Annotated in this window: 59 protein-coding genes, 1 tRNA gene, 1 pseudogene and 1 riboswitch (1 of these 62 cut by a window edge); of the genes and pseudogenes, 37 read left to right on the top strand and 24 right to left on the bottom strand. The window is 60.8% G+C overall.

Annotated features, from left to right (window positions below):
• The 16 genes from BSU04_RS20950 to pyrF all read left to right on the top strand — a co-directional run.
• Positions 1-1,286: the 3' portion of a ribonuclease catalytic domain-containing protein gene (locus BSU04_RS20950; protein WP_089162409.1), read on the top strand. 817 nt of this gene lie to the left of the window's left edge; only the last 1,286 of its 2,103 coding nucleotides appear in the window; its start codon lies beyond the left edge, outside the window; its stop codon occupies positions 1,284-1,286.
• Positions 1,283-2,152, top strand: a complete 870-nt coding sequence (gene aroE, locus BSU04_RS20945; RefSeq protein ID WP_089162408.1) for a shikimate dehydrogenase — start codon at positions 1,283-1,285, stop codon at positions 2,150-2,152. Before BSU04_RS20950 ends, aroE begins: the two co-directional genes overlap by 4 nt.
• A 49-nt stretch (positions 2,153-2,201) precedes the next feature.
• Positions 2,202-2,924 (top strand): monofunctional biosynthetic peptidoglycan transglycosylase, encoded by a 723-nt coding sequence (gene mtgA / locus BSU04_RS20940; RefSeq protein ID WP_089162407.1) that lies wholly within the window; start codon positions 2,202-2,204, stop codon positions 2,922-2,924.
• Between the two features lie 394 nt (positions 2,925-3,318).
• Positions 3,319-3,588 carry a helix-turn-helix domain-containing protein gene (locus BSU04_RS20935; RefSeq protein WP_089162406.1) on the top strand — a complete coding sequence of 90 codons (270 nt, stop codon included), beginning with the start codon at positions 3,319-3,321 and terminating at the stop codon, positions 3,586-3,588.
• Positions 3,588-4,988, top strand: a complete 1,401-nt coding sequence (locus tag BSU04_RS20930; protein ID WP_089162405.1) for a HipA domain-containing protein — start codon at positions 3,588-3,590, stop codon at positions 4,986-4,988. Before BSU04_RS20935 ends, BSU04_RS20930 begins: the two co-directional genes overlap by 1 nt.
• 750 nt (positions 4,989-5,738) lie before the next feature.
• Positions 5,739-6,683 carry an IclR family transcriptional regulator gene (locus BSU04_RS20925; RefSeq protein ID WP_373452848.1) on the top strand — a complete coding sequence of 315 codons (945 nt, stop codon included), beginning with the start codon at positions 5,739-5,741 and terminating at the stop codon, positions 6,681-6,683.
• Positions 6,680-7,717, top strand: a complete 1,038-nt coding sequence (locus tag BSU04_RS20920; protein ID WP_089162404.1) for a 2-dehydro-3-deoxygalactonokinase — start codon at positions 6,680-6,682, stop codon at positions 7,715-7,717. The genes BSU04_RS20925 and BSU04_RS20920 overlap by 4 nt, the downstream gene beginning before the upstream one ends.
• A gap of 10 nt (positions 7,718-7,727) precedes the next feature.
• Positions 7,728-8,405, top strand: a complete 678-nt coding sequence (locus BSU04_RS20915) for a 2-dehydro-3-deoxy-6-phosphogalactonate aldolase (protein ID WP_089162403.1) — start codon at positions 7,728-7,730, stop codon at positions 8,403-8,405.
• Entirely contained in the window at positions 8,402-9,172 is a 771-nt protein-coding gene (locus BSU04_RS20910; RefSeq protein ID WP_089162402.1) for an SDR family oxidoreductase, read from the top strand. Before BSU04_RS20915 ends, BSU04_RS20910 begins: the two co-directional genes overlap by 4 nt.
• Positions 9,173-9,294: 122 nt before the next feature.
• Positions 9,295-10,305, top strand: a complete 1,011-nt coding sequence (locus BSU04_RS20905) for an arabinose ABC transporter substrate-binding protein (protein ID WP_089162401.1) — start codon at positions 9,295-9,297, stop codon at positions 10,303-10,305.
• A gap of 111 nt (positions 10,306-10,416) precedes the next feature.
• Positions 10,417-11,934, top strand: a complete 1,518-nt coding sequence (gene araG / locus BSU04_RS20900) for an L-arabinose ABC transporter ATP-binding protein AraG (RefSeq protein ID WP_089162400.1) — start codon at positions 10,417-10,419, stop codon at positions 11,932-11,934.
• A 27-nt stretch (positions 11,935-11,961) separates the two neighbouring features.
• The gene (gene araH / locus BSU04_RS20895; RefSeq protein ID WP_062081596.1) at positions 11,962-12,954 is read left to right on the top strand and encodes an L-arabinose ABC transporter permease AraH; all 993 of its coding nucleotides are present in this window, start codon (positions 11,962-11,964) and stop codon (positions 12,952-12,954) included.
• Between the two features lie 30 nt (positions 12,955-12,984).
• Positions 12,985-13,776 carry an SDR family NAD(P)-dependent oxidoreductase gene (locus BSU04_RS20890; RefSeq protein ID WP_089162399.1) on the top strand — a complete coding sequence of 264 codons (792 nt, stop codon included), beginning with the start codon at positions 12,985-12,987 and terminating at the stop codon, positions 13,774-13,776.
• Positions 13,773-14,651, top strand: a complete 879-nt coding sequence (locus BSU04_RS20885) for an SMP-30/gluconolactonase/LRE family protein (protein WP_089162398.1) — start codon at positions 13,773-13,775, stop codon at positions 14,649-14,651. The genes BSU04_RS20890 and BSU04_RS20885 overlap by 4 nt, the downstream gene beginning before the upstream one ends.
• A 173-nt stretch (positions 14,652-14,824) precedes the next feature.
• A complete protein-coding gene (locus tag BSU04_RS20880) occupies positions 14,825-15,934 on the top strand; it encodes an aldose 1-epimerase (protein ID WP_089162397.1) in 1,110 nt (369 codons plus the stop codon).
• Between the two features lie 72 nt (positions 15,935-16,006).
• Positions 16,007-16,822: an orotidine-5'-phosphate decarboxylase gene (pyrF, locus tag BSU04_RS20875; protein WP_089162396.1), complete on the top strand. Its 816-nt coding sequence runs from the start codon at positions 16,007-16,009 to the stop codon at positions 16,820-16,822.
• A 36-nt stretch (positions 16,823-16,858) separates the two neighbouring features.
• Here pyrF and miaA read toward each other — a convergent pair whose 3' ends face one another.
• Together miaA and mutL are read right to left on the bottom strand one after the other, a co-directional pair.
• Positions 16,859-17,797: a tRNA (adenosine(37)-N6)-dimethylallyltransferase MiaA gene (gene miaA, locus BSU04_RS20870; RefSeq protein WP_089162395.1), complete on the bottom strand. Its 939-nt coding sequence runs from the start codon at positions 17,795-17,797 to the stop codon at positions 16,859-16,861.
• The gene (gene mutL, locus BSU04_RS20865) at positions 17,794-19,818 is read right to left on the bottom strand and encodes a DNA mismatch repair endonuclease MutL (RefSeq protein WP_089162394.1); all 2,025 of its coding nucleotides are present in this window, start codon (positions 19,816-19,818) and stop codon (positions 17,794-17,796) included. Before mutL ends, miaA begins: the two co-directional genes overlap by 4 nt.
• A gap of 287 nt (positions 19,819-20,105) precedes the next feature.
• Here mutL and BSU04_RS20860 point away from each other — a divergent pair, with 287 nt between their 5' ends.
• From BSU04_RS20860 to BSU04_RS20840, 5 genes are all read left to right on the top strand, one after another.
• Positions 20,106-20,765 (top strand): VTT domain-containing protein, encoded by a 660-nt coding sequence (locus tag BSU04_RS20860; RefSeq protein ID WP_089162393.1) that lies wholly within the window; start codon positions 20,106-20,108, stop codon positions 20,763-20,765.
• Between the two features lie 468 nt (positions 20,766-21,233).
• The gene (locus BSU04_RS20855; RefSeq protein ID WP_089162392.1) at positions 21,234-22,154 is read left to right on the top strand and encodes a peptidoglycan DD-metalloendopeptidase family protein; all 921 of its coding nucleotides are present in this window, start codon (positions 21,234-21,236) and stop codon (positions 22,152-22,154) included.
• Between the two features lie 43 nt (positions 22,155-22,197).
• The gene (gene bamE / locus BSU04_RS20850) at positions 22,198-22,752 is read left to right on the top strand and encodes an outer membrane protein assembly factor BamE domain-containing protein (RefSeq protein WP_089162391.1); all 555 of its coding nucleotides are present in this window, start codon (positions 22,198-22,200) and stop codon (positions 22,750-22,752) included.
• A gap of 39 nt (positions 22,753-22,791) precedes the next feature.
• Positions 22,792-23,232 (top strand): hypothetical protein, encoded by a 441-nt coding sequence (locus BSU04_RS20845; protein WP_179258380.1) that lies wholly within the window; start codon positions 22,792-22,794, stop codon positions 23,230-23,232.
• A gap of 142 nt (positions 23,233-23,374) precedes the next feature.
• Positions 23,375-23,707, top strand: coding sequence for a DUF4148 domain-containing protein (locus BSU04_RS20840; protein ID WP_089162390.1), 333 nt, complete (start codon positions 23,375-23,377; stop codon positions 23,705-23,707).
• Positions 23,708-23,805: 98 nt separating this feature from the next.
• Here BSU04_RS20840 and BSU04_RS20835 read toward each other — a convergent pair whose 3' ends face one another.
• The gene (locus BSU04_RS20835) at positions 23,806-24,273 is read right to left on the bottom strand and encodes a DUF3293 domain-containing protein (RefSeq protein ID WP_089162389.1); all 468 of its coding nucleotides are present in this window, start codon (positions 24,271-24,273) and stop codon (positions 23,806-23,808) included.
• A gap of 371 nt (positions 24,274-24,644) precedes the next feature.
• On the opposite strand from BSU04_RS20835, the gene BSU04_RS48545 reads away from it, so the two are divergent.
• Together BSU04_RS48545 and BSU04_RS48540 are read left to right on the top strand one after the other, a co-directional pair.
• Positions 24,645-25,184 (top strand): ThiF family adenylyltransferase, encoded by a 540-nt coding sequence (locus BSU04_RS48545; protein ID WP_306427207.1) that lies wholly within the window; start codon positions 24,645-24,647, stop codon positions 25,182-25,184.
• Complete coding sequence (locus BSU04_RS48540) at positions 25,181-25,621, top strand: ThiF family adenylyltransferase (RefSeq protein WP_306427206.1); 441 nt, start codon at positions 25,181-25,183, stop codon at positions 25,619-25,621. Before BSU04_RS48545 ends, BSU04_RS48540 begins: the two co-directional genes overlap by 4 nt.
• Positions 25,622-25,711: 90 nt before the next feature.
• Here BSU04_RS48540 and BSU04_RS20825 read toward each other — a convergent pair.
• From BSU04_RS20825 to ydfG, 9 genes are all read right to left on the bottom strand, one after another.
• Positions 25,712-25,787: transfer RNA gene (locus BSU04_RS20825), tRNA-Lys, on the bottom strand.
• A gap of 174 nt (positions 25,788-25,961) precedes the next feature.
• The gene (ybgF, locus tag BSU04_RS20820) at positions 25,962-26,711 is read right to left on the bottom strand and encodes a tol-pal system protein YbgF (protein ID WP_089162388.1); all 750 of its coding nucleotides are present in this window, start codon (positions 26,709-26,711) and stop codon (positions 25,962-25,964) included.
• Positions 26,712-26,738: 27 nt separating this feature from the next.
• The gene (gene pal, locus BSU04_RS20815) at positions 26,739-27,245 is read right to left on the bottom strand and encodes a peptidoglycan-associated lipoprotein Pal (protein ID WP_031361343.1); all 507 of its coding nucleotides are present in this window, start codon (positions 27,243-27,245) and stop codon (positions 26,739-26,741) included.
• Positions 27,246-27,289: 44 nt separating this feature from the next.
• Entirely contained in the window at positions 27,290-28,582 is a 1,293-nt protein-coding gene (tolB, locus tag BSU04_RS20810) for a Tol-Pal system beta propeller repeat protein TolB (RefSeq protein WP_089162387.1), read from the bottom strand.
• A 116-nt stretch (positions 28,583-28,698) separates the two neighbouring features.
• Positions 28,699-29,793, bottom strand: a complete 1,095-nt coding sequence (gene tolA / locus BSU04_RS20805; protein ID WP_089162490.1) for a cell envelope integrity protein TolA — start codon at positions 29,791-29,793, stop codon at positions 28,699-28,701.
• Entirely contained in the window at positions 29,793-30,239 is a 447-nt protein-coding gene (gene tolR, locus BSU04_RS20800) for a protein TolR (RefSeq protein ID WP_089162386.1), read from the bottom strand. The genes tolA and tolR overlap by 1 nt, the downstream gene beginning before the upstream one ends.
• Before the next feature lie 10 nt (positions 30,240-30,249).
• The gene (gene tolQ, locus BSU04_RS20795; protein WP_089162385.1) at positions 30,250-30,927 is read right to left on the bottom strand and encodes a protein TolQ; all 678 of its coding nucleotides are present in this window, start codon (positions 30,925-30,927) and stop codon (positions 30,250-30,252) included.
• 192 nt (positions 30,928-31,119) lie between these two features.
• Positions 31,120-31,635, bottom strand: coding sequence for a tol-pal system-associated acyl-CoA thioesterase (ybgC, locus tag BSU04_RS20790; RefSeq protein ID WP_089162489.1), 516 nt, complete (start codon positions 31,633-31,635; stop codon positions 31,120-31,122).
• A 110-nt stretch (positions 31,636-31,745) separates the two neighbouring features.
• The gene (gene ydfG, locus BSU04_RS20785) at positions 31,746-32,492 is read right to left on the bottom strand and encodes a bifunctional NADP-dependent 3-hydroxy acid dehydrogenase/3-hydroxypropionate dehydrogenase YdfG (RefSeq protein ID WP_089162384.1); all 747 of its coding nucleotides are present in this window, start codon (positions 32,490-32,492) and stop codon (positions 31,746-31,748) included.
• Between the two features lie 321 nt (positions 32,493-32,813).
• Positions 32,814-32,913: riboswitch (ZMP/ZTP riboswitch) on the top strand.
• 161 nt (positions 32,914-33,074) lie between these two features.
• Here ydfG and glyA point away from each other — a divergent pair.
• From glyA to BSU04_RS20750, 7 genes are all read left to right on the top strand, one after another.
• Positions 33,075-34,322 (top strand): serine hydroxymethyltransferase, encoded by a 1,248-nt coding sequence (gene glyA / locus BSU04_RS20780; RefSeq protein ID WP_089162488.1) that lies wholly within the window; start codon positions 33,075-33,077, stop codon positions 34,320-34,322.
• Positions 34,323-34,325: 3 nt separating this feature from the next.
• A complete protein-coding gene (nrdR, locus tag BSU04_RS20775; protein ID WP_047845188.1) occupies positions 34,326-34,808 on the top strand; it encodes a transcriptional regulator NrdR in 483 nt (160 codons plus the stop codon).
• Positions 34,809-34,971: 163 nt separating this feature from the next.
• Positions 34,972-35,517, top strand: coding sequence for a GspH/FimT family pseudopilin (locus tag BSU04_RS20770; protein ID WP_089162383.1), 546 nt, complete (start codon positions 34,972-34,974; stop codon positions 35,515-35,517).
• The gene (locus tag BSU04_RS20765; RefSeq protein ID WP_089162382.1) at positions 35,514-35,918 is read left to right on the top strand and encodes a type IV pilus modification PilV family protein; all 405 of its coding nucleotides are present in this window, start codon (positions 35,514-35,516) and stop codon (positions 35,916-35,918) included. Before BSU04_RS20770 ends, BSU04_RS20765 begins: the two co-directional genes overlap by 4 nt.
• A complete protein-coding gene (locus BSU04_RS20760) occupies positions 35,915-36,724 on the top strand; it encodes a PilW family protein (protein WP_089162381.1) in 810 nt (269 codons plus the stop codon). The genes BSU04_RS20765 and BSU04_RS20760 overlap by 4 nt, the downstream gene beginning before the upstream one ends.
• A complete protein-coding gene (locus BSU04_RS20755) occupies positions 36,721-37,272 on the top strand; it encodes a pilus assembly PilX family protein (protein ID WP_089162380.1) in 552 nt (183 codons plus the stop codon). Before BSU04_RS20760 ends, BSU04_RS20755 begins: the two co-directional genes overlap by 4 nt.
• Positions 37,269-37,697 carry a type IV pilin protein gene (locus BSU04_RS20750; RefSeq protein ID WP_089162379.1) on the top strand — a complete coding sequence of 143 codons (429 nt, stop codon included), beginning with the start codon at positions 37,269-37,271 and terminating at the stop codon, positions 37,695-37,697. Before BSU04_RS20755 ends, BSU04_RS20750 begins: the two co-directional genes overlap by 4 nt.
• A 49-nt stretch (positions 37,698-37,746) precedes the next feature.
• On the opposite strand, the gene BSU04_RS20745 is transcribed toward BSU04_RS20750, so the two are convergent.
• From BSU04_RS20745 to BSU04_RS20735, 3 genes are all read right to left on the bottom strand, one after another.
• Complete coding sequence (locus BSU04_RS20745; RefSeq protein ID WP_089162487.1) at positions 37,747-38,250, bottom strand: DUF3318 domain-containing protein; 504 nt, start codon at positions 38,248-38,250, stop codon at positions 37,747-37,749.
• Between the two features lie 87 nt (positions 38,251-38,337).
• A complete protein-coding gene (locus tag BSU04_RS20740; RefSeq protein WP_089162378.1) occupies positions 38,338-38,718 on the bottom strand; it encodes a phage holin family protein in 381 nt (126 codons plus the stop codon).
• Between the two features lie 217 nt (positions 38,719-38,935).
• Positions 38,936-39,238 carry a DUF883 family protein gene (locus BSU04_RS20735; protein ID WP_089162377.1) on the bottom strand — a complete coding sequence of 101 codons (303 nt, stop codon included), beginning with the start codon at positions 39,236-39,238 and terminating at the stop codon, positions 38,936-38,938.
• Positions 39,239-39,736: 498 nt separating this feature from the next.
• Here BSU04_RS20735 and BSU04_RS20730 point away from each other — a divergent pair, with 498 nt between their 5' ends.
• Positions 39,737-40,375 carry a peroxiredoxin gene (locus BSU04_RS20730; protein WP_089162376.1) on the top strand — a complete coding sequence of 213 codons (639 nt, stop codon included), beginning with the start codon at positions 39,737-39,739 and terminating at the stop codon, positions 40,373-40,375.
• Between the two features lie 126 nt (positions 40,376-40,501).
• Here the strand turns inward: BSU04_RS20730 and BSU04_RS20725 are convergent, their stop codons facing one another.
• The gene (locus BSU04_RS20725; RefSeq protein WP_089162375.1) at positions 40,502-41,692 is read right to left on the bottom strand and encodes an acyl-CoA dehydrogenase; all 1,191 of its coding nucleotides are present in this window, start codon (positions 41,690-41,692) and stop codon (positions 40,502-40,504) included.
• 99 nt (positions 41,693-41,791) lie between these two features.
• On the opposite strand from BSU04_RS20725, the gene BSU04_RS20720 reads away from it, so the two are divergent.
• Complete coding sequence (locus tag BSU04_RS20720; protein ID WP_089162374.1) at positions 41,792-42,607, top strand: IclR family transcriptional regulator; 816 nt, start codon at positions 41,792-41,794, stop codon at positions 42,605-42,607.
• Between the two features lie 141 nt (positions 42,608-42,748).
• Positions 42,749-43,246: an Lrp/AsnC family transcriptional regulator gene (locus BSU04_RS20715; protein ID WP_089162373.1), complete on the top strand. Its 498-nt coding sequence runs from the start codon at positions 42,749-42,751 to the stop codon at positions 43,244-43,246.
• A gap of 31 nt (positions 43,247-43,277) precedes the next feature.
• Here BSU04_RS20715 and BSU04_RS20710 read toward each other — a convergent pair whose 3' ends face one another.
• On the bottom strand, positions 43,278-43,787 hold the full coding sequence (locus BSU04_RS20710; RefSeq protein WP_089162486.1) for a flavin reductase family protein: 510 nt from the start codon (positions 43,785-43,787) through the stop codon (positions 43,278-43,280).
• 255 nt (positions 43,788-44,042) lie between these two features.
• On the opposite strand from BSU04_RS20710, the gene msrA reads away from it, so the two are divergent.
• A complete protein-coding gene (msrA, locus tag BSU04_RS20705; protein WP_089162372.1) occupies positions 44,043-44,603 on the top strand; it encodes a peptide-methionine (S)-S-oxide reductase MsrA in 561 nt (186 codons plus the stop codon).
• A gap of 78 nt (positions 44,604-44,681) precedes the next feature.
• Here the strand turns inward: msrA and BSU04_RS20700 are convergent.
• The 3 genes and pseudogenes from BSU04_RS20700 to pdxH form a co-directional block, all read right to left on the bottom strand.
• A pseudogene (locus BSU04_RS20700) lies at positions 44,682-45,847 on the bottom strand (DUF72 domain-containing protein).
• Positions 45,811-47,025, bottom strand: a complete 1,215-nt coding sequence (locus BSU04_RS20695; protein ID WP_089162371.1) for an SAM-dependent methyltransferase — start codon at positions 47,023-47,025, stop codon at positions 45,811-45,813. Before BSU04_RS20695 ends, BSU04_RS20700 begins: the two are co-directional and overlap by 37 nt.
• A 206-nt stretch (positions 47,026-47,231) precedes the next feature.
• Positions 47,232-47,888, bottom strand: a complete 657-nt coding sequence (gene pdxH / locus BSU04_RS20690) for a pyridoxamine 5'-phosphate oxidase (RefSeq protein WP_089162370.1) — start codon at positions 47,886-47,888, stop codon at positions 47,232-47,234.
• A gap of 341 nt (positions 47,889-48,229) precedes the next feature.
• Between pdxH and BSU04_RS20685 the strand changes: the two genes are divergently transcribed.
• Complete coding sequence (locus tag BSU04_RS20685; RefSeq protein ID WP_179258379.1) at positions 48,230-49,090, top strand: tRNA threonylcarbamoyladenosine dehydratase; 861 nt, start codon at positions 48,230-48,232, stop codon at positions 49,088-49,090.
• A 112-nt stretch (positions 49,091-49,202) separates the two neighbouring features.
• Here BSU04_RS20685 and trxA read toward each other — a convergent pair whose 3' ends face one another.
• Entirely contained in the window at positions 49,203-50,051 is an 849-nt protein-coding gene (gene trxA / locus BSU04_RS20680; protein ID WP_089162369.1) for a thioredoxin, read from the bottom strand.
• A 136-nt stretch (positions 50,052-50,187) separates the two neighbouring features.
• Positions 50,188-51,087 carry a pirin family protein gene (locus tag BSU04_RS20675; RefSeq protein WP_089162368.1) on the bottom strand — a complete coding sequence of 300 codons (900 nt, stop codon included), beginning with the start codon at positions 51,085-51,087 and terminating at the stop codon, positions 50,188-50,190.
• A gap of 230 nt (positions 51,088-51,317) precedes the next feature.
• On the opposite strand from BSU04_RS20675, the gene BSU04_RS20670 reads away from it, so the two are divergent.
• Positions 51,318-51,608 (top strand): hypothetical protein, encoded by a 291-nt coding sequence (locus tag BSU04_RS20670; RefSeq protein ID WP_089162367.1) that lies wholly within the window; start codon positions 51,318-51,320, stop codon positions 51,606-51,608.
• A 253-nt stretch (positions 51,609-51,861) separates the two neighbouring features.
• Positions 51,862-52,746 (top strand): EamA family transporter, encoded by an 885-nt coding sequence (locus BSU04_RS20665; protein ID WP_089162366.1) that lies wholly within the window; start codon positions 51,862-51,864, stop codon positions 52,744-52,746.
• 79 nt (positions 52,747-52,825) lie between these two features.
• On the opposite strand, the gene BSU04_RS20660 is transcribed toward BSU04_RS20665, so the two are convergent.
• Positions 52,826-54,382 (bottom strand): N-acetylmuramoyl-L-alanine amidase, encoded by a 1,557-nt coding sequence (locus tag BSU04_RS20660; RefSeq protein ID WP_089162365.1) that lies wholly within the window; start codon positions 54,380-54,382, stop codon positions 52,826-52,828.
• Positions 54,364-54,892 (bottom strand): tRNA (adenosine(37)-N6)-threonylcarbamoyltransferase complex ATPase subunit type 1 TsaE (gene tsaE / locus BSU04_RS20655; protein WP_144021297.1); only part of this gene is annotated, 529 nt, incomplete at its 5' end. The genes tsaE and BSU04_RS20660, both read right to left, overlap by 19 nt.

Here is a 54,892-nt window from a genome sequence, read left to right as displayed (position 1 = left end):
ACATCGCGGCGCCGGCGCTGGGGATCGCGCGCGGCGACATGATCGATGCGATTGCGCGCACCCGCTTGTCCACCGTCTACATGCCCGGCGACAAGATCACGATGCTGCCGGACAGCGTCGTGGAAGCGTTCACGCTGGCTGAAGGCGGATTGCGGCCGGCGTTGTCGCTGTACATCATCGTGAATCGGGAAACGCAGGAAATCGTTGCGACCGAAACGCGCGCCGAGCGTGTGTTCGTGAAGAGCAATCTTCGACACAACCACCTGGACGAACATGTCACCGAGGAATCGCTCGCGGCGGGCAGCGGCGAGTATGCGCACAAGGATGACATCGCGGTGCTGTGGCCGCTCGCGCAGGCGCTGTTCGAAAAGCGCCAGGAAGCGCGCGCGGGATACGGTCTGCGGCGCGAGGTGCAGCGCAATAACGACTTCAATTTCTACGTGGAAGGCGAGCACATCACGATCACGCCGCGTCGACGCGGATCGCCGCTCGATCTGATCGTCGCCGAGCTGGCGATTCTCGCGAATTCATCGTGGGGCGCGTTTCTAAACGATCACAGCGTGCCGGGGATTTACCGGTCGCAGCGCGGATTTGGCGCGCCCGGTCCGAAGCGCACGCGCATGCAAACCACGCCGGCGCCGCACGAAGGACTGGGTGTCGCGCAATACGCGTGGAGCACGTCGCCGTTGCGTCGATACGTCGATCTGGTCAATCAGTGGCAGTTGCTCGCGTGCGTGCGGCATGGTGTGACGGCTGCGCTGGTGGCGCCGTTCAAGCCGAAAGACGCCGATCTGTTTGCCGTCGTGCAGGGCTTCGATGATCAATATTCCGCGTACGCCGATCATCAGCGGCGCATGGAGTACTTCTGGTGCCTGCGATGGTTGAAGCAGGAGAACAGGAAGCATGTGGCGGCGTCGGTAGTGAAGGACGATCTCGTGCGCCTGGATGAAATCCCGCTGATGCTGCATGTGCCCGGTCTTGGTGTGCATGCACGCGGGACGAAGGTGATGCTGGAGGTCATGAGTCTCGATGAACTCACGGTCGAGGCGTCGTGCCGTTTGCTGCATGTGATCGATGCACCCGCTCCGGCATCGGCGCAAGAGGCCGAGGCGCAGCAGGACGAGACGGAAGAAGAGCTGATTGAAGCGGAAGATTTGAGCGCAGAGAGCGAAGCTGAGGCGCAGGCGGAAGCGGCGCCGGAAGCGGATGCGCAGGCGCAAGGCGAATCCGCCACGGATGAACCGGCCGGCGAAAGCACGCCCGACACGACGGAGCCGACGCGATGACATCGGGCATTGAGCCTCGGGACCATCGGGACCGCTATGCCGTGATCGGCAATCCGGTCGCTCACAGCAAATCACCGTGGATTCACGCGCGTTTTGCTGAGCAGACTGGCGAGGCGATCGAATACGGGCGCGTGCTGGGGACAATTGGTGCGTTCTCCGGCGATGTCCGCGCTTTCGTTGAAGCTGGCGGTCGCGGCATGAACGTGACCGTGCCTTTCAAGCTCGACGCACATGCTTTCGCCACTACGCTCACGCCGCGTGCCGCCGCTGCAGGCGCGTTGAACACGCTGGCGTTCAACGCGGATGGCGTGCTTGGCGACAACACCGACGGCGTCGGCCTTGTACGCGATATCGAACAGAATCTGGGCGTCGGGTTGAAAGGCGCCCGCGTGTTGTTGCTAGGCGCGGGCGGCGCGGCGCGCGGTGTCGTGCTGCCCATGCTGGATGGCGGCGTGGCGGCGTTGACTATCGTGAACCGGACGGCATCGAAGGCGCAGCAGCTCGTCGATCATTTCTCCGATGCCGCGCACGCCGCGCATGTGCGTTTCTCCGGCGGTGGTGCGGATAGCGTGGAAGCGGGCCCGTACGATGTGATCGTCAACGCGACGGCCGGCAGTCTCGACGACGCTTTGCCCGATTGCGACGACGCTTCGTTCGGCCCCGGCACGCTCGCCTACGACATGATGTACAGCGCCCAGCCGACCGTGTTCATGCGTCACGCCGACAGCCTCGGCGCGCGTTCGGCCGACGGCCTCGGGATGCTCGTCGAGCAAGCGGCGGAATCGTTTTTCCTGTGGCGCGGAGTCCGCCCTGACAGCGGCGCGGTGCTGCGTGCGTTGCGGCTGGAGTTATCGACGAAGGTTTAGTTCAGCGCGCGGATCAGTGCGCCGTGGCGTTCCAAACAGAAGAAGCACGATGACAAGAAGAAAATCGCCCGTTCGTCTCGGGCCGGCTCGGTGGATTGTCTACGGCATCTCGGTCATGGCGATTGCCGTCATCGCCACACAGGTCTATTTCTTCGCGATGGTCGGGGTCTATACGTTCGTCAATCCCTCATCGACGGCGTTCATGCGCTCGGATGCGTGGCGGCTCGCGCAAGACCGTCCCGATCTCGGCATTCAGCGTACCTGGGTTCCATACGATCAGATTTCGCGCAACCTGAAGCGCGCGATCATTGCGTCCGAGGACGCGAATTTCGTCAACAACAACGGTTACGAAACCGATGCCATCCTGCAAGCCTGGGAGAAGAACAAGGCGCGCGGCAAGATTGTCGCGGGCGGGTCGACCATCTCGCAGCAACTGGCGCGCAACCTGTTTTTATCGCGGGAAAAGAGCTACGTGAGGAAGGCACAGGAACTGGTGATCACCTCAATGCTCGAGCTCTGGATGGACAAGGAACGCATCTTCGAGATCTACCTGAATTCCGTGGAGTGGGGTAATGGCGTTTATGGCGCCGAAGCGGCGGCGCATTACTACTACAAGACATCGGCGTCGAAACTGAGCGCGTGGCAATCGGCGCGGTTGGCGGTGATGCTGCCGAGGCCGAAATACTTCGATGAACATCGCGGGTCCGCTTATTTGTCGCAGCGGGCAGGGGTGATTACGCGGCGAATGGGGGCGGCGGAATTGCCGCATTGAGAGCTTGTGTATTGACGTAAGTGGGGGCGGTTTGCTTCAGCACCGCAGCACACGGTGGTGAAGGACTACTTCAGCGCAAGGGCGTCAAATTGGCGGCGCCGTCCCGTCATCGTCAATTCGTATCAGGCTAGCCGGCAAGTTATCGCAAGTAGCCGACGCTAGCATTCCAGAATAATTATGAAAATATGGAAACTATAGGCTATAGGGCAGGTTCATCTATAATGTTTACATATAACGCAACTATCAAGTGAGCAGGATTGGGAAACGACTTAGTTTCCCTAAAGAGAAACTATTCTCCCGCATGCTGATCTGACATACATTGTTTCCATATAGCACAACTATGGCTCGAACCCTGTCGCCGCATAATCCGCATCCCAATCCGCTAGCGCGAGACATGAGCACGCTCGGTGCGCTCGTGCGCAATCGCCGGTTGGAGCAGTCGTTGCGAATCGACGACGCGGCCGACTTGCTCGGCGTGTCCTCTAATGTGCTTTCTCGGCTTGAAAATGGCCATCCTGTTGGCTCCGACCGGCTATTGCGCGTGCTTGACGGCCTCGGGCTGACCCTGCTGGTGCTCCCAAGGAGCGAGTCAACGACAGCGCTGCGGGCGCTGGGTGTGACGACGAGCCATGCAAAGGCGTCGCTCCCGAGGGGGCAGTCCTAATGGCGCATGTGCTTAAAGTTTCGACGCAGGACGGTTCGGTGGGGCTGCTCGGGTTTGAGTCGCAGCAGGACATCTACAGCTTCACGTACGATGAAACCTGGCGGGCGAGAGAAGCCGCTTTCCCGCTTTCGCCACACATCCCGCTATTGGATGCGCGGCCGAAAGTTGGCGCGGTACACCGTTTCCTCGCGAACCTACTTCCCGAAGGGCGCGCGCTCGAAGTCGCCTCGGTCATGTACCAGATGTCGAAGGACAACACTTTCGGTCTGGTGCACGTCCTGGGAAGAGAGCCCGTCGGCGCACTAAGTTTTATGGGCATGGCGCAAGAAGCGGCGTCCGGCGAGGACGGCGCCGAACCCGCGGAAACAGAATATACGGCCGTCGAAGAGAACGATGCGCTGCCCGTGCGCCGGGTCGTGCCCAATGAGGAGCTGAGCGAGCGTATCCGTCGGCGCGATGAGATTCCCTTTCCGGTCTGGGACCGCAAGCTCCGGCTCTCGGTAGCGGGCTTCCAGGACAAACTGCAGGTGCTTGTCGAAGGAGAGTCGCTCTCGCTCGTAGACGGTGGCCCCATCAGCTCGACGCACATCCTTAAGCCAGAGTCACTCAATCCCGCATCCGCTTTCATGGTTGCGAACGAGCACTACTGCATGACGCTGGCCGCGAGCATCGGGCTGCCCACGGCGACAGTGCAGATTCGCCGGATTCCGGAGCCGATACTGCTCATCGAGCGATTTGACCGAGAGGTAGAGCTTGACCCTGCCGACGGCGTGACCGCGCTTCGGGTTCGGCGCACGCACATCATTGACGGCTGCCAGGCGCTGGACCTGCCTGTGAACCTCAAGTACGAGCGCAACTTCGGTAACGCTCAGGCGGTACGCGACATCAGGGAGGGCGCGAGCTTCGAAAAGCTGTTCGCGCTCGAGCCGCATCTTGAGAACCCTGCACATGGCCGCCGGGTCATGCTGCGGTGGGCGCTGTTTCAGCTCTTCATCGGCAACAGTGACGCGCACGGCAAAAATTTGTCCTTCCATGTGCGGCCCGCTGGCCTGTCGCCCGCACCCTTTTACGACCTTGTATCCGTCAATGCCTACGGAGAAGCCGTCGAGCAGGACATGGCGCTGGCTTACGGCGACGCATTCCGTTTGGATGATGTCACCGCGTTTGAACTCGCTTACTTCGCCCAGTGCACGGGCACGCCCAGAACTCTCGTTGCGCGCGAACTGACCCGTATGGCGCGAGCGATAACGCGCGTCGCGGGAACCCTGGCGCAATCGGAAGTGTACGTGGGCGAGGAACGGGGCATGGTGAAACGCATCCATGATTTCGTGACCGTCCAGGTTGGCAAGCTAATGCAGCTGGCGCCAGAGGTGCCAAGGATCGACCAGTCGCTGTTGTAGAACGAGATAGTTACGACCACCACGCGAGTATCGAAAGGACCAACGACAAAAGAATCCGTGAAACAGGCACTCGGATTGCCATCAAGTTGTACGTTTGGAAATGCGACAGCTCGGACCGGCCCTCGCCGGACGAGGCCGACCTTCGGGGGCGCCATTCGCGCGCGTCCCAATGACCTATTCGAGCTCGTTGACGAAGCGCTCGAAGCGCTGGGTCTCATCCGTCGTCGGGTACACATCCCACAACCGTGACTCGCCCGGGCGGGCGCTCGCACTGATGATTCTGGCTTAAATCAGCTGGCCTCCCAACGGTTGCTCGGCCCGGCCGGATAACGGATCCGTATGCACGGTGGTGCGCGAGGGGCGGACCGCGAAGCCTGTCCTATGCCGATTTTCAGTCCCACCCCTCGCACCGTCTTTCTCCCAATATGTGAACACATCAATCACATATTGAATAATCGAGACGCCCGGCTCTAAAATCCGATCACAGCCAAAACGGCAGTTACACCCGGTTCGGGTTTTCCCGCAGACCGCGTGAAACGAAAAAAGCACTCGGAGACAAGTCATGCCAACGTCAGCGACATCAGCGCACACAGCGCGCTCGCATCTGCACTCGCATCCACGCGTCTCGCACTCCTTATCGATGATTCCCCGCGCCGCATCCTGCGTGACGCTTCGCCGCGTGCCACCGGCCCGGTAACTCGCGTCGTGAACGAACGCTCAATCATTCTCAAGCCGCGAACATCGAGTGCCATGACCAAGACCCTGAACCCCACCGTCGAGCATGAATTGTCGATGGACCGCACGGCCGGAAAATCGGCAGCGCCCGACGTAGACGCAGCCAACGAAGCGAACGAGCCGAGCGAAGCGCAGGCGTCCGCGGCCGCACTGCTCGACCTCACGCCGCAGCAAGCCGGCACGCAAACCCTGCTGCGCGGCCTCGCGATTCTTGAAGCCGCAGCCGGCGGCGCGCGCGATCTGCGCAGCATTGGCGCAGCGCTCGGCACGACTCGCAGCACGACGCATCGTCTGGTGAGCTCGCTGGTGCAGGCGCGCTATCTTCGCCAGGTCGGCGGCGGTTATCTGCTCGGCCCGAAGCTGATCGAACTCGGCACCATCGCGCTCGAACAAATGCCGCTCACCGCGGTAGCGCGTCCGCATTTGCAAGTGCTTGCCGAACACACGCACGACACCATTCACCTCGGCGTGCGCGACGGCGACGACGTGCTTTATATCGACAAGATTCCCGGCACGCGCGGCCTCGAAATGCGCTCGAGGGTGGGTCACCGGATGCCGCTGGCATCGACCGGAATCGGCAAGGCGATGATGCTCGACCTGCCGCCCGAGACATGGTCGAAGCTGCTGGAAGCGTCGCACCGCGTGCTGGCAAAGGTAAGTTTCAAGCCCGATCACCAGCCCGATATCGATACCTTCGTGCAGCGCATGACACGCTATTCGCAAGGCGGTTTCACTTTCGATCTCGAGGAAAACGAGGCGTCGATCCGCTGCGTCGCGGCGCCGGTGCGCGACGCGTCGGGTGCGATCGTCGCGGCGCTGTCGGTGGCGAGCACGATTCCGTACATGCCGTCGGAGCGCATGGAAGAACTGATTCCGGTCGTGCAGCGCGAAGCGCGCGCGATCTCGCAAGAACTCGGCTGGCGCGTTCCGCAGCCCGCAACACGCAGGATCAAACGATGACGCGGATCGACACATCGGCCGAGACGCAGCCCGAATTGTCCAAGGACGCGAACGCCGCGCCCGCCCTGATCGCACTCGACTGGGGCACGACGGCGCTGCGCGCCTATCTGCTCGACGCGAATGGCGCGGTGCTGGATACGCGGGCATCGCCGGCGGGCATCATGAATTTGCCGAAGCCTGCAGCCGAAGGCGGCTTCGACACCGTATTCGAAGAAACCTGCGGCGCATGGCTTGCCAGCATTGCGTCGCTTCCGGTGATTGCTGCGGGCATGGTCGGCAGCGCGCAAGGCTGGATGGAAGCGCCGTACGTCTCCACACCCGCCGATCCGGCTGCGCTTGTCGCGGGCATCGTGCGCGTGAAAACGCTCAAGGGCACGACGGTTCACATCGTTCCAGGCGTGCTTGAGGACGGCGCGTTGCCAAACGTGATGCGCGGTGAAGAAACGCAGATCTTCGGTGCGCTCGCCAGCGACCCCTCGCTGGACCAGCAGCCGCACGGTGGCCTGATCGGCTTGCCGGGGACGCATGCGAAGTGGGCAGTTGTGTCAAAGGGACGCATCGAACGGTTCTACACGTTCATGACCGGCGAGACGTTCGGCGCGCTGCGCGATCACACCATTCTCGGGCGCACGATGCGCGCGACCGATCAGCAGGATCTGGGCGCTTTCATTCGCGGTGTCGACACCGCCAAAGACGCGGGCCACGCGGGTCTGCTCGCGACGATTTTCAGCACCCGCACGCTGGGACTGACCGGGCAACTGCAGCCGGAGCAACAAGCGGATTACCTCTCGGGCTTGTTGATCGGCCACGAATTACGCGGTCTCAATGAAGTGCTGGCGCGTGAGGAAGCGGATCTTGCGGGCAAGGCGTTAAGGCTGATCGGTAACGACGCGCTTTGCGAACGTTATCGCCTCGCGCTCGCGCGCTTCGGTTGCCACGATGCGCGGACCGTCGCGCACGCGACCGAGCGCGGGTTGCATCGGATCGCGCTGCAGGCCGGCCTGATCCAGCCGAGCCCAAGCGCATCTAATTAGGAGCAGCATCATGCAAATCGATATCAACCTCCCCGCGCCTTACGCGCCGCACGCCGGCCTGGCCGCTGCGTTCGGCCTGTGCCCGCTGATCGCAATCCTGCGCGGCGTGACGCCGGCGGATGCCGCTGATCACGGCCTCGCGTTGTACGAAGCGGGTTTTCGCATCATGGAAGTACCGTTGAATTCGCCCAAGCCGTTCGACAGCATTGCGGCGATCCGTCAGGCGCTTCCCGCCGATGCCATCGTCGGAGCGGGAACGGTCCTGCACCCGGATTACGTCGCGCAAGTGAAACAGGCCGGCGGCGAACTGATCGTGATGCCGCATAGCGACGGCGATGTCGTGCGCGCCGCGAAAGCGCAAGGGCTCGCGTGTTCGCCGGGCGTCGCGACGCCGAACGAAGCATTCCTCGCGCTGAAGAACGGTGCGGACGTGCTGAAGATGTTCCCCGCCGAGCAACTTGGCGCGCATGTGGTGAAGGCGTGGCGCGCGGTGATCGCGGCGCAAGTGCCGCTCGTGCCGGTCGGTGGAATCTCGCCGGACAACATGGGCCCATTCCTGACGGCGGGCGCGAACGGCTTCGGTCTGGGCTCGGCGTTGTACAAGCCGGGTCAGAGCGCAGCGACGACGGCCTCGCATGCGAAGGCGTTCATCAATGGATTAGCCGTGGCGCGAGGCCAGAAGAAATGAACCGGCTCGCAGGCAAGGTCGCGATCATCACCGGCGCCGGGCGTGGCATCGGCGCGGCGATTGCCGGCGCGTTTGTTCGTGAAGGCGCGGCAGTGGTGCTGGCGGAACTGGATATTGCTTTAGCGCGTGAAACGGCGGCGCGGATCGGATCGCCGGACAACGTGCTCGCCGTTCAAACGGACGTGACGCAAAGCGCTTCGGTGCAGAACGCCGTGAGCGAGGCCGAAGCGAAGTTCGGCCCTATCGATGTGCTGGTGAATAACGCGGGCATCAACGTGTTTTGCGATCCGCTGACCATGACCGACGACGACTGGCGCCGCTGCTTCGCCGTCGATCTCGACGGCGTCTGGAACGGCTGCCGCGCGGTGTTGCCAGGCATGGTTGAACGCGGGCGCGGAAGCATCGTGAATATTGCTTCTACGCACTCGTTCAAGATCATCCCCGGTTGTTTCCCCTACCCTGTGGCGAAGCACGGGGTGATCGGACTGACGCGGGCGTTGGGTATCGAATACGCGGGGCGGCAGGTGCGCGTGAACGCGATCGCGCCAGGTTACATCGAGACGCAACTCACGCACGACTGGTGGAACGAACAGGCGGATCCAGCCAAAGCGAAACAGGCGACGCTCGATCTGCAACCGATGAAGCGCATTGGCCGGCCGGAGGAAGTGGCAATGACCGCCGTGTTCCTCGCGTCCGACGAAGCGCCGTTCATCAACGCGAGTTGCATCACGGTCGATGGCGGGCGCTCGGCGCTGTACCACGACTGAAGCAATATGAATACGTAGATAAGCAGCAAAGGATGACGCACTGGCCGTGGTGCGACGTCACCACAACAAGACGCGGCCAATACCTTCGTACCAACTAGACAGCTCAAGTCAGGAGACAGACCATGAAACGCAGAATGTTCCTCACACTGGTTGCAACGGCCACCGCAGCCAGCGCTACCTTGTTCACGGCGCCAGTGGCGCAAGCCGCCGATGACGTCAAGATCGGCTTCCTGGTGAAGCAGCCGGAAGAACCGTGGTTCCAGGATGAATGGAAGTTCGCCGAAATGGCGGCCAAGGCGAAGGGCTTCACGCTGGTGAAGATCGGCGCGCCGTCGGGCGAAAAGGTGATGAGCGCCATCGACAACCTCGCCGCGCAAAAGGCACAGGGTTTCGTGATCTGCACGCCTGACGTCAAGCTCGGACCGGGCATTGTTGCAAAGGCGAAAGCTGCCGGACTGAAGATGATGACGGTGGATGACCGCCTGGTCGACGGCTCGGGCAAGCCGATTGAGTCCGTCCCTTACATGGGTATTTCGGCATTCAACATCGGCAAGCAGGTGGGCGATGGCATTGCTGCGGAGATCAAGAAGCGCGGCTGGAACATGGCCGAAGTCGGTGCGATCGACGTGACGTACGAACAGCTTCCGACCGCACATGACCGTACGGCGGGTGCTGTGGAAGCGCTGGTCGCAGCGGGCTTTCCGAAGGCCAACATCGTGATGGCGCCGCAAGCCAAGACCGATACGGAAAACGCGTTCAACGCAGCCAACATCGCGTTGACGAAAAACACCAACTTCAAGCACTGGGTGGCGTTCGGCCTGAACGACGAAGCGGTGCTCGGCGCGGTGCGTGCTGCGGAAGGCCGTGGCTTCAAGGCGGACAACATGATTGGCGTGGGCATTGGCGGCTCGGATTCGGCGTTGAACGAATTCAAGAAACCGAACCCGACCGGCTTCTACGGCACGGTGATCATCAGCCCGAAGCGTCATGGCGAGGAAACGTCGGAACTCATGTACACGTGGATCAAGGACGGCAAGGAACCACCGCTCGTGACCTTGACCACGGGCATGCTGGCAACGCGTGACAACGTGGGCGAAGTGCGCGAGAAGATGGGCCTGGCATCGGCTAAGTAAGGCCGTTCATCAGGTCGTCTGTAAGCTCTTTTCGTATCAGGTATCGGTAGAGCAATACGGGCCGCGCGCTTCATATAGCTGCGTGGTCCGCACGAATTCCAAGGAGGCGATGTGTCAGCGACGCTGCGTTTTGACAATATCGGTAAGGTTTTTCCAGGCGTGCGCGCGCTCGACGGCGTGTCGTTCGACGTCAACGCCGGCGAAGTGCACGGCCTGATGGGCGAGAACGGCGCGGGCAAATCGACTTTGCTGAAAGTGCTGGGCGGTGAATATCAGCCGGATTCCGGGCGTGTCCTGATTGATGGCAACGAGGTGAAGTTCGCGAGCGCGGCCGCATCGATCGCGGCGGGTGTCGCGGTGATTCACCAGGAGTTGCAGTACGTGCCCGATCTTACGGTCGCCGAGAACCTGTTGCTCGGTTCCTTGCCGAACACGTTCGGCTGGGTGCACAAGCGCGAAGGGAAGAAGCACGTGCGCGAGCGGCTGCTGCAAATGGGTGTGGATCTCGATCCGAACGCGAAGCTCAAGAAGCTTTCCATCGCGCAACGGCAGATGGTGGAAATCTGCAAGGCGCTGCTGCGCAATGCACGCGTGATTGCGCTCGATGAACCCACGTCGTCGCTGTCGCATCGCGAGACGGAAGTGCTGTTCAAGCTCGTGCGCGAGCTGAAAGCGGACAACCGCGCGCTGATCTACATCTCGCACCGCATGGACGAGATTTACGAACTGTGCAATACATGCACGATTTTCCGCGATGGCCGCAAGATCGCGTCGCACGCAAATCTTGCCGACGTCTCGCGCGATACGCTCGTGCAGGAAATGGTCGGGCGTGAAATTTCGGATATCTACGATTACAAGCCGCGTGCGCTCGGCGATGTGCGCTTCTCCGTGAAGAATGTGGAGGGTCACGCGCTGCGTGAACCGACGAGTTTCGACGTGCGCCGCGGCGAGATTGTCGGCTTCTTCGGGCTGGTGGGCGCGGGGCGCAGCGAACTGATGCACCTCGTCTACGGCGCGGATCGTAAGAAGGCGGGCACGATCGAGCTCGACGGCCAGCCGATCAAGATCCGCAGCGCGGGTGAAGCGATCAGGCACGGCATCGTGATGTGCCCAGAGGACCGGAAAGAAGAGGGCATCGTGGCAATGGCGTCGGTGTCCGAGAACATCAACATCTCGTGCCGCCGGCATTACTTGCGCGCCGGGCTGTTCCTGGACCGGAAGAAAGAAGCTGCAACTGCCGACCGTTTCATCCAGTTGCTGAAGATCAAGACGCCGAGCCGCAAGCAAAAAATTCGCTTCCTCTCCGGCGGCAATCAGCAAAAAACCATTCTGTCGCGCTGGCTCGCGGAGCCGGAACTGAAAGTCGTGATCCTCGATGAACCCACGCGCGGCATCGACGTGGGCGCGAAGCACGAGATCTATAACGTGATCTATCAACTGGCCGAACGCGGCTGCGCGATCGTGATGATTTCGTCCGAGCTCCCGGAAGTGCTGGGGGTATCGGACAGAATCCTGGTGATGCGACAAGGGCGGATCGCGGGCGAATTGCCGCGCGGGAAAGCGACCGAACAATCAGTGCTGAATCTTGCGCTGCCTGTGCAATCCGAACCGACTGCGCAGGCAGCCTGAAGTAAAAAAGTGGAGATGGAGGACATCATGGAAGTCAGGGAAAACATTACCAACACGCTGGTGCCGGCGAAGAACGACAAGCAGAAGTGGTGGCAACAGATCACCGAATACAGCTTGGTCGTGATCTTTATCGTGATGTTCATCACGATGTCGCTCTCGGTCGATCACTTCTTCTCAATCGAGAACATGCTCGGCCTGGCGCTGTCGATTTCGCAGATCGGCATGGTCGCTTGCACGATGATGTTCTGCCTCGCCTCGCGCGATTTCGACTTGTCGGTCGGATCCACGGTGGCGTTCGCCGGCGTGCTCTGCGCGATGGTGCTGAACGCCACGGGTAATACGTTTATTGCGATCATTGCGGCGGTGGCGGCGGGGTCGGCCATCGGTTTTGTGAACGGCGCGGTGATTGCGTACTTGCGGATCAACGCGCTGATTACTACGCTGGCTACGATGGAAGTGGTGCGCGGGCTTGGCTTTATCGTGTCGCATGGGCAGGCGGTGGGCGTGTCGTCGGATACGTTTATCGCGCTCGGCGGCTTGACCATGTTCGGCGTGTCGCTGCCGATCTGGGTCACGCTGGCGTGTTTCATCGTGTTCGGCGTCCTGCTGAATCAAACCGTGTATGGGCGTAATACGCTCGCGATTGGCGGTAACCCGGAAGCGTCACGGTTGGCGGGTATCAATGTGGAACGCACACGCATCTGGATTTTCCTGATCCAGGGCGCGGTGGCGGCACTCGCCGGGGTGATCCTGGCGTCGCGGATTACGTCGGGACAACCAAACGCCGCCGACGGCTTCGAGCTCAACGTGATTTCCGCGTGCGTGCTTGGCGGCGTGTCGCTGCTCGGCGGCCGCGCGACCATCTCGGGCGTGGTGATCGGCGTGCTGATCATGGGCACGGTCGAGAACGTGATGAACCTGATGAACATCGACGCGTTCTATCAGTACCTTGTGCGCGGCGCGATCCTGCTTGCCGCCGTGCTGCTCGACCAGTTGAAGAATCGCGGCTCACGCGACTAAATCCGGCGACTAAATGCGGGGTTGAAACAGATGTCCAGTTCAGTCGATAAAACCCTCGCGCGCTATCCAAGCCTCGCGGGCAAAGTGGTGCTGATTACCGGCGGCGCGACGGGCATTGGCGCGGCGTTCGTCGAGCATTTCTTCGATCAGGGCGCGAAGGTCGCGTTCTTCGACATCGATACCAATGCCGGTGAAGCGCTCGCGGATCAGCTCGGCGCGGATCTGGCCGACGGGCAATTCCGGCCGATGTTCCTACGCGTGGATCTCACGAATATCGATGCGTTGCGCAAAGGCATTGCCGATGTGCGCAGCACGCTCGGGCACATCGGCGTGCTGGTGAACAACGCGGCGAACGACAGGCGTCACAAGATCGAGGACGTGACGCCCGAGTCCTATGACGCGGGAATCGCTGTGAACCTGCGCCATCAGTTTTTCGCGGCGCAGGCGGTGATCGACGATATGAAGCAGCTCGGCGGCGGGTCGATCGTGAACCTCGGCTCGATTAGCTGGATGCTTAAACAAGGCGGTTTTCCGGTGTATGTCACGGCGAAAGCGGCCGTGCAAGGTATGACTAATGGCCTCGCACGCGATCTGGGACCGTTCAATATCCGGGTGAATACGCTTGTGCCGGGATGGGTGATGACGGACAAACAACGTCGCTTATGGCTCGACGAAGCGGGCAAGCGCTCGATCAAGGAAGGCCAGTGTATTGATGCGGAATTGTTGCCTGTGCATCTTGCGCGTGCCGCGTTGTTCCTGGCGTCGGACGACAGCAGCATGATGACCGCGCAGGAAGTGGTCATTGACGGAGGCTGGGCATGAAAGCGCAACTGCTGATCGACAGCCAATGCGCGCTGGGCGAGGGTGCGACGTGGTGCGCCGCGACCGGGCGTTTTTACTGGACGGACATTGAAGGCAAGCGTTTGTGGCGCTACGACCCCCGCGATGCCAGCAGCGTTTCGTTCGACATGCCGGAACGGCTTGCATGCTTCGCGTTGTGCGCCGATGCTGACGTGCTGCTGCTCGGGCTTGCTTCCCGACTTGCGTTCTTTAGTCTGAAGACTGGCGCGATCGAAACGATCGTGCCGGTGGAAGCCGAACTACCGACGCGCATCAACGACGGCAAATGCGATCGTCAAGGCCGCTTCGTGTTCGGGACAAAACACGACGTGGCGAAGGCGGAGAAGATTGGCGGGTTTTATCGATTGAATCTCGATTTGTCGCTTGAGCGCTTGCCGCTTGGCGAGTGCGCGATTTCGAACAGCATCGCGTTCAGTCCGGACGGCTCGCGCATGGTTTTCTGCGACTCCCCGGAGCGCGTGATTCGCGTGTGTGACTACGATTCGTTCGCAAACCAGCGCGTGTTTGTCGAATTGTCGGATGCAAGCGGCGAGCCGGATGGTTCTGCCGTCGATAGCGATGGTGGCTTGTGGAACGCGCAGTGGGGCGGCAGCCGCGTGGTGCGTTATGACGCCGATGGCCACGAAACAGCGCGCATCGACGTGCCGACGGCGCAGCCAAGCTGTGTCGCGTTCGGTGGTCCGCAACTCGATACGGTGTACATCACGAGCGCGCGGGTCGGATTGGATGCGGGCGCGTTGCAGGACGATCCGCACGCGGGCGCGGTGTTTGTTGCAACGCCGTCGGCAAGGGGTATCGCCGAGCCGGTGTTTCGCGGGCCTGGCCACACGCATTGAGCGGATGATGAGTGCGGCGGGCTCTACGTGCCGCACAGCAAACCCGCGGTATCACGTTGCAAGCACAAAACACGAGGCGGCGCGCACGACGCGCTGCCCGCAGCTTCCCGGGCATGCTGGAGCCTCAGGCCAGGACCGCGGGATCGATCGCCTCTCGTTCGGAGTCAGCCACCATGACCGTTGCCCGCCCAGCAGGAAGCTCCACGCCACCTTTGGCGTCGTCCCGGGCTGCCGCGCCCACCCGCCGTTCGAAGCTTGCCGCCGCGACCGAGCCGCCTATTCGCCCCGGGCCCGCCACGTCGGTTGTCGCGATGGGCGGCGCGGGTATCAACGGTTGCATCACCCTTGCCAACGCACAACTACGCCTCGATATCGCGCCGGCTCTCGGCGGCGGGATCACGCGCTTCGACTGGCGTAGCGACGGCGCGCTCGTGCCGATCTTCCGGCCGTGCCTCGCGCCCAGCGCATCCACCGATCCGAACGAACTCGCATGTTATCCGCTGCTGCCGTATTCGAATCGCATCGGCGGCGGACGGTTTCAGTTTCTTGGGCGCGGTGTCGATGTGCCGTGCAACCGGCCCGGCGAACCGCTGCCCCTGCATGGCGACGGCTGGCTCGGGGCGTGGGACGTGGCTTCGGAAAGCTCGACGCACGTCCGGCTCACGCTCGATCGCCGCGATGGCGCGCCGTATTCGTATCTGGCGAGCCAGTCATTCACGCTCGAAGCATCGACCCTGGTGGTGACGCTTCATATCGAGAATACCGGGCGCGATGCGTTGCCGTTCGGGCTTGGATTGCATCCGTTTATCACGCGTGAAGCCGATACCGAGCTGTCCGCCGCGGCCGACGGCTTGTGGCTCTGCGGCGACGATTTCCTGCCGATCCGCCACGTTCCGGCGCCGCCTGCGTGGCAATTCGGCGTGGCTTACCCCATGCCCGCCGCCATGGTGAACAACGCGTTCACCGGATGGAGCGGGCGCACGAGCGTGATGTGGCCGAAGCGGCGGTTGTCACTGACCATTTGCGCCGATACCGATTACTACGTGCTCTACGCGCCGGCTGGCCAGAATTTCTTCTGCTTCGAACCCGTCGATCACCCGATCAACGCAGTGAATCTGCCCGGCGGCGGCGCAGCGCACGGCATGACGGTGCTGGCCCCGGGCGAAAGCCTGACGCGCGAGTTCAGCTTTACTGTCGAACGGTCAGGGGAAGCCAAGCGGCGTGGGCGGCCAAAGCAGCCCGCTGGGCAGAAAGCGCGCAAGACGGCGGCGGCGGTTCGATAGGGCTGTCAGAAAGCGTGGCGGCGGCGCGTTAAAATGCGGGATCGCTTATTTGCCCACTCGCCGCGGATGCCCATGTCTTTCATCGAATCGCTCAATGCCGCGTGGTCGCGGACCCAGTCGCTACTCTGTGTCGGGCTCGACCCGGAACCGTCACGGTTTCCGGGTGCATTGCACGGGCGTGCTGATTCGATCTTCGACTTTTGCCGCGACATTGTTGATGCTACGGCGCCGTTTGCCTGCTCGTTCAAACCGCAGATCGCGTATTTTTCCGCCCATCGCGCGGAGGATCAGCTTGAGAAGTTGATCGCGCATATTCATGCCGAGCATCCCGGATTGCCCGTGATCCTCGATGCCAAACGCGGCGATATTGGCAGCACCGCCGAGCAATATGCGATCGAAGCGTTTGATCGATACAAAGCCGATGCCGTCACGGTCAATCCGTATATGGGGTTTGATTCCGTTCAGCCGTATCTGGAGCATGACGGGAAGGGCGTGATTGTCTTGTGCCGCACGTCCAATGCCGGCGGCTCGGATCTGCAGTTTCTTAATGTCGATGGAACGCCGCTTTATCAGATCGTGGCGCGGCTTGCCGCCGAGAAGTGGAATGCGAGCGGGCAATTAGGCCTGGTCGTCGGGGCAACGTTTCCTCGAGAGATTGAAGTCGTACGTTCTATTGTTGGCGATATGCCGCTTCTGATTCCGGGCATTGGCGCTCAAGGCGGTGACGTCGAAGCGACCGTGCGTGCCGGACGGGATTCTTCGCGCAAAGCGGGGATGCTGATTAATTCTTCACGCGCGATCATTTATGCCGGCAAGGGCGATGATTTTGCTGATGTCGCGGCCGAAGCGGCGCGGCGGACCCGCGACGCTATTAAAGCGGTGGTTTGAGCGTTTTATCGCGCAGGCCTGGCGACAGACCAAATCCTAACTCTCAATGACCGCCTGAATTTGTGCCAGCGCCGCTTCGGTGGCGCCCTCTATGGCGCAATCCACGATCTTCCGATCCTCGATGCTCCTCAGCCACGTCAGTTGGCGTTTGCACAACTGGCGCGTCGCGAATACGCCTTTATCGCGCATGGTCGCGTAGTCGATTTCCTGGTCCAGGTATTCCCAGACTTGCCGGTATCCCACGCAGCGCATCGATGGCATGGTCGACGTTAAATCACCACTCCCGCGCAGGCTTTCGACTTCTTCTATCAGGCCGGCTTTCAGCATCTCGTCGAAGCGTTTTTCTATCCGGCCGTGCAACACGCTTCTATCCGATGGCTCCAACGCGATCGGAACGAATTCGGGTTCGCTTTCCTGGCTCTTTTTCGGGTCTTTCAATATGGCGGACAGGGTTCTTCCCGTCAGCATGAACACTTCCAGCGCGCGCTGGATTCGCTGCGAATCGTTTGGCGCGAGTCGCGCTGCGGTTTCCGGATCGACAGCCATTAATCGCGCGTGCATTGCCGGCCAGCCATCCCGTGCCGCTTCGGCGTCGAGTTCAGCACGCTTTTCTGGATTAGCCTCCGGCAAATCGTTTAATCCGCGCGTGAGGGCCATGTAATACAACATCGTTCCACCGACCACTAACGGGATTCGGCCGCGCCCTTCGATTTCCGCCACCAGCTTTAAAGCGTCATTCCGGAATTGAGCGGCCGAATACGACTCGGTCGGATCGATGATGTCGATCAGATGATGCGGCGCCAGCGCGCGTTCTTCTGCAGTCGGTTTCGCGGTGCCTATATCCATGCCGCGATAAACCAGCGCCGAATCCACGCTGATGATTTCCACCGGCCGGCGCTGCGCGAACGCGAGCGCTGCCGCGGTCTTTCCCGATGCCGTCGGCCCCAACAGACACGCAATCCGCCGCGCGCTCATTGGCCGCGCATGAAGAGTCGATCGAGATCGCCGAGCGTCAACTGGAACCAGGTCGGACGGCCGTGGTTGCACTGGTCGCCACGCTCGGTGGCTTCCATCTGCCGCAACAGGCCATTCATCTCGTCCAGCGTCAGCCGGCGATTCGCCCGCACCGCGTGATGGCACGCGAGCGTGCCGAGCAATTCATGCTGGCGTTCGGTCAATACCCGTGAGCCGCCATAGGCCTGCAAATCCGAAATCACCGCACGCGCCAAGGACTGCAAATCGGCATCTTTCAGCAGGGCAGGGACCGCGCGGATTGCTATCGAGCCCGGCGACAGAATTGCCAGATCGAATCCCAGCGCGTCGAGCACCTCGCGCTCTTCCTCGACCACGCCCATCTCGAGCGCATCGACGGTCATCGTCACCGGAATCAGCAGCGGCTGCACCGCGATCGCCCGGTCAGCCAGCGAGTTCTTGAACTGCTCGTAAAGGATGCGCTCGTGGGCTGCATGCATGTCGACGATGATCAAACCCTGCGCGTTCTGCGCCAGCACGTAGATGCCATGAATCTGGCCCAGCGCGAAGCCCAATGGCTGCGAGTCTTCAACGGCGTCGGGTGCACCGGGCATCGCGGCGTAGAGCGGCGCGCTGGCCTGGTTTGGCGAGTAAGCCTCAGCGGAGGTAACGCCAGCGGCGAGCGTCGAGCCCTGCGGCGTGCCGGCGTTCACATCGCGGCGGCCGAATAAAGCGTCGTACAGCGCCAGCGGCTGCGCGACCGGCAGGTTGCCCTGCGTCATCCTTGATTGCCGCAGCCAGTTCGTGCCGTTGTCGTTTCTCTGCCCCGAACCCGGCCCCGAACCCGGCGTGAAATCGTTCAGCGAACCCGCGCCCATGCCGGCCAGACCCGCACTCGCGTAAGGCCGGGCGCTGAACGAAGCGATACCCGTCGGCTGCAATTGTGCGGCGTGACCACCGGCCGTCGTCTCCGGCGATGCCCCCGCGTTACGCGCCAACGCACGCTGCACGGCGTGGAACACGTACTGGTGGATCGAGCGTGAATCGCGGAAACGCACTTCGATCTTCGACGGATGTACGTTCACATCCACCGATTCCGGCGGCAGGTCGAGGAACAGCACGTACGACGGATAGCGGTTGCCGTGCAGCACGTCCTCGTACGCGGCGCGTACGGCGTGCGTCAGGAGCTTGTCGCGCACGAAGCGGCCGTTGACAAAGAAGTATTGCTGGTCGGCGCGGCCGCGGCTCGCGGTTGGCAGGCCGGCGCAGCCATACACGGCCAGCGGTCCGGCGCGTTCGTCGAGCGGCAGATGCGCAGTCGCGAAGACCTCGCCGAGAATTTTCGCCACACGAGTGGACGGGTCCGACGCATTCCAGTGTTCGACGGCCTTGCCGTTATGAATCACCGATATCGCGATCTCCGGCCGCGACAGCGCCACCCGCCGGATCACTTCCAGGCAATGCCCGAGTTCGGTTTGCTCGCTTTTCAGGAATTTGCGGCGCGCGGGGGTGTTGAAGTACAACTCGCGCACTTCCATCGTCGTGCCGATCGTCCCGGCCGCCGGCGAGATCGCGCCGGTCTGGGCGTCGATCCGTGTGGCATGCGCGCACGCCGCCGTCCGGCTGGTGATGAAAAGCTCCGCCACCGATGCAATCGACGCCAGCGCTTCACCGCGAAACCCGAGCGACGCCACGGCTTCGAGCTCGGCAAGCGAGCGGATCTTGCTCGTGGCGTGACGCAACAATGCCAATGGAAGTTCGGCGGGGGGAATGCCGCAGCCATCGTCGACGATCATGATCCGCTTTACGCCGCCTTCGTCGAGCGTGATCCGCAAGCTCGACGCACCGGCGTCCAGCGCGTTTTCGAGCAACTCCTTTACCACCGACGCCGGCCGTTCGACCACTTCGCCCGCCGCGATCTGGCTGATCAACTGGTCGGGCAACTGCAGAATGGCGCGCAGCGGACGCGCGGCGGGGGCGGACGAATCGGAAATCGTGTCGGATGAGTCGATGAGATCGGGCATGCCGAATTATAAAGCCTCACGCGCGTGAACGATTTCGCCTCCCATCGGTCCCCCTCTACGCGTTTGCCAGTCACCGAACGGCGTGCTGGGCTACGCGTTCCGGCGCGGCAAAAACGGGCCGAATAGCGTTAAAACCCGCTAATGATCACGCGCTTCGCGAATTTTCCCGCGTCGAGTTCGGTATCATGGCGCGACGGTTTTATCGCAACATTTTGCAACGATGTGCCCGTGCATTCACGCTGCTGTTGCTAGTTTCCCGCTCATTTCATCCTGATCGAGGCCCCCTTTTGGATACATTGCTGTCATTCCTGAGTCTTATTCTCCACATCGACAAATCGCTCGGTTTTTTCATCCAGCATTACGGTGGCTGGGTGTATGCGGTGCTGTTCCTGATCGTTTTCTGTGAAACGGGGCTCGTGGTGTTTCCGTTCTTGCCGGGCGACTCGCTGCTATTCATTGGGGGCGCGTTCGCCGCGAGCGGGTCAATGGATCTCGGTGCGCTGATCGCCCTGCTGCTTATCGCGGCCGTCCTCGGAAACACGGTGAATTACTGGATTGGCCGCGCGATCGGCCCCAAGGTGTTCGATACCCACATTCCCGTGCTCGAACGTTTCCTCGATCGCGAAGCGCTCCGCAAGACGCAAGGCTTCTACGAGCGGCACGGCGGCAAAACCATCGTGCTCGCGCGCTTCGTGCCGATCGTGCGGACGTTTGCACCCTTTGTGGCGGGCGCATCGGCGATGAAAGCCTCGCGTTTTCAATTGTTCAACATACTCGGCGCGCTGATCTGGGTATTACTGCTTGTGCTGCTCGGTTATGTCTTTGGTAACGTCCCGTGGATTCGTCAGTATCTGAACGTGATCGCGCTGATCGGCGTGTGCGCGGCAATCGTGCCGATCGCGCTGGGCGCGTTGTGGAAAGTCATGCGGCGTAAAGCCAGTAATTGAGTCGGACTGATGGGTTTAAAAAGCGCTTTCGAAGTCGCCGGGCCGGCACGTTCAAAGCGCGTTTATCACGAACACGGTACTAGCCCCGCTGGCGTCTTCGCCGCCAAAACGTAAAAGGTTAGAATGCCGAATTGTCGGCTCGGTGGTTCGAATATCGAGACGAACGATTCAGGCGTTTCTTGAACAAATGTTAAATGTTTTATGCTGGTGAAGGTTGGCGAGGTCTTATAGCTGATGTTGGAACAAACAAGAAGTGAAGCGGGAGCGGCGTGCAACTGGCGCCGTCTCAGGCTGGCGGTGGCGGTGCTTGGTGTAACGGCGCTACTCGCCGGCTGCGGGATTTTTGGTTGCGGCGGCAGTGCAACGAACGGTGGGGCTTTCGGCGGATGTGGCGCCGGGATGCGGTTCTAAGCGCGTGGACGCAGCACGGAAATATCGTTTAACAGGAAGTCAGGGAAAACGGCAAGCATGGCGGTATCGCGTTCAGGTAATACAGGATGGGCCGTCAACGGCCGCGGGGGAGTGCTGGGTGCGCTCGTTTCTATTGGCGTGGCTGTCTCGATCGCCGGTTGCTCGACGGCGCTGACGCCTGCGCCTATCGTCGAGCAGTCGACGGGCGGCACGAGCTCGCCAGCACTGATTCCCACCACGCCGCCGGGCACCGGGAGCGCCGGGCCGGTCGCCCTTGCACCGCCGGTGCAGGCGGATGCGGGGCCGGGGTTTTATCGGGTGAAACCGGGCGATACGCTTTATGGCATCGCCCGCGCGCAAAAGCAGCGTCCGTCCGATCTCATCAAGTGGAACAACCTGCCTGACAGCAAGCAGGTCAACATCGACCAGTTGTTGCGCGTGGCGCCCCCAGGCAGTACCGGCACGGTCGCCAGCACCGACGACTGGAGCAAACAGGCTTCATCGGCAGCGGCATCGAACGCGGGGCCGCCGATCATCGGCGCACCGGCCGCTACGGCGAGCAATAACAACGCCCCGGCCGATACCAGCACGCCCGCGATCAATTCGAAGGGCGCCTGGCTCACGTGGCCGGCACAAGGCGACGTGATCACGAAGTTCGGCGAAGGCGGCAGCAAGGGTATCGACATTGGCGGCAAGCTCGGCGAACCGGTGAAAGCCGCGGCGGCCGGCAGGGTCGTGTATGCGGGCAGTGGTTTGCGCGCTTACGGGCAGATGATCATCGTCAAGCACAGCAATGACTTCCTGACCGCCTACGCTCACAACGGCAAACTGCTGGTGAAGGAAGGCGATACCGTCCGCCAGGGCGCGACCATCGCGGAAATGGGGACCGGGCCGAGCAACAAGCCGTTGCTTCACTTCGAACTGCGCAAATCGGGGCAGGCTGTCGATCCGGTGCCGTCATTGAAGAAGGCCGGCTGATGAACACGGCGCACAGCGCGCATGCGACGGGAGCCTGGCTGGTATGAAAAGGCTCCTGCTCGCTGCCACGTGCGTGTCCGCTGTGCTGCTTGCCGGCTGCAACGACCAGCAAAACGCGGACGCCATGAACAAGCTCAAAGCGTTTTTCAACGCCGTCAAACCAGACACGCTGCTGCTGAAGGACCTGACGCCGGGCGTGACGACTGAGGCGCAGATTCGCGACCAGATGGGCGAACCGGAAACGGCGCGAAACTATACCGACGGCTCGAAGCGCCTCGAATATCCGCGTGGCCCGGCGGGCACGAATACCTATTTCGTCGATATCGACGCAAACGGCAAGTTCGTCTCGGTCACGCAAGTGCTGACCGCTGCGAACATCGCCAAGGTACGACCGGGCATGACGCAGGACGAAGTGCGGCGCTTGCTGGGCAAGCCGACGACCATCGCCGAATATCCGCTCAAGAAAGAGCGTGTGTGGAGCTGGCATTGGGAGGAGGGCGGCGTGACGCGCGACGCCATGTTCAACGCGCATTTCGGCCCCGATGGCATCGTGACCACCACATCGCGATCGGAAGCATTAGGCGGCGGCAAGCATTGAGCTGCGCGGCGGGGCGTTTCAATATCGGCACCCAAACTGATGGATGATCAAAAATCAAAACACCCGCTTGAGCGCGAGGCATTGATGGCGCTGGCGGCGCGTTATCGCGCGGATCGGGCGTTAGCGTTTGAAACACTTGAAACGGCTGACGCGGGCTGGCAATGCGGCCGCGGCCACGCATGGGACGACGCCGTGAGCGCCGCGCAGAACGTGCGCTGCATGAACTGTGCAGCGCAACGCCGCGAGCAGCACACCGAGCGGCTGAAGGCCCTTGCTGAGGAGCGGGGCGGCAGACTGTTATCGGTGAGTTACGTCGATGCCGCCACGCCATTGCGATGGGAATGCGCATTCGGACATGGCTGGGACGCGCAAGCGGACGTTGCCACGCGACGCTGGTGTACGGAGTGCATGCGTCGAGGCGTGTACGACGCCTTGACGCCGCATCTCACGGAAGAGGGGATTGCACGCGATTGCCGGTGATCCACGGTCTGGCACTCAGCGAGTGCTAGCCGACGCAGGCGCCGCGAGGCACACGTGCAAATTATTTTCGACTTATCCGGAATAGACGCGGAAAAAATGGGTTCGCCCTAGTACCAACCCGTTAAACACCCTGGAGTCGAAAATGAAAAAGATTGCCCTGCTCGTGATGTCCGCTGCTGTTCTCGCATCGTCAAGCGCATTTGCCCAGGCTCAAGGCCTGACCCGCGCCGAAGTCCGCCAACAACTCGTTGAGGCGCAGCAAGACGGCTCGCAACTCGTCAGTAACGCGTCGTATCCCGATGTGGCTCGCATCTATACGAACCAGGTCACGCAGGCAAAGCAGGGTACATCGGCATATGGTGGCGTAGCAGCCGGTTCGAGCGTCAGCTCGTCGCGCTTGGCGAATGTCGGCAGCCCGAGTCACGAGACGTGTGTCGGGCCGTACAGCTTCTGCAACCTCTATGCGGGTTCCTGATAGCCGCACGGACGACTCGTTCATGGATAGCTTGGGCCGCGGGTCGTCCTTTCGTGATTGCACGGGCTTAAGCGATCAGCGTTAGCCGCTCGCACGAATTATCGTAGCAGGATCAGTTGAGGCACGGTGTCCGAGCCGCACCATACGATTGCGTTTTGCCTGTGCTGAATACCAAGTTGTTTTGCATCACTAAGTGTTATTCCAGGCACCAGGAAACTCAACTCACCGGGCCACGTTCCCGACGGATGCTCGCCAATCCCTTCGATAAAGCGCAGACCCATGCGGCCAAGCTGCTCTGCGAGTGTGGCTTGCCGGACCGAATTGGCCGTTGCACCGGTCAATGTGCTGAACGGATTCTCCGCCGTGACGAACGCACTGCAGTCGACGCCAAAGCATCGATGAAGTTTGGCAAGATCGGGATTGGCTTGGCCTATGCGTAGCGTTGTCGGGGCATCGCCCAGGACACGATAATGCGTTTCCTCGTAAGCCCGGAGCGTGTCCGGATCGATGGCGGAATCGAACTGCAAAGCAATCTCCTTGGCGCCTCCGGTGAAAGCGGGCTGCATTCTGTAGAAATCGTATCAGATCGGATCGTGCGCCGCTGCGACTCGGAATCGAGCGAAAAGCGATGCCGCTTGCGCGTGCTTAGTCTGAACGAAGACACGTGATTGATCGGAACAGGTGCGTGGCCGTTTCGTAGGTTCAGCGGCTCATACCGGAACAGGTTGATCCGTGCGACCGCTTTTCTCTCAAACGACACATCTGCACGCAAGCGGGTGGCCGAAGCATTCCATTCGGATGCCTACTTATTCGGCCAGACTGCATGCGTTTCGCCTAGAGCGATTTTCTGCATTGGCACGGCTGAGGATGCGGTGGATGCGCGAGTTGCATTTACGGTACCGGAGCTAATGCCGATTCGCTCACAAGGAGCACGATCATGACCGACGCGATTATCGAACTATCTTCGGAGCAGTCGTATGAACGCCTGCAATCGGGCGCACTGCGCGCGGTGGGCGGACGCTCGCTGCAGTGTGCGCGGTCGCTTCAATCACGCGGTTACACGCGCCTCTTCTCGATTGCCGGCGGCACCACGCGCTGGAAAGCGGCCGGCTTGCCGATGACCGAACCCACCGCCGATGCCGATTTTCTCGAGCGATATTCGCGCCACCTATGGCTCTCCGAAGTGGGGCTGGACGGTCAACGCAAGTTGGCTGCCGCGCGGGTGGCGTTGATCGGCGCGGGCGGGCTGGGTTCGCCGGCAGCGCTGTACCTGGCCACGGCCGGGATCGGCCATATCACGCTGATCGATGACGATCTCGTCGATCGCAGCAATCTCCAGCGCGAGGTGCTGCATCGTGATGCCGACATCGGTACGCCCAAGGTCGAATCCGGTTGCAGGACCTTGGCGGCGAGCCGTAACGTACGCGGCTGCTGGCGGGTAATGTCGAGCGCTTGCTGGGCGGCCACGATGTCGTGATCGACGGCTCCGACAACTTCTCCACGCGCTATCTGGCCAACGACGCCTGCGTGCGGTTGGGCCTGCCGCCGATGGTCTACGGCGCGGTGCAAGGTTTCGATGGTCAGGTCAGCGTGTTCTGGCCGGCGCGGGAGGGCGGCCGTTGTTATCGATGCCTGTTTCCGGAACCGCCGCCGCCTGAATTTGCGCCTAACTGCGCCGAAGCGGGCGTGCTCGGCGTGCTGCCGGGGGTGATCGGGCTGTTGCAGGCGACCGAGGCGATCAAGCTGATCCGGGGTATCGGTGAATCGCTGTCCGGTACGTTGCTGCAGTTCGACGCGCTGGGAATGCGATTTAAGCGCTTGCGGTTGTTGCGGGACCCGGCGTGTCCGCGTTGCGGCGATGGCGTGAAAACCCATGATTATGTGGATTTGCCGGCGGCTTGTGGGGTGGGGTGAGGGTGTTCGCCGGGCTCGGGTCGTAGTGCAACATGTTTCGGCTTCCCCAACGAGAAAAGGGCTCAGCTTGCGCTGAGCCCTTCATGTCTTTGGTAGGCCGTACGGGATTCGAACCTGTGACCAACGGATTAAAAGTCCGCTGCTCTACCAGCTGAGCTAACGACCCAAAGAGCCGAAATTATAGTCACATGGACCACAAGTTGTCAACGGAGCGTAAAAATGCTCCGTATCGTGGAACGAAGAAACAGCAGAAGAAACAGCAGAAGAAAAGCCCAAAGAAAAAGCCCGCAGCAACGACGCTACGGGCTCTTTCAACGAGAGGCGCGAAGACCAGCTTCGCTTACTTCACTTGCGACATCTTGCTTTCAGCCGACTGCGCGGCTTCCGTTCCACCGTACTGCGAGATGACTTGATCCAGCGTCTTTTTCGCGGCGGCTTTCTGACCCTGCTCAATCTGGTTGTTCGCGATTGCGAGCAGCGCATCGGGCGCCCGCGGATGCGTCGGATATTTCGTCACCAGATTTTGCCAGGTTGCGGTCGATCCCTTGTAATCACGCAGAGCATACTGCGCATTGCCCAGCCAATATTGCGCGGTGGGCTGATACGGGCTGTCCGGATACTTGGCGACGAAAACCTTGAACGACGCAGCAGCGTTCTTGAAGTCGCCATTACGGAACTGCGTCGACGCCGCATTGAACGATTCAGTCTCGCCGGGCTGTACCGTGCCTTGCACGCCATCCACCGTCTGCTGCTGCGGTTCGAACTTCTTCAACCGGCCATCGAGGTCGGTGTAGTAGTCCTTTTGCTGCTTTTGCACCGTCGTCAATTGGTTGGCCAAGTCCTCGTTCTGGCCTCGAAGCGTAGCGACCTGCTGATTCAACTGGTCGAGACGATTCGATTGGTCGAGGATCGTGCGCTGAGCGGCGGACAACTGGTTAGCCAGACTGTCCGTTTTCGTGCGCAAATCGAGCACGGCCTTACGCGCTTCATTGTCGTCGAACAACGCCGCGTGCGCTGACCCGCCGACCACGGCCGAACCTAACAAACAAGCAACTGCGACCGCGCGCAGTGAGGGGAAGCGATACAACATACGGCGACTCACCCGTGACTGGTTACGTTACTGTTGATAAGCGAGGTCAGCGCGGCGATTCTGCGCCCACGACGACTCGTCATGCCCGGTTGCCTGCGGCTTTTCCTTGCCCAAGCTCACGGCTTCCATCTGCGAATCAGCCACGCCCAGCAGCGACATGGCGCGACGCACCGCTTCAGCACGCTTCTGGCCCAGTGCCAGGTTGTACTCGCTCGTGCCGCGTTCGTCGGTGTTGCCCTGGATCAGCACGTGACGGTCCGGATGGCTCTTCAGATACTGCGCGTGTTGTTGCAGCAGCGGCTGATAGTCGTCACGGACAGCGTAGCTGTCGAAGTCGAAATAAATGCTGCGCTTTGCCAGCGGGCTGTTCGGATCGTTCAGCGGATCGACATTGACCTGTTGAACTGCGTTCGCGTCGGGTTGCGTGCCGATCGCGCCTTTGTTTGCACCTTCATCCAGCTTCACGCCTGAATGACATGCGGCCAATGCACCGACCATCGCCACTGCAAAGCCGATACGAATTTTAGACATCATGGTTACTCTCCTTGTGTGTTGCTGCTTAAGTTATTGCGTGAGGTTTATTGCATGAACGGACCCCAGGACGGCTCGCGTACGCTGCCCCCCTGAAGCGACAAGACTTGCCGCGTACGACCATCGGTCGACACAGCCGCCAACACGCCACGCCCGTCCACCTGGGTGGCGTAGAGGATGTACTGACCATTCGCCGCAAAACTGGGCGATTCGTCATGCGTGGTGTCGGTCAGTCCAGTCGCCGTGCCAGACGCAAGGTCCAGCAAATACAACTTGAAGCCGCCGCCAACACGCGAAATGTACGCAATCTGCTTGCCGTCCGGGCTCACTCGCGGGCTTGTATTGTAATTGCCCGTGAATGTGACGCGCTGGGCCTGGCCGGCGCTTTCGCCGTTCGCCGACATCTTGTAGATCTGAGGCTGGCCGCCGCGGTCGCTCGTGAAATAAATCGTGTTGCCATCGGGAGAGTAAGCCGGCTCGGTGTCAATCGAGCTGCCGAGTGTCAGGCGACGCAAACCGCTACCGTCCGCGTTCACCTGGAAAATCTGCGTGTTGCCGGTAGTCGACAGGGCAACCGCAAGCTTGCGGCCGTCCGGCGACCACGCCGGTGCACTGTTATTGCCTTTCTGATTCGATACGATCACACGCTTGCCTGTCGGCAGGTCGTGAATATAAACAACGGGTTTTTTCTTTTCGAACGAGACGTACGCGACCTTGGTGCCGTCAGGCGACCATGCCGGCGAGATGATCGGCTCCGGGCTGGACAGCGCAATGCGTGCATCCTGACCATCGGAGTCCGAAATCTGCAACTGATAACGGCCACCGGTCTTGATCACATACGACAGGCGCGTCGCGAAAACGCCACGATCGCCCAGCAATTTTGCGTAGATATAGTCCGCGACCTTGTGCGCACTCATCCGCAGACCGCTTTCCGGGCTGACGAGCGACAGGCCGCCCAGGCTTTGCTGCTTAACCGTGTCGTACAAGCGGAAGCGCACTTCGTACTGGCCGTTCGGCAGGCGATTCACGCTGCCGGACACGAATGCGTCCGCGCCTTTCGCTTTCCAACTGCCGAGATCGACAGAATCCGTTTCCGACACGGGCGTAGCGCCCGCATCAATATTCGTAAACTTGCCGCTGCGCGCGAGATCCTGACGAACGATCGCGCTGATCTGCTGCGGCGAATTCGCTTCGTTGGCAAACGTGGCGGTGGCAATAGGAAATTGGGTAGAACCCACGCCCGTCACAAGCACATTCAACTGCGCGTGTGCGGCGGTACCCGCGGCGATCAGGCAGGATGCAACAAGCGTTTTCAAGCCAAGCTTTGTCATCAAACTCATGTATCTGGTTCCAGAAAAAGCGATTTTTAAACTAACGGCGGCAGCAGAACAGACCGCCGAATGCACAATTCGTTCCCATCAGGGTTCATTGTGCACTGTCGTTTTACCATGTCCGTTCAACCACCCGCAGGACGCAATGTGATCGTAAACGTGCCGGGCGCCTGGCCGTTCGTGTCCAGAGGCATCGGATCCGAGCGCTGAACAGCACGCAGCGCAGCCTGGTCCCACTGCTCGTTGCCGCTCGAACGTTGGATGGTTGACGACAACAGCGTGCCGGTCGCCGGCGAAACGCGAACCGAGACCACGGTCTCAAGTCCGGCGGTTTCCCCTGCCCACACGATGTTCGGACGCACGCGCCGCTGCACCTTCTCCGCGTACCCCGACGACGTTGCCGTTCCACCCGCGCCGCTACCCGTGCCACTCTTGGCCAGTCCGTTGCCGCTGGAACTCGTGCCGCCACCAGCCTGCCCCTGCAAAGCTGCGAGCCGGGCACTACGTTCCTTATCAAGCTTGGCCTTTGCCTGCGCATCGGCCTGGGCCTTGGCTTTCGCCTTGGCATCCGCCTGAGCCTTGGCCTTGGCGTTCGCCTGTTCTTGCGCCTTCGTTTCGGCTTCCTTCTGCTGCTCCGCGGCTTTCGCTGCGTCAGCTTCCTTCTCTTTAGCCTGTTGCGTCTTCTGCTGATCGAGCTTTTGCTGAGCTAGCTGCTTTTGCTTATCGGCCTGTTTCTGCTTGTCCTGAACCGCTTTTTGCGCCGCTAAAGCAGCTTGTTGGGCGGCTTGTTGCGCCGCGAGCTGCTGCTGGCGCTTGGCCTCGGCTTCCTGGTCGGCCAGTTGTTGCGCACGCTGCTGTTCAGCGAGTTGTGCGGCACGCGCCGTCGCTTCCTGCTGTTTGCGCTTCTTTTCCTGCAAAGCGATGTCCGCGTCTTCATCCTTTGCCGGCGGCGGCGCGGGCTGCACCTTGATCGGCGGGGCGGGCGGCGGGACAGGGCGGGGCGTAGGCGCCGACAGATCCGGGATCTCGGTCCACAGCTCTGCCTCGGCGCCCGCCGGGGTGTTGTTTTGCCAGTTGACGCCGTGATACAGGAGGATGCCGAGCAACACGTGCATGAGCGCGGCGAGCGCGAACGCCTTCCATGTCCCGCGTTCACGCGGCGGACGGATGGGGCGCGCGCTGGTCCGCGCGCCAGGGTGCCCGCTGGGCTGCCGATTCATCATTGCGATTTGACTAACAATCCGACCCGTTTGACGCCCCGCGCCTTCATATCGGACATTACGTTCATGACGACTTCATATTTCACGGTCTTGTCGGCGGCAATCACGACGGGCTGGTCGGGATGCGACTCCTGCCGATTCAGCACGAAAGTCCTGAGGTCGCCCTCCGTCATGCTCTGCTGTTGCGACGCGCCGCCGTCGTCCTTGTAGCGCACAGTCATGCTGCCATCGGCCTTGATATTGACCACGACAGGGGGCGTTTGCTCCTGCGGCGCCGCATTGCCGACCGTTGGCAGGTTGATGATGGAAGGCGAGACGAGCGGGGCGGTCACCATGAAAATGACGAGCAGCACGAGCATCACGTCGATGTACGGCACGACGTTGATGTCGGACATGGCGCGCCGTGAACTGCCGCGCATGCTGGAACGCATTGGACCTCCGGCCATTCTGAACTCCTTAGTGAGCCTGACGCTGCAAGATGTTCGAGAACTCTTCGATAAACGTTTCGAAGCGGATGGCAAGGCGGTCGATATCGTGTGCGTAGCGGTTGTACGCCACCACCGCCGGAATCGCAGCGAACAGGCCGATTGCAGTAGCCACAAGCGCTTCAGCAATACCTGGCGCCACGTTCGCAAGCGTTGCCTGCTGTACGTTGGCAAGGCCGCGGAACGAATTCATGATCCCCCAGACCGTGCCGAACAAACCGATATACGGACTGACCGAACCCACCGACGCGAGAAACGCCAGGTTCACTTCGAGCACATCCATTTCACGCTGGAACGCGGCACGCATCGCGCGGCGGGAGCCGTCGAGCGTGGCCGCCGGATCGTTCATGCGGCGCTCTTTGCCCTTGAGGAACTCGCGCATGCCCGATTCGAAGATCCGCTCCAGTGCACCGATGGTATGGCGGTTGTTGGCAGCACTTTGATAAAGCGCCTGCAGGTCGCCGCCCGACCAGAAATCGCGTTCGAAGCGCTCGGTCTGGATCCGTGCGCGCCGAATCGCAAACCATTTGCGAATGATGTAAGTCCACGACAACAACGACAGTATCAGCAGCAGCGCCATGACGGCCTGCGCCAGCAGGCTTGCATGGATGACGAGAGAAATTATCGACAGATCTTGTGTATTGTTCATAAAAGTCCGCTGTTACGTCCCAAAGGGGCGTCCGAGGTGCACTAGCCGTGAATTGTCAGGCTTTCGACAAATGACTGAAAGCGTAGACAGGTCCTGCCAGCACATGCTCGGTACTTCTGTGCCTGCATGCCTGATGGCACGCGAGCTCGATTCAGTTCAGGTCCGTTCTTGATGGAGTCAAAGGGTCTGCGTCTACATAGGTTTTTCTGAACAAGATGATTTAAACGGTGCTGGCATCGCCATGGTTGACGCGTTGCCTGACACAGATTTTTGCGGTCCGCGGCGTAATCCTTCGAGTACCGATGCGGGAATCCCGACCGGGCGGATAGCGCCGGCACTGACCGACGCCACCTTGATGTCGCCGCAAGCCAGCAAGGTGCCGTCCCGCCACGCTTCCTGATGGAAATCCACCGATGCCCGGCCAATACGCTCGATCCGGCTCATTACATGAATGACGTCGTCCAGGCGCGCGGGCGCCGAGTATTCCAGCGCCGTGCGCTTGACGACGAACAATACGCCGTCCGACTCGGCCAGCGCACGCTGGTCAATGCCGCACGCGCGCAACCACTCAGTGCGCGCCCGTTCGAAAAACTTCAGGTAATTCGCGTAGAAGACGATGCCGCCGGCGTCGGTGTCTTCGTAATAGACCCGGAGCGGCCAATCGAAGGTCAAGAGGCCATTCGCCCGCTGAGGCTCGCTGGTGGACATGTTCATCCGCGCATTTTACCGGAAGCCGCAAAACGTCCGTCGAATCGTGCTGCGGCCCGCTGCTTTCGGGCAATTATCGGCTGGACGCCTTGCGTGCTCACTGGCCTGGATCAGCCGCGATACACGGTCAACGGGGCGAACGACTGCGCGACCGGCATCAACTCAATGGTGTTGATATTCACGTGCGCCGGGCGCGTGGCGATCCAGTAGATGGAGTCGGCAATGTCCTCGGGGGTCAGCGGTTGCATGTCCTTATAGACATTCGAGGCCTTCGAGTCGTCCCCTTTGAAGCGAACGTTCGAGAATTCAGTGCCGCCGCACAGGCCCGGTTCTATGTCGGTTACGCGTAATGCCGTGCCGATCAGGTCCGCGCGCAAGTTCAGGCTGAATTGACGGACGAACGCTTTGGTCGCGCCATAAACGTTGCCGCCCGCGTAGGGATACGTGGCCGCGACCGAACCCAGATTGAATACGTGCCCGCGATTGCGTTCGACCATGCCAGGCAATAACGCGTGCGTGACCGTGACGAGCCCCTTGCAGTTGGTATCGATCATGTTGTTCCAATCGTCCAGGCTCGCGCGCTGCGCCGGTTCCAGGCCGAGCGCCAGGCCGGCATTGTTGACGAGCACGTCGATCTGCGAAAAAGCGTCCGGAAGCGCCGCGACAGCCGATTTGATCGCGGATTCGTCGCGAACGTCGAGTTCGACGGGCAGCAGCGCGTCGCCGAGTTCTTGCGAGAGCGCCAGCAGGCGGTCTTTGCGGCGTGCGGTTGCAATCACGCGATGCCCGCCTTTCACAAACGTGCGGGCAATGGCTGCGCCGAAGCCGGCGGAAGCGCCAGTGACAAATACGATCATGTGCGGATTCCGGTTGTAATGTTGCTTGTCAGGTTACGGAAAGTGAGTTTTCGCGCGGCGCCCTGGCGCTTGCGGGAAAGCCGGACAGCGTACTTCCATTGCTGCGACGCGGCAAGTTGTCAGTTTTTATGTCAATGACTAAGTCAATCCGACCCGGCAAGACCCGCCTCGTGGCGCAAATTCCGCTCCCGGGCGGCAATTTTAGCCTCTGTGCGATGCTTGCACGTGGTGGCCGACGGTACTTTGCGGCCTTGAAAGCACCTGTTTATGGCGTTTTCCGGCAGTTGCCTATTCTTAGGCGGCCCATTAAACTAGGGCGCTCCAGCCCTGCGTAACTGGCGACAAGGATCTTCGGATCCAAGGTGGATTAACCCACCGGGAAGCGCGGGGTGTCGTTTTGCCGTTCGCCTGGGCAGCTGAGATCCGCACGCGCTCGTTGCGTTGCCGGTGGCTGTCCGTCTCGCGTAAACGGAGCTTCTCTCTTCCGCCTCGCTTGGGACCCATCGTGCTTCGCGCTCCAGCGGCGCGGCGCATATGCGCACGCGCGATCCGGTCAACTGGCATCCATTCAACGGAAAACGTATGTTTGATAAAGCCCAAAGCACCATCGCCCAAGTCGATCCGGAATTGTTTGCGGTGATCGAGCAGGAGAATCGGCGGCAGGAAGATCACATCGAGCTGATCGCGTCGGAAAACTACACGAGCCCGGCTGTCATGGCCGCTCAAGGCTCGCAACTCACGAACAAATACGCGGAAGGCTACCCGGGCAAGCGCTATTACGGCGGTTGCGAGTACGTCGATATTGTCGAGCAACTGGCAATCGACCGCGTGAAACAGCTGTTTGGCGCCGAAGCCGCCAACGTGCAGCCGAATTCGGGCTCGCAAGCCAATCAGGGCGTGTTCTTCGCCATGCTCAAGCCTGGTGACACCATCATGGGCATGAGCCTCGCCGAAGGCGGGCACCTCACACACGGCTCGCCGGTGAACATGTCCGGCAAGTGGTTCAACGTAGTCAGCTACGGCTTGAACGAAGCCGAAGATATTGACTACGACAAAACCGAAGAGCTTGCTAAAACGCACAAGCCGAAGCTGATCGTGGCGGGCGCGTCGGCGTTCGCACTGAAGATCGATTTCGAACGGTTTTCGAAGATCGCCAAGAGCGTTGGCGCGTATTTCATGGTCGACATGGCGCATTACGCCGGCCTGATCGCAGCCGGTGTCTATCCGAACCCGGTGCCGTTCGCGGATTTCGTTACGACCACAACCCACAAGAGCCTGCGCGGCCCGCGCGGCGGCGTGATCCTGATGAAGGCCGAGTACGAGAAACAAATCAACTCGGCCATTTTCCCGGGCATTCAAGGTGGTCCGCTGATGCACGTGATTGCCGGTAAGGCTGTTGCGTTCAAGGAAGCGTTGTCGCCTGAATTCAAGGCTTATCAGCAACAGGTCGTGGACAACGCGCGAGTACTGGCTGAAACGCTGGTGAAGCGCGGCCTGCGAATTGTCTCGGGCCGCACCGAAAGCCACGTAATGCTGGTCGACCTGCGCGCAAAGCACATCACCGGCAAGGCAGCGGAAGCTGCGCTCGGCAAGGCGCATATCACGGTGAACAAGAACGCGATTCCGAACGATCCGGAGAAGCCGTTCGTCACCAGTGGCGTGCGTCTCGGCTCGCCGGCCATGACCACGCGCGGTTTCGGCGTGGCTGAGGCCGAGCAGGTGGGTAACCTGATTGCCGACGTGCTGGATGCGCCGGAAGACGAAGCCAACCTTGAGCGCGTACGCGCGAAGGTCGCCGCGTTGACCAAGCAATTCCCGGTCTACGGCTAAGCCATGCGCTGCCCCTTCTGCCGGCACGAGGACACGCAAGTGGCGGATTCGCGCGTGTCGGAAGACGGGGCGGCGATTCGCCGGCGGCGGCGTTGCCCCGCCTGCGACAAGCGTTTCACCACCTATGAGCGCGTGGAACTGGCGTTGCCTTCGGTAGTAAAGAAGGATGGCAGCCGCACCGAGTTCGATCGCGCGAAGATTGTGGCGAGCATGCAACTGGCGCTGCGCAAGCGTCCGGTGGCGGCCGACGCCATTGACGCAGCCGTTGCGCGGATCGAATACCAGTTGCTTGGCAGCGGCGAACGTGAAGTTCGCAGCGACCGTCTGGGCGAACTTGTGATGAACGAGCTTCGGCAGTTGGACACCATCGCGTACGTGCGTTTCGCGTCGGTCTACAAACGTTTTGAAGACGTGTCCGAATTCGAAGATGTGCTCGAGGAATTCCGCCGCGCCGCGCCGCGTAAATCCAGTCCCCGCAAACGCTGAGCGTTTCTGCATTTTCCTGTCCTCTCTCGCTTGAACCCAGTGATTGTTTCGATAGTATGTCGAGGCTTTCGCACGTCCGATACTCGACCGATCGGCTAATGGCGGACATCGAAAATTCTCTTCAGATTGAGCGTTGGCCCAGTTCAATCGATAAGGGATACAGATGAATTTACGATATTCCTCAGGCTTCACGCTAGTCGAATTCGCGGTCGTGCTGGCAGTGATCGCTGTCGTTGCCACGTTCGCTACGCCGTCCGTTGTCATCTGGCATAAGCGCGATCAGATCGATGCACGGGCGCGCACGATGATGTCCACTCTCACGCTGGCGCGCTCGGAAGCGATCCGGCGCGGCGCACGCGTAACCTTGTGCCGGATCGATGCCGCGCTCGCGTGTCTTGCGGCCAGCAAGGCCTGCGACGGCGGCTTGACGGACTGGTCATGCGGATGGGCGCTATTCGCCGATCGAGGTAGCGCGCGCGTGCTGCTGAGAATGCAGCCCGCAGCGAGCGGCATAGCTATTGGCGGAACGGGGAGTGAGTTGTCGTTCACGCCGCCCTCGGGCCAGGTGATCGGCGGCTTTCGCAGCTTCGACTTCAGCGCGCGCGACAACGCGTTGGCGTCGCTTGGATCGCGCGGGCGCCGCTGTATCCGGCTCGCAGCCGGCGGCCGGCCTCGGTTGACACAAGGCGCGTGCGGAGCGTCGACATGAACCGTTCATTGCACAGGGGCGGCCGGGGCGATTCACTGATCGAAGTTTTGATCGCGATGTCGCTGACGGCTATTACGGCGCTCGGGATTATCGGCGCGCAAATGTGGCTGGCTCGCAACGAGCGTTCGCTGATGGCGCGCGAGCTGGCCACATCGATTGCGGATTCCGTTGCAGAGGGGATACGTCTCAATACCGATCGCGATCCGGTCGTGACGCAATGGCGCACGCGAGCCGCGGCGCTGTTGCCCGATGGCGATATCGACGTGCTCGACCGTGGCGATGGTTTGCACATCGCGGTCGTGAAATGGCGGGCGCAGGCATCGAGCGGCAGCGAAGCGGTGTGTCCGGAACCGGGCGTGGGCGCAAATCTCGCCTGCGTGAGCGTGGCGTTCGCACGATGAGCGCTTCCAGATATCCGCAGTGTGGCCACACGCTGCTCGAGCTATCAATCTCGGTGGCGCTCGGCTTGCTGATCGTTCTCGCGACTATTTCGCTGTATCGCGGGCAGCGGTTTGCCTATGACCATGCAACGGAAACAACGCGCCTGCGCGATGCGGCAAGCACGGCGCTCGACCTGATTGGCCAGCAAGTGCAGATGGCGGGTTTCGCCCCGGCTGGAGCCGGCCAGGCAGATGCGAGTCCGCCGCTGTTCGGATGCTCGCCAGGGCGCCCGACCGGCAGCGATGCCGCGCCCGTGTGCGAGACACTCGCGAGCCATTCCGACGGCATAGTTGTCCGCTATGCCGCCGATACCATCTCGACGTGGCCGTCGTCGTCTGGCTTGCCCACAGACTGTCTTGGGCAGATATCGACGGGGGAGTGGATCGTCAACCGCTATTACGCGAAGGCAAGTTCGTCCACGGTCGAGCCAGAGCTGTATTGCGAAGGAAGCGGCAAGCCGGGCACCGGGCAGCCGCTGGTCGAGGGGATCGAGCGGATCAAGTTCGGCTATTGGCTAAGAGATGCATCATTCTCCGTTGACGCCTCGGCGATCTCGCGGGAACGCTGGCCGCTGGTCGTCGCCGTGGACGTGTGTGTGCTCGCGCGGGGAGACAGTCCGAGCGCGACGGCTCGCCCGCGTTATTTGGATTGCGATGGTGCGTCGGTCGTGTCCACCGACGGTCGTATCCGGCAAGTTTTCCGGCGCCGCATCGCACCGCGCAACATAGCGAACGCGCCGAACAGTCCAGGAGCGGCATCGTCATGAAAAAACGTATCCGCGCAGGGAGACGCTCACGTAGCCGCTCACGCGGCATTGCGTTGCCGGTCGTCCTGCTGATGTCGTCGATGCTACTGGTCTCCGCCGCCGCATGGCTTGAGGCGGCGCTTGTCAGCGCGCGAACAACGACCAATCTGGGTGAGCGCGTGCAGGCGTTTCACAGCGCCGACAGCGCGTTGATCCGCTGCACCCGCATCGCGCTTGACACTCTGCCCGAGCTGAAAAGCTCCCCCGGTCCACTTGCCGCTGAACCGAATAAATGGCGGTCGAAGGCTTCGTTCGACGGTGCATCGGCGAGTGCGGTGATGCCGTTTGCATCGTGGCCATACGCAATACGACCGCCCCAATGGCTGATCGAAGTGTGGCCGGCGCGGGACAACGATCAAGCCGGAGCTGTTTTGATCACCGCGCGCGGTTTCGGCCGGATGGCGGACAACGAGTCGTGGTTACAGCAGGAGATCGAGATGAGTGAAAGCGGCATCTTGCGGCACTGGCGACGCGTTGTCGCAAAGCCATTTCAACAGGGTTCGCCATGACCACGGTAGGCAAGGGCTTCACGCTGCTCGAACTGATGATCACGCTCGGCGTGGCGGCGATCATCGCGACATTCGCCATGCCGGTTTATCGGGAGCAGGTGGCAAGAGGGCATCGGATGGACGCTGTGACGGCGCTCTATCGCGCCGCTCAATACGTGGAGAGCGCCCGAACCGTTTCGAGCAATGACGCGGCCGTCAAGCTGCCCCTTGGCTTCGATCAGGCGCCCACGTTGGGCACGGCGGTCTACGTGTTGCGAATGCTCGGCGAGTCGGAGCAGAACGGGGGGTATTCGATCGAAGCCGAGCCGGTCGACGATAAGGACGCGTGCGGAATCTATTCGCTGGACGTGACGGGCGTCAGGTCAAACCGGTCGACGGAAAAACTCACGCCGCCCAAAGTGGCGGCGTGCTGGAGCGGCAAATGAGCGAATTGAACAATGGCACCGTACAGTCCGGATGCCCGGGCCTAGCCCGTCAGGCGTCCGGATCGACGACAACGTCGGGGGACAACGGTGCGTCCGGACGCGACTTCATCTGTTGCCACACGCGATACGCCTCCCAGCCCAGCAAGCCCAGACCACCCCACTTGAGTATCGGTTTCGCGCTCGCTAGCAGCCTGGAGCGCACGGGTTTCGTCAGCACCAGCGATGCAAGAGAACTCACAACGGGATATTGCTTAAGTAACAGGCCCAGGCCTCCACCGCCGCTGAACAGTCCGCTCAGTCCGCTCATCCGGCTCATGAACCCGCTGCCACCTGATGCCCGGCCGCGTTTGCGGCGCCCCGGCATTAGCAAATTAAGGACGCTGAAATGCGAGACCTTGTAACGCAGATCGGCGCCGGCCTGCGCGAGTTCCATGCGCTCGACGTCCGCCCGCGCGATCAGCAGTTCCTTTCGCAATGCGCGCATGTGGGGCGTGCTCAGCTTGTGCGCGGTCGCTCGCTTCTGAGCTTTGAAGGTGTCGTCGTATTGACTCATGGCGTGGCGGGCTCTTGGAAAGTCGTCGATGAATACTGTTTTGTCGTACTGCCCGGGCGTCGCCATGAGGTGAGCCCTTGGCTTACATCAATTGAAAGTGTCGCGGTCCTTCTTGAACTCGGCGATCGTGCTGTCGAAGACGTTGGGGGCCTCGAACAGTCCGGCGCGCGCGCGAACGGCGCAAAGCACGGCGACCAACGCGTACGCAACCGTGATTGCCGCGAGTGATTGCCACCGGTATGTATCCCAGAAAGCGATCGCGACCAGCACCGTGAGCGTGATAAGCGCCATCATGGTGAGCATCATGGCGGCAAGGCCGAGGAAGAGCACGCCGATCAGCCGCTCCTTTTCCTCTGCGAGCTCAATGCCGATCAGTTCCAGGCGTGTTTCGAAAATGGCGAACACGGAACTGACAATGCGGCGCAACGGCCCTTGCGTATCGTGCTGAGATTGCCTTTCTGTCGTCATGGCTTAAGCGCGAGAAGCGCGTTGTTTTTGGCGCGAGGATTTCCGGCCGGGTCGCGTAGTCGCCCCGGCCGGTCTATTAATCTGGACGCCGGTCAGGAAAACTCCGGCGGTCCCAGGCGGTCACGGTTTCCACCAGCCAGGTTTAGCTCCGCGTGCATAGCAAGTAGCAAACCGCGGCAAGACCCTGGGCTAACCCGGCCCCCGGGATGGGTGAGGATTAGCGACGGTTGATCAACAAACCGACGACGACGCCTAAACCCGCCGCAATCCCGATTGATGCCCATGGGCGTTCGTGAACGAAGTCGTCGGTCGCACGAGCGGCTTTCTTGCCTTTTTCGATCACTACGACTTGTGCGTCAGCGGCCCTTTCCTTCGCTTGTTTCAAGCGGGTCAGAGCGGTCTCGCGCAACTCGGATGCACGCTCGCCCGTGGCGCTTGCGGCCTGTTTCAACAGGTCTTCGGCGTCTGCGAGAACGGTTTTGATATCCGACATGAATCGCTCCTTATTGATTTCTGACATTGATGGCTCCACACAGGTGAGGCTACGCCAATCGTACCAAAGAAGCGGTTGCTTATTGGCGTCCATCCGGCCCCAAGAACAAAGCATGCAGGTTTTGTTCCTGCTGTCATCAAGCTCGCCAGCGGGGTCCCTCCAAAAGGGTATCGCGCCAACGCGTAGAGGCCGGCGATTGGTTGCACGGGGTGCACAGCGGGGTGTCGATCGGATGGCGCTCCGGTCGGCGAAAGTTTCCGGCCGAAGCCGAAAAATTACAAAAATGCATGATGATGTGACGGAATGTTCGTTCGTCGTGCAGGTCTAGTCCTTTATGCTTTAACTTTTGGTGGGTCAGACGCGTCGGGAAGAGCCTGAGCGGTCTGGCCATGCCGGACGAAATCGGAGCGAGGTTGGACCGAAGCCCGGACCGAAATCCGGACAAGACCCAGACCCGCTACCAACCTGTACCAGACCTGCACTGCGTGACGAATAACGCGGTGCATCACTTCGAGGAGACACATCATGAGCTTGCGTCTAGGCGACACGGCGCCCGATTTTGAACAGGATTCCAGCGTTGGCCGTATCAAGTTTCACGAATGGCTAGGCGACAGCTGGGGCGTGCTGTTTTCACATCCGGCGGATTTCACGCCGGTCTGCACGACGGAGTTGGGCCTGACCGCGAAGCTGGCGGGCGAGTTTGAGAAACGCAATGTGAAGGCCATTGCGTTGTCGGTCGATAACGTGGAGTCGCATAAGGAATGGATCAAGGACATCAACGAGACGCAGGCGGCTAATGTCGGTTTTCCGATCCTGGCCGACGGCGACCGGAAAGTGTCCGAGCTATACGACATGATTCACCCGAACGCGAATGCCACGTTGACGGTGCGCTCGCTTTTTGTCATCGATCCGAAGAAGAAGGTCCGCCTGACCATCACGTATCCGGCGAGCACGGGTCGAAACTTCGATGAAATCCTGCGTGTGATCGATTCGCTGCAACTCACCGACAGCCATCAGGTTGCGACGCCGGGTAACTGGAAGCAGGGCGACGACGTGGTGATCGTGCCGTCGCTGCAAGACCCGGAGGAGATCAAGCGCAAATTCCCGAAGGGCTACAAGGCTGTGCGCCCGTACCTGCGCCTGACGCCGCAACCGAACAAGTAAGCGGTTGCGCTGAACCTGCGGTGGAGCAGCAAGCGGTAAAAAGCAAAAAGCCAACGCATGAAACGCGTTGGCTTTTTGCTTTCGGCGATCTTAAAAAAAGTCGTAACGATCCCGACAAGTACTGACTCAGAAAAACGCCTGAATCCCGGTCTGGGCGCGTCCAAGGATCAGCGCGTGAATGTCGTGCGTGCCTTCGTACGTATTCACCACTTCCAGATTCACCAAATGGCGCGCCACGCCAAATTCGTCTGAAATACCGTTGCCGCCGAGCATGTCACGCGCCAGTCGCGCAATATCCAGCGCCTTGCCGCACGAATTGCGTTTCATGATCGACGTAATTTCGACGGCCGCCGTGCCTTCGTCCTTCATGCGGCCCAGACGCAGGACGCCTTGCAGCCCGAGGGTGATTTCCGTCTGCATGTCGGCGAGTTTCTTTTGAATCAACTGATTAGCGGCCAACGGACGGCCGAACTGCTTGCGATCCAGCGTGTATTGCCGTGCCATGTGCCAGCACGCTTCCGCCGCGCCGAGCGCACCCCACGCAATCCCGTAGCGCGCCGAATTCAGGCAAGTGAAAGGGCCTTTGAGGCCGCTCACGTTCGGCATCAGGTTTTCTTCCGGCACGAAGACTTCGTCCATCACGATCTCGCCGGTAATCGATGCCCGCAAGCCGACCTTGCCGTGAATAGCAGGTGCACTCAGCCCTTTCCAGCCCTTCTCCAGGATGAACCCGCGAATCAGATCGCGGCCCTCTTCTTCCAGCTTCGCCCACACGACAAAGACATCGGCGATCGGTGAATTCGAGATCCACATCTTCTGGCCGGACATCGAAAATCCGCCGTCCACCCTTTTGGCGCGTGTCGTCATGCTGGCGGGATCGGAGCCGGCGTTCGGCTCGGTGAGACCGAAACAGCCGATCCATTCGCCGGTCGCCAGCTTCGGCAGATATTTTTGCTTCTGCGCCTCGGTGCCGAATGCGTTGATCGGCACCATGACGAGCGACGATTGCACCGACATCATCGACCGGTAACCTGAATCCACGCGTTCAACTTCGCGAGCGATCAGGCCATAGCTGACGTAGTTGAGACCAGGACCGCCGTACTGTTCCGGAATGGTCGGCCCGAGCAGGCCGAGCTCGCCCATCTCACGGAAGATCGCCACGTCCGTGTGTTCGTTGCGGAACGCGTCGAGCACACGCGGCTGCAGCTTGTCCTGCGCGTAAGCGTACGCAGCGTCGCGGATCATGCGTTCTTCGTCGCTGAGTTGCTGATCCAGCAGCAACGGATCTTCCCAGCTAAAACGGGCGTCATCGGCCATGTTGTTTCTCCTGTTTCCTCTATTCCTGACTTTAGGACTTGACTGATGTTCCGCTAAGCGGAACAATGTTTTGCAAATCAAAATCGAGTCTAACATCCGATGCCAATAACTTCCATCCGGAATTCCGAGTCGTCGAAGTCTTCCGAATCTTCAGACGGGATCGACGAACGCAAGTTTGTTGTCGCGCTCGCCCGCGGCCTGGAAATGCTGCGAGCGTTTCGTCCAGGGGAGACCTTGCTGGGCAATCGTGATTTCGTCGATAGAACCGGCCTGCCCAAAGCCACCGTCAACCGTCTTGCGTACACGCTGACCACGCTCGGGTATCTGCGTTTCGACGAACCGGCCGGCAAATACGCGCTCGACACAGGCGTGCTGTCGCTGGGATTCGCGTTGCTGGCAGGGGCCGATGCGCTGGAGCTCGCGCGCCCGCACATGCGGGTTCTTGCTCGGGAAATTGGCGCGGCGGTGTCGTTGGGATGCCGCGACGGGCTCGACATGATCTATCTGGAAACCATCCGCAGCGAGACGGCGCTGACGCTGGGTCTTGCGCCGGGTTCACGGCTGTCGATGCTGACGAGTTCAATGGGCCGTGCTTATCTGGCGGTGCAGGAGTCGGACCAGCGGGAGGCTTTGCTCGAAGAACTCGGCGCGGCGGCCGTAAAAAATGGCGAAGACGGTGCGCGATTGGTGAAGGCAGCGCGGGAGGCTATAGACGATTACGCCCGCGACGGCTGTTGTTATTCGTTTCGCGACTGGCACGCCGACGTGAACGCGATCGCGGCTCCTTTACGCGATATTCGCAATGGGCGATGGCTGGTGCTGAGCAGCAGCGGGCCGGCATCGTCGATGGACGAGGTGTATTTCCGCAATATTGTTGCGCCCAAGCTACGGACACTGGCCGCACGGCTGGCATGAAGTAACGCTGATTAAGGCCGAATGAGGCCCCTTGATAGCCAAATCAGGTTGAAATCGGTCAAAAGGTGATTTAGAAATAACATCCCAAAAACACGGCTCTTAGAACATAATTCGATGAAACAGCCGCAGGGAGACTAAAAAATGACTGGGTTCTCACTGGACGCAACGGATTGCCGTATTTTGTCGGTGCTGCAAGAAGATGGTCGCATCAGTAACCTTGATCTGGCTGAGCGGATTTCGCTTTCGCCCTCAGCGTGTCTGCGCCGCATGCGGCTGCTCGAGGAAGAAGGGGTAATAGCGAGCTATCGCGCGTGTCTGGACCGGGAACGGCTCGGCGTGGAACTGGAGGCGTTCGTTCATGTTTCCATGCGCAACGACCAGGAAAACTGGCATGAGAAATTCGCGGCCGCGGTGCGGGAATGGCCGGAAGTGGTGGGTGCGTTTGTTGTGACCGGTGACACACATTACGTGCTGCGCGTGCTCGCATACAACCTCAAGCACTATTCGGACTTCATCTTGAGCAAGCTTTACAAGGCGCCGGGTGTGATCGATATCCGCTCCAACATCGTGCTTCAGACCATGAAGGACGAGGCGGGCGTACCGGTCGCTTTGATCGACAGAACGGCTGGCGCGTCTTGACCCAAGCTCGTGACAAGCTGAACAAGGGCGGTCACAGCGATCCAAGCGTATGAAACTGCCCTGCCTGAAACACCAGCGGGGCAATCTCCACTGCATTCTCGTGCACGCCACATCGCTCCACCTGACCCACGAAGATCACGTGATCGCCTTCCTGATAGCGGCTGCGGTTGTGGCATTCGAACCACGCGAGCGCACCGTCGAGCACCGGCATGCCGGTGTCTCCCGCTGCGTGTGACACGCCGGCAAAACGGTCGCCCTTGACGGTCGCAAAACGCTTGCAAAGATCGACTTGCGTTGCTGCGAGCACGTTGACTACGTAGTGACTATTGGCCTGGAAGACGGGCATCGATGCGGATTTGGTCGCAAGGCTCCACAACACGAGCGGCGGATCGAGCGAAACAGAGTTGAACGAACTGGCGGTAATGCCGATCAACTGGCCGGATTCGGCGCGCGTGGTGATGACGGTGACGCCGGTGGCAAACTGGCTGAGCGCATCGCGAAAAGCGGTAGCGTCGAAATTCGGTTGATTGGCGCGTTTCATCGGGATGGGTTCAGGTTCGACGGTATCGGCGGAATCCAGGCGGCAAACCATAGCTAAACAATAAGCCGGATGAAGTTTTCGAAGTCATCGGAGGATTGGCGATTGTCACGATTCTATCGGAATCGGCCTGCTCGCCGCGTTGCTAAAGGCCGTACAGGCGACGCGGACATCCGAAAACCAGTAAGCTGGCAGGGTTGATTCACAGGCTTCCGCACGCATTTGGTAGCGCTCGCGGAACACGAACCAGGAGCCAGCATGACGCAGCATGACGAGCAGGCAAAGCGTGAAACCGCCACCATTGGCGGCGGATGTTTTTGGTGTACCGAAGCGGTTTTTTTAGGCGTTGAAGGCGTGCTGTCGGTGGAGTCGGGTTACGCCGGCGGCCAAGTGAAGGACCCAACGTACGAGCAGGTCTGCGACGGTACGACCGGACACGCCGAGGTCATCAAGGTGGAATTCGATCCGGCGGTGATTGGGTACCGCAACGTGCTCGAGATCTTCTTTGCGACCCACGATCCGACGCAACTCAACCGGCAAGGCAATGACGTTGGCACGCAGTACCGGTCGTCCATCTTCACGCACTCCGACGAACAGCGAAAGATCGCGCAGGAAGTGATCGGCGAATTGCAGAAAGAAGGGATCTTCGACGGCAAGATCGTCACTGAAGTCTCGCCCCTGAACGGCAATTATTTTCCGGCTGAGGATTACCACCAGAACTACTTCGAGCAGCATCCGAATCAAGGATATTGCGCGTTCGTGGTCGCGCCGAAGGTGGCGAAGTTCAGGCAGAAGTTCGCTCATCGGCTGAAACGCTGAGTGTTTGAATGGCAGGGTTGAATGCACCAGGGCAAGACGGGCAACGCGCAATCGAAGCCCGTTTTTTATTCACGCGGCTTATTTCTGCGGCATCCCGGCCGCCAGGTACTGCGCGATCTTGAAACACGTCAGCGGCGCCGAACCCTCCGCCTTGTTGTTCACCGCGATCACCACCGGCTGCCCCGCGAGCGCGTAGCGCAGCGCGAGTTCGGCGAGTGCTTCGTGCGTGTCCGGATCTTCATCGACGAGTTTATCGAACGGCTCGTACTTCGCTTTTGCCTGCTCGTATTTGAAGCCGCCGTGCAGGCTCCAGCGCACGATCAATGGCCCAAGCCCGCCTTCGTCCAATAGCGCGAGCGCCTTCGCCTGGCGCCGGGGATCGGGCATGCGCGCATGAATGCCGACGCAATATCGCACCTTCGCGTCACGCAGCACGCGGATAAACCGCGGCGTCAGCATGATGGCGTCACGCAATTCCACCGCGTAGCAACTTTCGCCGGGCAGTGGCGGCAACGCGTTGAGAAACGCGGACAGGCGCTCAAGGAACGCGGTTGATCGACGATCAGTGCGTCCGGCAACGGCGGAATCTGGAAAACGAGCGCGCCGGCTTTTTCACCCAGGCCGGCGATGCACGGCTGCACGAATTCATCGATGGCGATTCGCGCGTTCAGGAAGGCGGGGTTATCGCCGGCGGGTGCGCCTTTGTCGCCGCGGACGGTGGCGTCGGTAACGGAAGCCGGCGCTTTCACGATGAAGCGGAAATGGGCTGGCACCTGGTTCGCGTAGCGCGCGTAGTCCGCCACCGACAACGGCCCGTAGAACGAACGGTCTATCGATACGCAGCGCAGCAAGGGATGCGCGCCGAGCGCGTTGAGGCCATCGCGGGAAAGTTTCGCGGACGAATATTCGTCGCCATAGACGATGTCACGCCAGCCGGGAAACGACCACGTCGAGGTGCCAATGTGAACAGTGTCGGGAAGGCGTTGAGCGAGCGCGTGATGATCGGGCGCGGCGAGCGCGGGCAAGACACCGCCGCGTGATTTGGCTTTTGTGTGAGACGGGGTTGCGGGAACTGGTTTGTTGTCCGCGATTTCGGGCGCGTCCACCGCCCCGAAGAGATCCACTTGCGGCGCGTGCGGTTTCGCGCCCGCATCCGGTTCATCACCGGATGCGGGTTCACGGGAAGCGGCAGAATCAGGCGTTGAACTCAGAGCGGTTTGTCGTAGATATACCGGCGCGACCACGGCAGCGTTTTCGCGCTGCGCCCGGCCTTGCGGCACACGATTTGATAAATCGACACGTCGTCGTTTTCGAACGCATACGCACAACCCGCAAGATACACGCGCCAGATGCGGAATTTTTCATCGTCGACAAGCGCCTTCGCCTGCTCCGCCTTCGCCTCGAAATTTTCCGCCCAGATGTCGAGCGTGCGCGCGTAATGACGGCGCAGGCTTTCCACGTCGACCGCTTCGAGGCCGCCTTCCTGCAGCGCTTCGAGCGCAAGTCCGATGTGCGGCAGCTCGCCGTCCGGGAACACGTACCGGTCGATGAACTCGCCGCCGCCAAGCGCCGTCTCGCCGCTGTCGAAGTCGGTCGACGTAATGCCGTGGTTCATGGCAATGCCGTCGTCGGCCAACAGTTCGCGCACCTTGGCGAAGTAACCGGGCAGGTTCTTGCGGCCGACGTGCTCGAACATGCCGACGCTCGTGATCCGGTCGAACTGGCCTTGCACGTCGCGATAATCCTGCAGGCGGATTTCGATCTGGCCTTCCAGCCCGGCGTCTTTCACCCGCTTCGTGGCGAGATCGAACTGGTTTTGCGAGAGCGTGACGCCCACGCATTTCGCCCCGAATTTCTGGGCGGCGCGCAAGACGAGCGCACCCCAGCCACAGCCGATGTCGAGCAGACTTTGGCCCGGTTGCAACTGGATCTTCGTGAGGATGTGGTCGATCTTCTTGATCTGCGCGGTAGCGAGGTCTTCATCGCCGTTTTCGAAATACGCGCACGAGTAGACCATGTTCTTGTCGAGCCACAGCTCGTAGAACTCGTTCGACACATCGTAGTGGTACTGAATGGCTTTCTTGTCCGACGCTTTCGTATGATTGAAGTAGCGCCGCACGCGCGCCAGCTTGCTCGCGCTTGTGACCGTGTTCTTGGCCAGCCCGTAACCAATATTGATGATGTCCGACAGCTTGCCCTCGATGTCGATCTTGCCCTTCACGTAGGCTTCACCGAGGTTGTCCAGACTCGGTTCGAGCAGATAGGGAAGAGCGGTCGCGCTCTTCACATGCAGCGTGACTTGCGGTGCCGCGAAACTTCCGAAGTCATGTTGCTGTCCATCCCACAGGACCAGCCGGGCGGGCAGGTTTGCCCGGTCCCGAATTTCCTGCACCCACTGCGTCAGCTTTTTCTCCCAAAACATGCTCGTTCTCCGCGCTCAGATGAAAATGAAGCTAAACCGGGTCGCTTTGCTGCACGTTTGCACTATGTTCGCGATGCCTTCGTCGTTTGCCCTTCTCTGCTTACCCTTCGCCACCCGGACACGCCGCAACGAGACGCGTTTTTAACGCGGGTCCAGTCAATGCGGGTCCATGAGGAACCCGGCGAAAGGTCGAAGTCTTGCTAAGGCTAAGGCGATAAGCGGACGATTTGCCATTGCTGGCCGTTCGCCCCAAGCGTGTGTGCAGCACGTTTATAGACGACACGGTCATGTAACCGTGACGGACGGCCCTGCCAGAATTCAATGGTGTCGGGAACGAGCCGGTAGCCGCCCCAATGTGGCGGACGCGGTGGGTTGTCACCGTATTTCGCAATCAATTCGCGCTCGCGGGCTTCGAGCACCGCGCGGCTTTCGATCACTTCACTCTGCTCCGACGCCCACGCGCCTATTCGCGATCCAAGCGGGCGCGACACGAAATACGCGTCGCTATCTTCCGGACTTGTCTTGACGACGGAGCCCTCGATACGCACCTGGCGTTCGAGTTCGATCCAATAAAACAGCAGGCTCGCGGCGGGGTTGCTCGCGAGTTCATGACCTTTGCGGCTGAGGTAGTTCGTGAAGAACACGAAGCCACGGTCGTCGACGCCCTTGATGAGCACGATGCGCGCCGACGGACGGCCGCGCTCGTCGACGGTCGCGAGCGTCATGGTATTGGGTTCGGGTAATTGTGCGTCGAGCGCCTGCGCAAACCACGCTTCGAATTGTCGAATCGGGTTGGGATCCACGTCGGATGTTTCCAGCGATCCGACGGAATAATTCTTTCTGAGATCAGCGAGGGTCGTCATTTTTTATGCAAACGCTTCAATCGCATTAGTATAGCCAAGGTCTTCAAATTCTGCGCTTTACCGCCAATGTCCCTTTGGTTTTCAATGATTCAGATCATGTTCCCGGGCGACAGAATTTGAATACAAATTGGCAATTATTTTCATTTTGCTTTCAAAAAATGGCCGGTGGTTTCTTACGTCCAGTCTTCGATAAGGCAGAATACGCAATTCAGCGAATTCCTGCTGATCTCTGGTTCTTTCGTTGTGATAGCGCGTCAGTGCCGAACGGTGCCTCCAGGCGCTGTTTTGCTGCTCCCTTGCCTTGTTTTTGCTTGTTCTGCCTACCTGCCGCCGATCCCATCATGACCGCTTTGCCTGCCTCTGCTGACACCTTAAATCTTACCTCCGTCACGGCGCAGTTTGAAGCCGCCGACCGCGCCCGGCGCTTTGGCGGCGTGGCGCGCTTGTATGGTCCGGCTGGGCTCGCGGCGTTCGAGCGCGCGCATGTGGCGGTGATCGGGATCGGCGGCGTGGGCTCGTGGACGGTCGAGGCGCTGGCGCGCAATGCGATCGGGCGCCTCACGCTGATCGATCTCGACAACGTGGCCGAAAGCAATACGAACCGCCAGGTGCACGCGCTGGACGGCAACTACGGCAAGGCCAAGGTCAGCGCCATGGCCGAGCGCATTCACCTGATCGATCCTGCGTGCCACGTGGAGCAGGTCGAAGATTTTATCGAACCCGCCAACTTCGATTCGGTGCTGGGCGGCGGTTTCGATTTCGTGATCGACGCCATTGACAGCGTGCGTACGAAAACCGCGCTAATTGCATGGTGCGTCGAGCATGGACAGCCATTGATCACCGTTGGCGGAGCAGGCGGACAGCTTGATCCGACACGGATTCGTATCGACGATCTGGCGCTCACGATCCAAGACCCGCTGCTCTCCAAAGTGCGCGGGCAACTGCGCAAATTGCACGGCTTTCCGCGTGGGCCAAAAGCGAAGTTCAAGGTGAGCGCGGTCTATTCCGACGAGCCGCTGATCTACCCCGAAGCACCCGTTCGCGACGCCAGTGAGGCGGCCGGATCCGAAGAAACGGAGTCCGCTGCTGCCGGTCCAGTCGGACTGAATTGCGCGGGGTTTGGATCGAGTGTTTGCGTGACGGCCAGTTTTGGATTTGCCGCTGCTGCGTATGTCTTAAGAGATATCGCGAAACGAGCTTAAACGCTGCGTGAGTTAGAAAATGGCCGCGTTCAAGCGGCCATTTTTCAAAATGCCCTTCTCGCCAATATCGATTTAAACCATTTGAAAGGTTTTGGGCCCGGACATTAATGCGTCAGTTAATAGCCGCGCTCAATTTGCGGCGCCATTGCGAAACCACCTCCGGTTGATGCGCGGCTAGGCCGAACACCGACAGCATGGTTTTACGGCCCACGTCGTCCATGAAATTGCGGTCGCGCGTCACAATCGCGAACAAATGCTCCAGCGCGCCGTTGTAATCGCGGCCGGCAATCAGCCGGTTGGCCAGCGCAAAACGGGCTTCCAGATCGTCTGGATTGGCGTTCACGGCGCCGATCAGGGCGTCGGCGGGCGGAAGGCTCTCGGCGGCATCGGCGGCGTCCAGTTCGGTTTTTAGCGCGTTGTAGCGGGCATCGATTCCCTGGGTGGTTTTCGGCGACAGCAGCTTCTCTTCATCGCGTGCTTCGTCAGTGCGGCCGGCGGCTAGCAGCCACTCGATCAGGTCCAGCCGCGCGTCGTCATAACCGGGATCCAGTGCCAGCGTTGCCTTGATATGGTCAATGGCCAAATCGGCGTCGCCTGCCTCGTAGGCCGCATGCGCCGCACGGCGCTCGGCTTCAGCACCGTCCGGGACCAGTTTGTCGATGAACTCGCGCAACTGGCCTTCCGGCAACACGCCGATGAACTGGTCAACGGCATGGCCGTCCGCAAACGCGACCACGTGCGGAATGCTGCGTACCTGAAAGTGCTGCGCCAGCTCCGGATTTTCATCGACATTCACCTTCACCAGCTTCCACTTGCCCGCGCCTTCCGCTTCCAGGCGCTCGAGCATCGGGCCGAGCGTCTTGCACGGACCGCACCACGGCGCCCAGAAATCGACGAGCACCGGCGCAAGCGTGGACGCGGCGATGACGTCCTGTTCGAACGTGGCGAGTGTTGTATCCATGGTGTTCCTCCTGAAACGCGTAAGCGTTGAACAATTCGAGTTGAACAATTATCTTGGGGCAAGCCGGCCGAGTTCAACCGGATGCATGCCTGATTCAGCGGAGGACTCGGAGCTCAGGGCTCGAGCCTCATAAGCCTCAGGCTTCCGGCGGATTGGCTTGGCGGCGCGGCGGCGGCAACGGGATAAATTCGGTTTCGCCGGAAACTTGTCCCATCCGCTGTTCGCTCCACGCGAGTTTTGCGGCCTCAATTTTTTCCTTCGAACTCGAGACGAAATTCCACTCGATGAAGCGCGGGCCGTCCAGCGGCGCGCCGCCGAGCAGCATCGCGATTGCGCCGTCCGTGCTGCGCAGATCGGCGGAATACCCCGTCTTCAGTACGGCCATCTGGCCAGCGGGCAGCACGTCTCCGTCGATGGAGAGATTGCCTTCCACCAGATAGACCCCGCGTTCCTCATGTTCCGTATCGAGCGTTACGGCACTGTCCGCCGAAAATTGCGCTGCGACATACAGGGTGGGTGAGAACGTGGTGGTCGGCGCTGTTTCACCGAAAGCGCTGCCTGCAATCACCCGCAACGTCACGCCATTGCGTTCGACTTGCGGCAGCGTAGCGGCCGGATGATGCTCGAACGAGGGTGCGCACTCCTCTTGCGCCACGGGCAGCGCGACCCATGTCTGGATGCCGTGCATGTCCTGGCCGGCGGCGCGTTCCTCGTCCGGAGTCCGCTCCGAATGCACGATGCCGCCGCCGGCCGTCATCCAGTTCACGTCGCCGGGCGAGATCTTCTGGACCGAGCCAACGCTGTCGCGATGCATGATCGCTCCCTCGAAGAGATAGGTGACGGTCGCGAGGCCTATGTGCGGATGGGGACGCACGTCCAGCCCCTGCCCAGGCACGAGCGTTGCAGGGCCGATATGGTCGAAGAAAATGAACGGTCCGATGGTGCGGGCAGCCAGTGCAGGCAGTACCCGACGCACCATGAGGCCACCGACGTCGTGCTGATGCGGCTTGAGAAACGCTTGGATTGTGGAAGACATAAGGATGTCCGGATTGCGTGCTCGGAACTGCAATTCTACTGGGCGTCGTGTGGAAGCACGCAAGCGGTATCCGGGCGGTATGCCATTTGGCCGGCCGTTCAAGCCGGAGCATGAGGTCGCTGACGAGCTTGGCGACCGTGTGATCCGGCGAACTGTGCAACTTTCGATGGACCGTTTCGATGAACCGCTTTAACGGTTCTTTTCCGCTTAGCCTAGACAGGAGCTTCACAATGAGCAAGAACACGCTTTTGATCGCCGTTGCCGCTGGACTGTTTGCCACTGCAGGCGCTTATGCCCAAACGTCGAGCGGCAATTCGTCGAACGCGGCATCCATGCCCACCGCATCGCCAATGCAAAGCGCCGACATGTCCGACGGTGCATCGGCGCCGATGAAAAAGCATCACAAGATGCGCAAGCCCGCGAACACGCAGTCGTCAGTCGGCCAGTCGGCCAACCCGAGCAAGACGCCTGCCGTAGAGACGGGCGCCAGTGCCGCGACGGAGAATGGTCAAAGCAAGTAGGGGTTGGGGCGCCGCGGGCGTTTCAAGAGGTAGCGTTTCAAAGAAAAAGCGCTTGCGCCCCAATCGGCGCAAGCGCTTTTTCTTTTGGATGTGGAGGGGGATTGCCTTGTCCGAATGGGCTATAGCGTGAGTTTGTACAACGTATTTGCAAAATCGTCCGCTACAGTGTCGAATTGCGTTCGATCTTATTCGGGGCTTCCGGGCTCCCGTCTGATCCTGAACGCAGCTTCGAATAAAACTCACGGAGACGGCGATGTCGCCCAAGGATTTGTTGTCCGCGCTGATTGTCATTCTCGCCTGGGGCGTGAACTTCGTCGTGATCAAGGTGGGCCTGCACGGCGTTCCGCCCATGCTGCTTGGCGCGTTGCGCTTCACGCTGGTCGCGTTCCCGGCCGTGTTTTTCGTCAAGCGCCCGGCTATTCCGTTTCGCTGGCTGTTCGCTTATGGCGCGACCATCTCGTTCGGGCAATTCGTGCTGCTTTTTTACGCAATGTCCGTTGGTATGCCCGCCGGCCTTGCGTCACTGGTATTACAGGCGCAGGCGTTTTTCACGCTGATCTTCGCGGCCATGATCCTTGGTGAAGGCTTTCGTGGGCCAAACGTGGCGGGTTTGCTGATCGCGGCGTGCGGGCTGGCCGTGATCGGCGTTCAGGCCGGCCATGCCATGACTGTCGCCGGTTTCCTGCTCACGCTCGTGGCGGCGTCCATGTGGGGCATGGGCAATGTCATCACGAAGCGTATGGGCAAGGTCGACCTGTTGTCGCTCGTAGTGTGGGCGAGCCTGGTGCCACCGTTGCCGTTCCTCGCGCTTTCGCTGATGGTGGAGGGGCCAGCGCGCATTTCGGCCAGCTTGTCCGGCATTTCACTCACGTCGGTGCTGGCGATCGTTTATCTCGCGTTTGTCGCGACAATGCTCGGTTATACGTTGTGGGGAAAGCTGCTGGCGCGTTATCCGGCGAGTCAGGTCGCGCCGTTTTCGTTGCTTGTGCCCATTGTCGGGCTGGTTTCAGCGGCATTGCTGCTGGATGAAGGGCTGAGCCCGATGGAATTCGTGGGCGCGGTGCTGGTGATGGCCGGACTGGTGGTCAATGTGTTCGGCGGATGGTTCAGGCAGCGGTTTTTATCGGCGGCGCGTTAGGGTAAAGGCCGGAGCCGTTCGCTCGCTCCGGCCTTTAGCCCCTGCACGCTTGTAGCCCAGCGCGAGCGACCCTGGCCCTTTACGTCATCCGGCTCTTGGCGAGCGGCGGGTTGGCTGCAAAATACCGCTTGATGCCCTTCATGATCGCGTTCGCCATCTTGTCGCGATAAGCGTCGTCGTTCAGACGCTGCTCCTCTTCGGGGTTACTGATAAACGCAGTCTCCACCAGGATCGACGGAATATCCGGTGCTTTCAACACCGCAAAACCGGCCTGTTCCACCGAGCCTTTGTGCAGCTTGTTGATATCGCCAATCTCGTTCAATACGAAATTGCCATAGCGCATGGAGTCGCGAATCTGCGCGGTCGTCGACATGTCGAACAACGCCCGGTTGACGCTTGCGTCCTGGGTCGTCACATTGATGCCGCCAATGGAGTCCGACGAGTTTTCCTTGTTCGCCATCCAGCGCGCGGCCGCACTCGAAGCGCCGTGATCGGAGAGTGCGAACACCGACGAACCACGCGCCGAGGGCGTGGTGAACGCATCGGCGTGAATGGAAACGAACAGGTCCGCGCCCACTCGACGCGCCTTCTGCACACGCACGTTAAGCGGCACGAAGAAGTCGGCGTCGCGCGTCATCATCGCGCGCATGTTTGGCTGCGCATCGATCTTGGCGCGCAACTTCTTCGCGACATCAAGGGCAATGTGCTTCTCGTACGTTCCGCCGCTGCCTATCGCCCCAGGATCTTCGCCGCCGTGGCCCGGGTCGATCGCGACGGTGAGCAGGCGCGTGGTCCCGGATTTATTGCTCTTCGGGTTGGAAAAGCCGTAGTCGTCGCTGGTGTCGGCGTCGGACGAGTCATCCTGCTTCGCCAAGGCCGTAGGCGGCGCAGCTTTGACTGTAGGCCGGGGCTTCGGGAATGGGGGAATCGGCGGGACGGGGGCAGCTGGCGCGGGCGATGACGGTGCGCGCGGCAGATCGGATTGCGCGTATTTCTGAAAAAACTCGTCCGTGTTGTCCGGCGCGTTAGCTTTCGGCGGGGTGGCGGGGCCGCTCAGCGTGGCGGGCGGCGGGGCCGGATTCGGGTTGGTCTGGTCGAAGGTTTGTTGCTTGTGCTCGGACTGGGCGAGCAAATCCATCAACGGATCGGGGGCAACGGCCGGATACAGATCGAAGACCAGCCGATACTTGTAGCTGCCGATCGGCGTCAGCGTGAACACCTGCGGCTTCACGGACCCCTTCAGGTCGAACACCATCCGCACCACATGAGGCTGATATTGCCCGATGCGCACCGACTGGATCTGCGGGTCGTTCGGCGTGATCTTCGAGACGAGATCCTTCAGTTCCTGATCGAGATCGAGTCCATTCAGGTCGACCACGAGCCGATCCGGACCCTGCAGCAATTGCTGGGTGTTTTGCAGCGGCTGATCGGACTCGATCGTGACCCGTGTGTAATCGCGGGCAGGCCACACGCGCACGCCGAGCACCGAGCTCGCGTACGCGAGCTTCGGTCCGAGCAGCGCGAGCGCGATAGTCGATGCACCCGCGCGCAGCACCTGGCGCCGCCGCCAGTTGTGCGACGCCGTGGCGGTCGATTCGATCGAATGAAACGGCTTGATCAACAGCTTTCGAGACATGACTTTCCTGTTTCGCTAAACGCGCGCGCTATCAGCACGCGGCCTTCGCCTTCCTGTTCCAGCGTGAATTCGAGATCCGGCACACCCAGCAAACCGCCCGCGCGTTGTGGCCATTCGACCAGGCAGATCGCGCCTGCGTCGAAGTATTCGCGAAAGCCGGCGTCGGCCCATTCGGCTGGATCGGCAAAGCGATAAAGATCGAAGTGATAGAGCTCGAGCAGACCCGTTTCGGTCGCAAGCGAGTAGGGTTCGACGAGCGTGTAAGTGGGACTGCGCACGCGGCCTGCATGACCGAGTGAGCGCAGCGTTGCGCGTACCAGCGTGGTTTTACCCGCGCCCAGGTCGCCGATCAACTGGACCTGCAAACCGGGAAAACGTTCGTTTGGCGCGTTTGAATTGTGTGAACCGTTCGGTCCGCGGGCCTGCAGGATCGCCTTCGCGAAGCGGCCACCGAAGGCGAGCGTCGCGTCTTCGTCGGGCAGCTCGAAGCGGCGTTCGAGCTGCGCGGCG

This window comes from Caballeronia sordidicola (assembly GCF_002220365.1).
Classification (GTDB): Bacteria; Pseudomonadota; Gammaproteobacteria; order Burkholderiales; family Burkholderiaceae; genus Caballeronia; species Caballeronia sordidicola_C.
This window is presented reverse-complemented; position numbering and strand designations above follow the sequence as displayed.

Bases quoted from the DNA above. Each gene is read 5' to 3' on its own strand.
- aroE (WP_089162408.1), top strand. From the start codon at position 1,283: ATGACATCGGGCATTGAGCCTCGGGACCATCGGGACCGCTATGCCGTG.
- mtgA (WP_089162407.1), top strand. From the start codon at position 2,202: ATGACAAGAAGAAAATCGCCCGTTCGTCTCGGGCCGGCTCGGTGGATT.
- BSU04_RS20935 (WP_089162406.1), top strand. From the start codon at position 3,319: ATGAGCACGCTCGGTGCGCTCGTGCGCAATCGCCGGTTGGAGCAGTCG.
- BSU04_RS20930 (WP_089162405.1), top strand. From the start codon at position 3,588: ATGGCGCATGTGCTTAAAGTTTCGACGCAGGACGGTTCGGTGGGGCTG.
- BSU04_RS20925 (WP_373452848.1), top strand. From the start codon at position 5,739: ATGACCAAGACCCTGAACCCCACCGTCGAGCATGAATTGTCGATGGAC.
- BSU04_RS20920 (WP_089162404.1), top strand. From the start codon at position 6,680: ATGACGCGGATCGACACATCGGCCGAGACGCAGCCCGAATTGTCCAAG.
- BSU04_RS20915 (WP_089162403.1), top strand. From the start codon at position 7,728: ATGCAAATCGATATCAACCTCCCCGCGCCTTACGCGCCGCACGCCGGC.
- BSU04_RS20910 (WP_089162402.1), top strand. From the start codon at position 8,402: ATGAACCGGCTCGCAGGCAAGGTCGCGATCATCACCGGCGCCGGGCGT.
- BSU04_RS20905 (WP_089162401.1), top strand. From the start codon at position 9,295: ATGAAACGCAGAATGTTCCTCACACTGGTTGCAACGGCCACCGCAGCC.
- araH (WP_062081596.1), top strand. From the start codon at position 11,962: ATGGAAGTCAGGGAAAACATTACCAACACGCTGGTGCCGGCGAAGAAC.
- BSU04_RS20890 (WP_089162399.1), top strand. From the start codon at position 12,985: ATGTCCAGTTCAGTCGATAAAACCCTCGCGCGCTATCCAAGCCTCGCG.
- BSU04_RS20885 (WP_089162398.1), top strand. From the start codon at position 13,773: ATGAAAGCGCAACTGCTGATCGACAGCCAATGCGCGCTGGGCGAGGGT.
- BSU04_RS20880 (WP_089162397.1), top strand. From the start codon at position 14,825: ATGACCGTTGCCCGCCCAGCAGGAAGCTCCACGCCACCTTTGGCGTCG.
- pyrF (WP_089162396.1), top strand. From the start codon at position 16,007: ATGTCTTTCATCGAATCGCTCAATGCCGCGTGGTCGCGGACCCAGTCG.
- miaA (WP_089162395.1), bottom strand. From the start codon at position 17,797: ATGAGCGCGCGGCGGATTGCGTGTCTGTTGGGGCCGACGGCATCGGGA.
- mutL (WP_089162394.1), bottom strand. From the start codon at position 19,818: ATGCCCGATCTCATCGACTCATCCGACACGATTTCCGATTCGTCCGCC.
- BSU04_RS20855 (WP_089162392.1), top strand. From the start codon at position 21,234: ATGGCGGTATCGCGTTCAGGTAATACAGGATGGGCCGTCAACGGCCGC.
- bamE (WP_089162391.1), top strand. From the start codon at position 22,198: ATGAAAAGGCTCCTGCTCGCTGCCACGTGCGTGTCCGCTGTGCTGCTT.
- BSU04_RS20845 (WP_179258380.1), top strand. From the start codon at position 22,792: ATGGATGATCAAAAATCAAAACACCCGCTTGAGCGCGAGGCATTGATG.
- BSU04_RS20840 (WP_089162390.1), top strand. From the start codon at position 23,375: ATGAAAAAGATTGCCCTGCTCGTGATGTCCGCTGCTGTTCTCGCATCG.
- BSU04_RS20835 (WP_089162389.1), bottom strand. From the start codon at position 24,273: ATGCAGCCCGCTTTCACCGGAGGCGCCAAGGAGATTGCTTTGCAGTTC.
- BSU04_RS48545 (WP_306427207.1), top strand. From the start codon at position 24,645: ATGACCGACGCGATTATCGAACTATCTTCGGAGCAGTCGTATGAACGC.
- ybgF (WP_089162388.1), bottom strand. From the start codon at position 26,711: ATGTTGTATCGCTTCCCCTCACTGCGCGCGGTCGCAGTTGCTTGTTTG.
- pal (WP_031361343.1), bottom strand. From the start codon at position 27,245: ATGATGTCTAAAATTCGTATCGGCTTTGCAGTGGCGATGGTCGGTGCA.
- tolB (WP_089162387.1), bottom strand. From the start codon at position 28,582: ATGAGTTTGATGACAAAGCTTGGCTTGAAAACGCTTGTTGCATCCTGC.
- tolA (WP_089162490.1), bottom strand. From the start codon at position 29,793: ATGAATCGGCAGCCCAGCGGGCACCCTGGCGCGCGGACCAGCGCGCGC.
- tolR (WP_089162386.1), bottom strand. From the start codon at position 30,239: ATGGCCGGAGGTCCAATGCGTTCCAGCATGCGCGGCAGTTCACGGCGC.
- tolQ (WP_089162385.1), bottom strand. From the start codon at position 30,927: ATGAACAATACACAAGATCTGTCGATAATTTCTCTCGTCATCCATGCA.
- ybgC (WP_089162489.1), bottom strand. From the start codon at position 31,635: ATGTCCACCAGCGAGCCTCAGCGGGCGAATGGCCTCTTGACCTTCGAT.
- ydfG (WP_089162384.1), bottom strand. From the start codon at position 32,492: ATGATCGTATTTGTCACTGGCGCTTCCGCCGGCTTCGGCGCAGCCATT.
- glyA (WP_089162488.1), top strand. From the start codon at position 33,075: ATGTTTGATAAAGCCCAAAGCACCATCGCCCAAGTCGATCCGGAATTG.
- nrdR (WP_047845188.1), top strand. From the start codon at position 34,326: ATGCGCTGCCCCTTCTGCCGGCACGAGGACACGCAAGTGGCGGATTCG.
- BSU04_RS20770 (WP_089162383.1), top strand. From the start codon at position 34,972: ATGAATTTACGATATTCCTCAGGCTTCACGCTAGTCGAATTCGCGGTC.
- BSU04_RS20765 (WP_089162382.1), top strand. From the start codon at position 35,514: ATGAACCGTTCATTGCACAGGGGCGGCCGGGGCGATTCACTGATCGAA.
- BSU04_RS20760 (WP_089162381.1), top strand. From the start codon at position 35,915: ATGAGCGCTTCCAGATATCCGCAGTGTGGCCACACGCTGCTCGAGCTA.
- BSU04_RS20755 (WP_089162380.1), top strand. From the start codon at position 36,721: ATGAAAAAACGTATCCGCGCAGGGAGACGCTCACGTAGCCGCTCACGC.
- BSU04_RS20750 (WP_089162379.1), top strand. From the start codon at position 37,269: ATGACCACGGTAGGCAAGGGCTTCACGCTGCTCGAACTGATGATCACG.
- BSU04_RS20745 (WP_089162487.1), bottom strand. From the start codon at position 38,250: ATGAGTCAATACGACGACACCTTCAAAGCTCAGAAGCGAGCGACCGCG.
- BSU04_RS20740 (WP_089162378.1), bottom strand. From the start codon at position 38,718: ATGACGACAGAAAGGCAATCTCAGCACGATACGCAAGGGCCGTTGCGC.
- BSU04_RS20735 (WP_089162377.1), bottom strand. From the start codon at position 39,238: ATGTCAGAAATCAATAAGGAGCGATTCATGTCGGATATCAAAACCGTT.
- BSU04_RS20730 (WP_089162376.1), top strand. From the start codon at position 39,737: ATGAGCTTGCGTCTAGGCGACACGGCGCCCGATTTTGAACAGGATTCC.
- BSU04_RS20725 (WP_089162375.1), bottom strand. From the start codon at position 41,692: ATGGCCGATGACGCCCGTTTTAGCTGGGAAGATCCGTTGCTGCTGGAT.
- BSU04_RS20720 (WP_089162374.1), top strand. From the start codon at position 41,792: ATGCCAATAACTTCCATCCGGAATTCCGAGTCGTCGAAGTCTTCCGAA.
- BSU04_RS20715 (WP_089162373.1), top strand. From the start codon at position 42,749: ATGACTGGGTTCTCACTGGACGCAACGGATTGCCGTATTTTGTCGGTG.
- BSU04_RS20710 (WP_089162486.1), bottom strand. From the start codon at position 43,787: ATGAAACGCGCCAATCAACCGAATTTCGACGCTACCGCTTTTCGCGAT.
- msrA (WP_089162372.1), top strand. From the start codon at position 44,043: ATGACGCAGCATGACGAGCAGGCAAAGCGTGAAACCGCCACCATTGGC.
- BSU04_RS20695 (WP_089162371.1), bottom strand. From the start codon at position 47,025: ATGTTTTGGGAGAAAAAGCTGACGCAGTGGGTGCAGGAAATTCGGGAC.
- pdxH (WP_089162370.1), bottom strand. From the start codon at position 47,888: ATGACGACCCTCGCTGATCTCAGAAAGAATTATTCCGTCGGATCGCTG.
- BSU04_RS20685 (WP_179258379.1), top strand. From the start codon at position 48,230: ATGACCGCTTTGCCTGCCTCTGCTGACACCTTAAATCTTACCTCCGTC.
- trxA (WP_089162369.1), bottom strand. From the start codon at position 50,051: ATGGATACAACACTCGCCACGTTCGAACAGGACGTCATCGCCGCGTCC.
- BSU04_RS20675 (WP_089162368.1), bottom strand. From the start codon at position 51,087: ATGTCTTCCACAATCCAAGCGTTTCTCAAGCCGCATCAGCACGACGTC.
- BSU04_RS20670 (WP_089162367.1), top strand. From the start codon at position 51,318: ATGAGCAAGAACACGCTTTTGATCGCCGTTGCCGCTGGACTGTTTGCC.
- BSU04_RS20665 (WP_089162366.1), top strand. From the start codon at position 51,862: ATGTCGCCCAAGGATTTGTTGTCCGCGCTGATTGTCATTCTCGCCTGG.
- BSU04_RS20660 (WP_089162365.1), bottom strand. From the start codon at position 54,382: ATGTCTCGAAAGCTGTTGATCAAGCCGTTTCATTCGATCGAATCGACC.